Here is a 43,193-nt window from a genome sequence, read left to right on the forward strand (position 1 = left end):
TGTGGCCGTCCGGACCCATACCCAGCAGGGTGATGTCAAAGACCGGTGCGGGCCACTGGCCGCCACCACCGCAGCCTCCGCCGCCGCATCCGCAACCGCCGGCGGATTCGGAAGCCTCAGCAGCCTCAGCGTCAAAGTCTTCGAGAGTGGTCTCTTCGATGGACTGCTCAGGAGCGGACGAACCGCAACCGCCGCCGCCACAACCACAGCCGCCGGAGCCGCCGTGTTCGTGACCTGCGCCGCCACCGTGACCGCCAGCCAGCGGCAGTTCGGTTGCGCCCTCAGGCATCTGCACGCTCATAGCCGGCGCGGAACCAGCGTAGTCGCGCATCTCAAAAGCGTAGTGCTCGGCGGCAGCCTCAAGGCCGGTGAAAATATCGGACGGACCCATGCGGTGCACGTTACCCACAACCAAGCCGTGCGAGAGCAGAGGAGCGAGCAGTGCCTCAATAGCCTGACCGTCGTTACGTTCGGGGCTACGCTCGGGCACGAAACGCTCATCGGAGAACCAGAAGTGCACGCGCGACCAGTCGATATCCTTCACGCGCTCGTTCTCGGCCCACGCCTTCAGGGTGGCGATACCCATGGTGCCGCCGGTCAGCGAAATGTGGGCGATCGTGCGCTCAGAGAGCACGTGCTCAATGATGTCGAGGATGCGGGTCACCGCGTCCGCTGCGAGAGCGTCGCGGGTCGGGTGCGCCACCAGGACGGGGGTGGATGCGCCCATGTTCTGAATCTTAGGCATCGAAAACCTCCGGGTATTCTTCGAGGTCCAGCATGTCTTCAGGCTGGCAGGTATCGTCCACGAGGGTTACGGTGCGCAGCGCCTGCTTCAGCACGTCACCGTAGGTGTCGTCCGGGTCGAGGCGGCGCAGCTCCTCAGAGATGCACTCGGCGAGGGTACGCACCGGCAGCGCAATCTGCTGATCGGGCGCGTACGGGGTGGAAATGGTCGCCACGGAAATACCGGGGCGGAACATCGTCACGGAACCGTCTTCACGCTCAATGCTGACGCGGTACAGGCCGCGGTTTGCCGCGCCAATGGTGGCGAGGTGCACGGGTGCTTCAAGCTTCCAGCCGAGCCACGTACCGAGCAGCACCACGGACGGGGACTTGCTCGAACCCCACACAACCACGCGGCGCACGGGGGAGGAAGGCATCTGCTCCATGAGCGCTGCCAGCTGGGTGCGCCACAGGGTGAGGCGGGTCCACGCCAGGTCGGTGTCGCCTGCACGGAATACGTCGGTGAGCTTGCGTAGCGCTTCCTTCGGGTCGTCGGCGCGTGCAGAGTCGGTAATGCGACGCTGCGCGATACGACCGATGGAGTGCTGTGCCGGGTTCTCGGGCACCGAGTGCGGCCACCAGACCACAATCGGGGAGTCCGGCAGCAGCAGACCGGAGATCAGTGCTTCGGTCGGGCGAGATGCGCTACCCCAGCCGCGCAGAACAATCATCTCGGATGCGCCGGTGTCGCCACCGAGGTGGATTTCTGCATCCAGCTGGTCGGGGTCGAGCGGGTCGTGAGAGATGTGCACAATAATGCGGCTCGGGTGTTCGTGGGAGGCACGAATTGCGGCGCGCATTGCTTCGCGGGAGTGGCCCTTTTCCGCGAGAACAACGAGGGTGAGAACTCGTCCGCTGCTGAGGCTACCGTTGGCGGCAGTCAGGTGGCTCAGTTCCTTGTTGATAGCGGAAACGGTGGTGTTATGCAGGTGCGAGATCACGGGCGCCTCCAAGCGCGGTTGTCACGCTCAAGCATCTCGTGTGCTGAACGCGGACCCCACGAACCGGACTCGTAGGGTTCAGGCTTAATGCGGTTTTCTTCCCAGTACTCTTCGAAGGGGTCGAGGATCTTCCAGGAGAGCTCAACTTCTTCGTGGCGGGGGAACAGCGGCGGCTCGCCGAGCAGAACGTCCAGGATGAGACGCTCGTAGGCTTCGGGGGACTCTTCGGTAAAGGAGTGGCCGTAGCCGAAGTCCATGTTGACGTCGCGGATTTCCATCTGGGTGCCGGGCACCTTCGCGGAGAATCGGATGGTCATGCCTTCGTCGGGTTGCACGCGGATGACGATGGCGTTCTGGCCGACCTGCGGGTTTTCACGTTCGCCGAAGAGACGGTCGGAGGACTTCTTGAAGACCACGGCGATTTCGGTGACTCGGCGGCCCAGGCGCTTGCCGGCGCGCAGGTAGAAGGGGGTGCCTTCCCAGCGGCGGTTTGCGATGGACACCTTCAGCGCTGCGAAGGTTTCGGTGCGGGAGTCTGCGGGGATGTCGTTCTCGTCGAAGAAGCCGTTGACGTGCTCGCCGCCCTGGTAGCCTGCGGCGTACTGGCCGAGTGCAAAGGAGCTCGGCAGGTCGTCGATACGGACTGCTTCGAGGACCTTCGCCTTCTCGGCGCGCAGGTGCTTAGCGTCGAGGCTGAGGGGCTCTTCCATGGCGGTAAGGGCGAGCAGCTGCAGCAGGTGGTTCTGGATGACGTCGCGGGCCGCACCCACGCCGTCGTAGTAGCCTGCGCGGGAGCCGATGCCGATGTCTTCTGCCATGGTGATCTGGACGTGATCCACGTAGTGGGAGTTCCAGAGGGGCTCGAACATCTGGTTGGAGAAACGCATCGCCAGGATGTTCTGCACGGTTTCCTTGCCCAGGTAGTGGTCGATGCGGAATACTGCGTCGGGCGGGAAGACTGCCTCCACGATGGAGTTCAGTTCGCGTGCGCTCTCAAGGTTGTGACCGAAGGGCTTCTCAATGACCACGCGGCGCCAACCGTCGACGGGGTTGACGGTGTCGTTATCGCGCGATGCGAGGTCGTGTTCGGCGAGCTTGGTGAGGACCTGCTCGAATGCCTTCGGGGGGATGGAGAGGTAGAAGGCGTGGTTGCCGTGAGCGCCACGCTCGTCGAGTTCGGCGAGGGTGTTCTTGAGCTGTTCATAGGCTGCGTCGTCGTTGAAGGCACCTTCAACGAATCGCATGCCCTGCTGGAACTGGTTCCATACGTCCTCGCGGAAGGGGGTGCGGGCGTTTGCCTCAACAGATTCACGCACGTAGGCGCGGAAGTCGTCATCGCTCCAGGGGCGGCGGCCGAAGCCGACGAGGCCGAAGCTCGGCGGGAGCAAACCGCGGTTCATGAGGTCATACACTGCCGGAAGCAGCTTCTTGCGGGCCAGGTCACCGGTTACGCCAAAGAAGACGAGCGCGGACGGCCCCGCAATGCGGGTAATGCGGCGGTCGCGAGTGTCCCTGAGAGGGTTCGCTTCATGACCGATAGTCACAATATATTCCTTTGATTGCCTTGGTTGGTTCGTGCGGCGCGCGGTTCGTACCTTGTCGCGCGGAGGCGATGCCGCATTCTGGAAGGTGTGTACCCTGTATTGTACCGGTTTTTGACGGGACGATATGAGGGGCACCTAACCCGCCGAGATTCTCTGGGACGCCTCGGGCGGTGAAGCCCTGCGGGAATCCTGGGCAGAATCTCTACGAGAATCCCGGCGGATTGGTGCTGTGCCCACAATATGGTGGGCGTGCATATCGGTTGGTGTGCGTCGGGTGGTGCACACCGGGAACGCATTGGTCATGCGCTATATTTCAGCGGCTGCTGAACTTCAGTGGCTTCCGAATTTCAGCAGCTGTAGATTCGGCTGTGTCGCCTGGTTCTACTTAGCCTGCTCGAGTGCCTCGCGGACGGTCTGCAGCAGCTCTTCCCAGGAGACGTCGAACTTGGACAGGCCCTCAACCTCGAGCTTCTCCACGACCTCCGGGTAGGAGACGTGAACGGAGATAGCGTCCAGAACCTTGTTGGACTCGGAGTAGTTCGGCACGATGGTGTTGCCGGTAACCTCGCCGTGATCGGCAACAGCGTTCAGGGTTGCCTCGGGCATGGTGTTCACGGTGTTGGGTGCAACCAGGCCGGTGACGTACAGGGTGTCCGGCAGCGAGGGGTCCTTCACACCGGTGGATGCCCACAGCGGGCGCTGTACGTTCGCGCCGTGTGCCTGCAGACGTGCCCAACGCTCGGAGGAGAACATTTCCTCGAACACCTCGTAGGCGAGGCGTGCGTTTGCCAGGCCTGCCTTGCCCTTGAGCTGCACAGCGTCGCCGCCGGCAGCTTCGAGGCGTGCATCGATTTCGGTGTCTACGCGGGAGACGAAGAAGGATGCGACCGAGTGGATGGTGGACAGGTCCTTACCGTTCTCCAGCGCCTGCTCCAGGCCGAGCATGTAGGCGTTGATGACCTCGCGGTAGCGGGTCAGAGAGAAGATCAGGGTCACGTTCACGCTGATGCCAGCAGCCAGGGTCTCCGCGATGGGGCGCAGGCCTTCCTGGGTTGCGGGGATCTTAATCATGACGTTTTCGCGGCCCACGCGCTTGTAGAGTTCACGTGCCATCTTGGCGGTGCCTTCGGCATCGCGTGCCAGGCGGGGGTCAACCTCGATGGAGACGCGGCCGTCAAAACCGTTGGACGCCTTGTAGACGGGTGCGAACACATCGCAGGCTGCGCGTACGTCGTCGCAGGTTGCGGCGAAGACTGCCTCTTCAACGCTTGCGCCGGCGGCGGCAAGCTCACGCATCTGCTCAGCGTATGCGGCGCCCTTGGAGAGCGCGCCAGCGAAGATGGTGGGGTTGGTGGTCACACCGACGACGTTGTGGGTCTTGATGAGTTCGGCAAGGTTGCCGCTGGTCAGACGCTCACGGGAGAGGTCGTCAAGCCAGATGGAGACACCGGCGTCGGAAAGCTTCTGAGTGGACTCAGACATGTGAAAACCTACGATTCTTTGTCGAAATTGAAATTTGAGATATCAGTGAAATCTTCTGGGCGGCGGGAGGCTCCGGCTGAGCGGTCAGCCGGAGCCTACCCGTTGCGTCCGCACCCCACCCGTACAGGGGGAGCGCAGTGTGCGCGGCAGTTACCGCGGCGTTGTTATTGCCTACTTAGCGGCCTCGATGGAATCCTTAGCGGCAGCCACGACAGCCTCCGCGGTGATACCGAATTCGCGGTACAGGGTCTTCGCATCGGCGGATGCACCGAAGTGCTCGATGGATACGGCGCGGCCGGCGGTGCCGAGCAGGTCGTACCAGCTCATCGCCAGGCCAGCCTCGACGGAGACGCGTGCTGCAACCGAGGAGGGCAGAACCGACTCGCGGTACTCCTCGCTCTGCTCAGCGAACCACTCACGCGAAGGCATGGAGACCACGCGAGCCGCGATGCCCTGCTCGGCGAGGGTTGCGCGAGCCTGAACGGCCAGCTCAACCTCGGAACCGGTAGCGATCAGGATGACGTCCGGGGTGCCCTCGGTGTCAGCCATGATGTAGCCGCCGCGTGCGGTGCCCTCAGCGGAAGCGAACTTCTCGCCCTCGGCGTCTGCGTGCACGTCTTCACGAGCCCAGACGGGCAGGTTCTGGCGGGAGAGCACGATACCTGCGGGGCGGTCGGACTTCTCCAGGATGGTGCGCCATGCGACGGCGGTTTCGTTAGCGTCCGCGGGGCGAACCACGTCGAAGCCGGGGATAGCGCGCAGGGAGGAGAGGTGCTCGATCGGCTGGTGGGTGGGGCCGTCCTCGCCCACACCGATGGAGTCGTGGGTCCACACGTACAGTGCGGGAACGCCCATCAGCGCGGAGAGGCGAACAGCCGGGCGCTGGTAGTCGGAGAACACGAAGAAGGTGCCCGAGAACGCGCGGGTCGGGGAGGAGAGCACGATGCCGTTGACGATTGCTGCGGCAGCCTGCTCGCGAATACCGAAGTGCAGCACGCGGCCGTAGGGGCTGCCGGTCCAGTCTTCGGTGCTGCGCGATGCCGGGTTGAAGGACTCCGCGCCCTTGATGGTGGTCAGGTTCGAACCGGCGAGGTCAGCGGAGCCGCCCCACAGTTCGGGGAAGGTCTCAGCGATAGCGTTGATGACGGTGCCGGAAGCCGCGCGGGTTGCCACGGAGGTGCCAGCCTCGAACACGGGGAAGGCAGCCTTGTAGTCTGCGGGCAGTTCGCCTGCGACGAGGCGCTTGTACAGTTCGGCGCGCTCGGGGTTAGCCTTGGCCCATGCCTCGAACTTTTCGTCCCATGCCTTGTGCGCTGCGGCGCCGCGCTCAACAAGCTGGCGGGTGTGTGCCAGGACGTTCTCCTCGATGAAGAAGCTCTTGGCGGGGTCGAAGCCGAGCAGTTCCTTGGTCGCAGCAACCTCTTCAGCACCGAGCTTGGAGCCGTGCACTGCGCCGGTGTTCTGCTTGGTGGGTGCAGGGTAGCCGATGATGGTGCGCAGCTCAATGAAGGAGGGCTTGTCGGTGACAGCCTTCGCACGCTCAATAGCGGCGTACAGTTCTGCGACGTCCTCAACGTAGTCGCCGGTGCGGGTCCAGTCCACGCGCTGAACATCCCAACCGTAGGACTCGTAGCGCTTTGCTACGTCCTCGGTGAAGGCAACGTCGGTGTCTTCCTCAATGGAGATGTGGTTGCGGTCCCAGACGACGATCAGGTTGCCGAGCTCCTGATGACCTGCGAGCGCGCACGCCTCGGCGGTGACGCCTTCCTGCACGTCACCTTCGGAGGCGATGACGTAGACGTGGTGGTCGAAGGGGGAGGTGCCCGGTGCTGCTTCGGGGTCGAACATGCCGCGCATACGGCGCTGTGCGTAGGCGAAACCAACGGCGGATGCCAGGCCCTGGCCGAGCGGGCCGGTGGTGATTTCTACACCCTTGGTGTGCTTGTATTCGGGGTGGCCGGGGGTGAGGGCACCCCAGGTGCGCAGGGCTTCCAGGTCCTTCATTTCCAGGCCGTAGCCGCCGAGGAACAGCTGAGTGTACAGGGTGAGGGAGGTGTGGCCGGGGGAGAGGATGAAGCGGTCACGGCCTTCCCAGCGGTCGTCGGAGGGATCCTGGTTCATGACCTTCTGGAAGAGCAGGTAGGCGACCGGCGCCAGGCTCATTGCGGTGCCGGGGTGGCCGGATCCGACCTTTTCTACGGCGTCTGCGGCGAGGATACGTGCGGTATCTACGGCGCGCTGGTCGGTTTCTGTCCACTGGAAGTTCTCTGCCACGTGGGTGTCCTTTCACAACGTGAGTGGATGCGCCAGCAGGCTTGTGCTAGCGCGCTGTTCATCGGGTGTAACGTGCCTTCGGGGGTGCTTATTCCCGCGCCGGTAGGTACCCGGGTAGGTGCGGGGCACACGGGTGCTGTGTGCGGGGCGTCCGGAGAGTTGTTTCGACCCTTTCGTTTTAACAGGATAGTTCACTGGGCGGCAGTATCCGGTGTGTGAATGCAGACATTCACAGGGTGATACGGGGCTGAGATGGAGAAAAGGCGACGGCACAGTGCGGGCTTCGCGGATTTCACGGTGAACGTTTGAGCTGTGTTTCTGGGCTATGCGCTGAATATTGTTCAGTAACGTAACAATTTTTGTGTAAGTGGTGAAGCTCATGTTAAGGTTGAGCAGGAAGGTTGCGGACCGAAACAGTGGTTGGGTCGGTCTGCATCTCGGTGATTGAAGCCCCTCCTCCGCGTGGGAACTGATGATTATCTTGCTGTGGTGGCGAGATATAAGGTTCTGGAGAAGGGTGCTATCTTTTAGTCTCTGACCGTGCACGTTGTGTGTGGTTGAGGCTAAAGGTTTGTGTTAAATAAATGGGCGCCGGATATGGTCGGAAACATATCCGGCGCCCGCCTTTTTAACCTGCGGTTGCTTTAAACCGCCTCTAGTCAGACCACCTGAGCTAGTCAGACCACTTGAACTTGCGCGAGGCAATAAAACCAATGACCACGGTCCACACGATGATTACCCAGTGCGGTTCGGCAAGCCACTGATGCTGAATGAAGTTGCCGCGCAACGCATCTCCCAGAGCCGCCGAGGGGGACCATGCCACAACCCCGGCGTACCAGTCGGGGAAGGACTTGAGCGGGAACACCACGCCGCCGGCACCGGCAAGAATCACCCAGGCAATATTCACGATGGCGAGGGTCGCCTCCGCACGCACCGTACCGGCGATGAGTAGGCCCAGCGCCGTAAACGCGCCGGCACCCATGAGCATCGTGATGATGGAGCGCGAGACGGCGATAGCGTCCGGGCGCCAGCCCAGACCGTAGCCGAGCACCGCAACCAGCGTGAACTGAATCGCCACGACCACCAGCACCGCAATGCACTTGCCCATAATCAGACCGTTGCGGCCCAGGGGAGTGGTCGCCAAGAATCGCAGCACGCCGTAGCGGCGATCAAAACCCGTCGCAATGCCCTGACCGGACAGCGCCGTAGAAATCACGCAGAGCGCCAGAACGCCGGGAACCGCCGCATCCATGCGGGATACGCCAACCGAGTTCGCGTACTCATCAATCAGGCCCGTGAACCTCAACGCAATGAGCGCCATGACGGGAAAAATAATGTTCAGCATCAGCTGCTCGCCGTTGCGGAGCATCGCCATGGTCTCGTAGCGGCCCTGCTCGATGACGCGCACGAGCGGGTAGTTTGCGCGCGGGGGAATGTACTCCTCATCCTCGTCAATGGAAGAGACCTTGGGGCGGGTGTTTACGCCGCGTTCTTCCATTTCGCGTTCTTCTGCCTGAAGTTCTGCTCGCTCGTTGTTGCTGCGTGCGGTGTTGCTCATCGGATATCACGTCCTGAAATGTCGAGGAAGACATCCTCAAGAGTCTTCGGTTCCATGGTCAGAGAAATAGGCATGAGGTAACGCTCGGCGAGCGCGGAGGTGAACGCCGCCAGGTGCTCGGGGCGCAGCGTGCCGACCAGTTCGTACTCGCCGGGCACAGAGGGCGCGCCGTCGCGAGCCGGGGTGTAGGGCACCTTCTCGATGAGCTCCACACCGGCGCGTAGATGCGCGGGCAACAGCTGCTCACGGGTGGGGGTGGGAGCATCCAGGGTGTACTGCAGGCGGTTCGTGCCGTCGCTGGCGATGAGCTCGGAGACGGTGCCTTCCTGAACCGTGGTGCCGTTTTCAATGATGTAGACGTAATCGGCGAGTTTCTGCGCGTCATCAATCAGGTGCGTGGTGAGCACGATGGCGGTTCCGAGTTCACGCTGTTCACGAATAATGTCGAAGACAACGTTGCGGGATTGAGGGTCGAGGCCCGCGGAGGGCTCGTCAAGGAAGAGCACGTCCGGGCGGCCGATGAGGGCGGCGGCAAGGGAGACTCGCTGCTTCTGACCACCCGAGAGACGGCGAATCGTGGTGCCGTTAAAAGCGTCAATGCCGAGGCGTTCTGCGAGCTCTTCGACCGGGTACGGGTCGGTGTACATGGTCGAGATGTGCTCGAGCAGCGGAATGGGATGCATAGCGTTGGGTAGGCCGCCATCCTGGAGCATAATGCCGACCTTGGCGCGTAGCTCCGGGTCCGCCTGCAGCGGGTTTTCGCCGAGGAGGCGCACGGTACCGCGGGTGGGCTTGAGCAGGCCCTGGGCGCAGGCGAGGGTCGTGGTTTTGCCGGCGCCATTAGCACCGAGCAGGACGACTACTTCACCGGGGAAGACGCGCAGGTTGACCTTGTTGACGGCGCGGTAGAGCCCGCTGGCGGTGAGCCGTTCGGGGTATTTGGTGCGGAAGGCGCGTGAGGGCTTGAACTCTTTGATGAGGTCTTTAATGCTAAGCGCTGGTTCTTCTGCGATGATGCGTCGTCGTGCGGTGGGGGAGGCGCTGGGCTCCGTGTGGTGCTCAGTGCGCGCCGTTGGTGCGGCGGATGCACGCCCCGGGTGGTCCTGCTGGCCCGCGGTGGTGGTCTCCATAGACAGTCACTTTCGAGTTTTTCGATGAATGAGCGTGTGTGCACCTTTCATCTTATGCCCTAACTCACGTTTAAGGCACACCCGTTACGACTCAAATGTTCACCTTCAGGTTGAAAAGTTATCAAGTAGGGGTACCTAACTAGCCAAAGAAAAGCTAATTAGGACATACTTTATTTGTGTATTCCGTGAATAAGACCTCTCAGCGCGCCTCAACGAACGAGGCGCAGACCCGAAACGGCAACCGAACCGCCGCCTCGGGCTCTACTGGTGCTTCCAGTACAAAGTCCTCCGCGGCACGCACATCCAAGCGCAAAGCCGAGGCAGAAGAACGCACCAGGGACCGCGTCCTGCGAGAAGTCCTCAATAACGGCCCCGTATCCGCAGCAACCCTCGGTGAGCTCCTCAGCCTCACCCCCGCAGCGGTACGCCGCCACCTCGACGCCCTCGAATCCAACAACATGATCGAGGTTGCGCCCATCAAAAAGCACGGCGCCGGAGCTGGCCGACCCGCCCGCCGCTACGTGATCGCCCCCCAGGGCCACGAACGCCTCGGCAACGACTACCTCATCATCGCCCGCGACGCCCTGCAAATGCTCCGCGACACGGTTGGGCAGGAAGCCCTCGAAGCTTTCGCCTCCGCCCGCGCCGCAGAAATGGAAGCCCGCTACCGACCCGTCGTAGAAGCCGCCGGTGATGACGTGGCAGCCAGAGCGCAGGCGCTCGCAGAGGCAATGAGCAAGGACGGTTTCGTGGCGACCGCTCAGGTCACCGCGCCTCCTGCAGGGCGAACCGTTCCCGAGCATTTTCTGGCAAGTATTCAGCTCTGTCAGGGTCACTGCCCGGTACGCGACCTCGCTGGAGACTTCCAAGTGTTCTGCGAGCAGGAAACCGGGATTATTTCTGACCTGCTCGGCGTTGATGTCCGTAGGCTTTCAACCATGGCTTCGGGTGCTCACGTGTGTACCACGCACGTGCCCCTGAACCGTGTCACCGCCGAGGGTGAGAAGAACGCAGAAGAATCCTAGAGAAACTTATTCCTAGAGAAACCTTCCGCGTAACGCTTACCGCAGTACCCCGCGGCGCACCCCGATGAACCCCTCAAGGGGCGCGACTCGCACGCTGAAACCCGCCCGCCCCACGCTGCGTTAAACGCCGTGGTCGAGCGCGGCTTCAGCCCCCTAAAACTACCGCGCCTGCAACCGGCAGGTGGCGGCGAGAAATGTAATAACCATCGAAGAAAGGCCGTAATGACTGAGAAAGTTGGGCAGAACGCCAACGACACCGTCATTTCAGAGATCCTGGAGATGAACCCCGAACTCGAGGGCATTGGCAACTACGAGTACGGTTGGGCAGACTCCGACGAAGCAGGCCAGGTAGCAAAGCGCGGCCTGGACGAGGATGTCGTGCGCGACATCTCTGCGAAGAAGAACGAACCCCAGTGGATGCTGGATATGCGTCTGAAGGCGCTGAAGTTCTTCGAGCGTAAGCCCATGCCCACCTGGGGTGCGGATCTTTCCGAAATCGACTTCGACAACATCAAGTACTTCGTGCGCTCGACCGAGGGTCAGGCGGCTTCTTGGGAGGAACTGCCCGAGGACATCCGCACCACCTACGAGCGTCTGGGCATTCCCGAGGCGGAGCGTAACTCCCTCGTCGCGGGTGTGGCTGCACAGTACGAGTCTGAGGTCGTGTACCACCAGATCCGTGAGGACCTGGAGAAGCAGGGCGTGATCTTCGTCGACACCGATACCGGTCTGCGCGAATACCCCGAACTGTTCAAGGAATACTTCGGCTCCATCATCCCGATTGGTGACAACAAGTTCTCCGCGCTGAACACCGCCGTATGGTCCGGTGGCTCCTTCGTGTACGTTCCCCCGGGAGTTCACGTTGAGATCCCGCTGCAGGCGTACTTCCGCATTAACACCGAGAACATGGGCCAGTTCGAACGCACCCTGATCATTGCGGACGAAGACTCCTACGTTCACTACATTGAGGGCTGCACCGCCCCCATCTACAAGTCCGACTCCCTGCACTCCGCAGTGGTTGAGATTGTGCTGAAGAAGAACGCACGCGTTCGCTACACCACCATCCAGAACTGGTCGAACAACGTCTACAACCTGGTGACCAAGCGTGCGGTTGCGCACGAGGGCGCCACCATGGAATGGGTGGACGGCAACATCGGTTCGAAGGTCACCCAGAAGTACCCGGCTGTTTACATGGTCGGTGAGCACGCTAAGGGTGAGACCCTGTCCATCGCATTCGCGGGTGAGGGTCAGCACCAGGACACCGGTTCGAAGATGGTTCACATTGCGCCGAACACCTCCTCGACCATTGTGTCCAAGTCCGTGGCACGTAACGGCGGCCGTAGCGCATACCGTGGCCTGGTTCAGGTTCGTGAGGGCGCTAAGCACTCCAAGTCCTCCGTGGTCTGTGACGCACTGCTGGTGGACACCATCTCCCGCTCCGACACCTACCCCTACGTGGATGTCCGCGAGGACGATGTGACCATGGGTCACGAGGCGACCGTTTCCCGCGTCTCCGAGGACCAGCTGTTCTACCTGATGCAGCGCGGCCTGAGCGAAGAAGAAGCAATGGCGATGATCGTCCGCGGCTTCGTTGAGCCTATCGCCCGCGAGCTGCCGATGGAGTACGCACTCGAACTGAACCGCCTGATCGAACTTCAGATGGAAGGATCTGTGGGCTAATGCCGACCAACGAAGAAACCCTGGGTTACCACTCCCCGATCATCCCCGGCATGGACCAGGAGGGCGAGAAGCTCGCCACCGAGTTCGCCCACGATGACACCCTGCTGCGCGCCACCGAGGCACACCACCAGGGCTCCAACCCGAACAACGTCCAGAAGGTACTCGAAGCATCCCGTGCAGAGCGTAAGACCTCCTACAACGTGGAGGACTTCGCGCCCCTGACCGGTCGTGAAGAGGACTGGCGCTTCACCCCGCTGAAGCGTCTGGGCGGCCTGCACCTGGAGAAGCTGACCGGCACCGCACCGGCACCGCAGATTACTGCACCCGAGCAGGTTCAGGTTGAGACCGTCTCCCGCGAGGACGCACGCATCGGCTCCGCGGGTATCCCCGAGGACCGTGTGGCAGCGAACGCGTGGTCCAGCTTCACCGAAGCAACCGTGGTGACCATCCCCGCCGAAGCTGAACTGGCTGAGCACGTGGAAATCGACATCACCGGCACCGGCAACGAGGCTGCCGCACAGCACATCGTGATTGAGGCTAAGCCCTTCTCGAAGGCTGTCGTGGTTCTGCGCCACACCGGCTCCACCATCCTGGCACAGAACGTTGAGTTCGTGGTGAACGACGAGGCTGAGCTGAACGTTGTTTCCGTGCAGCAGTGGGCTGACGACGCAATCCACGCTTCCGCACACTACGCTAAGCTGGGCCGCAACGCACGCTTCAAGCACGTTGTGGTGTCCCTCGGCGGCGACCTGGTGCGCGTGACCCCCTCCACCAAGTTCACCGCTCCCGGCGCTGAGACTGAAATGTACGGCCTGTACTTCGTAGACGCAGGTCAGCACATTGAGTCCCGCCTGTTCGTGGACCACTCCGTACCCAACTGCAAGTCCCGCGTGACCTACAAGGGCGCGCTGCAGGGTAAGGGTGCGCACTCCGTATGGGTTGGTGACGTTCTGATTGGTAAGGATGCAGAAGGCACCGACACCTACGAGCTGAACCGTAACCTGCTGCTGGAAGTTGGCCCCCGCGCCGACTCCGTGCCGAACCTGGAGATTGAGACCGGCCTGATTGAGGGCGCCGGCCACGCATCCACCACCGGCCAGCTCGATGAGCAGCACCTGTGGTACCTGCAGGCTCGCGGTATTCCGGAGGCTGAGGCACGCCGTCTGGTCGTGCGCGGCTTCCTGAACGAGATCATTCAGCAGATTCGTGTTCCCGAACTTGAAGAGCAGCTCACCGAGGCCCTTGAGGCAGAGCTCGCCCTCAGCAACAACTAAGCTTTACCAGGAGAAATCAATGTCTACCCTTGAAATCAAGGACCTTCACGTCTCGGTTATCCTCGACGACGAAACCACCAAGCCCATCCTGAAGGGCGTTAACCTGACCATCAACTCGGGCGAGATTCACGCCATCATGGGCCCGAACGGTTCCGGTAAGTCCACTCTGGCTTCCACCATCGCTGGTCACCCCAAGTACCAGGTTGACTCCGGTCAGATCCTGCTCGACGGTGAGGACATCACCGAGATGAGCGTGGACGAGCGTGCACGCGCAGGCCTGTTCCTGGCTATGCAGTACCCGGTCGAGATCCCCGGCGTGACCATGTCCAACTTCCTGCGTTCCGCTAAGACCGCTGTGGACGGCAAGGCTCCCTCCCTGCGTACCTGGACCAAGGACGTTAAGGAAGCCATGAAGAACCTGGAGATCGACCCCGCGTTCATCGCACGTAACGTGAACGAGGGCTTCTCCGGTGGTGAGAAGAAGCGCCACGAAATCCTTCAGCTGGAGCTGCTCAAGCCCAAGTTCGGCATCCTGGACGAGACCGACTCCGGTCTGGACGTTGACGCACTGAAGATCGTGTCTGAGGGCGTTAACCGTGCGCACGACGAGAACGACATGGGCGTCATGCTGATTACCCACTACACCCGCATCCTGCGCTACATCAAGCCGCAGTTCGTGCACGTGTTCGTGGACGGCAAGATGGTTGACCAGGGCGGCCCCGAGCTGGCTGACCGCCTGGAAGAAGAGGGCTACGTAGCTTACGTGGGTAAGAAGTAAGCTTCTTCTCCTACCGGATTCTGACAGAAAGATAGGACTATGACTGAGACTGTGCAGGGTCGTGTTCCTCAGGAAGAGATTGAGGAAGCCCTCAAGGAGGTCATTGACCCGGAGCTCGGCGTCAATATTGTTGACCTCGGTCTGCTCTACGGTCTGCGCTGGGATGAGGATGGAACCCTCATTCTGGACCTGACTCTGACCACCGCAGCCTGCCCGCTGCAGGAGGTTATTGAGGAGCAGGTTCAGAGCAACCTGGATAACCTGGTTGATTCTTGGCGTGTGAACTGGGTTTGGATGCCGCCGTGGGGCCCGGAGCGTATTACTGAGGACGGCCGCGATATGATGCGCGCGCTGGGCTTCAACATCTAAGCTCCTGACCGCAAATAAAGTACCCGCCCGGTGCGGAAGGTGTATGCCTTCGGCACCGGGCGGGTACTTTTATGCGATATCAGATATGTGAGCAGTGGATGCTTGTTCTGAGCAACGCCAATTTTTGCCACTTTGACAATGGGGGGGGGTCAAGTATATTTCCTTGTGAATTATCCACTCACTTCATATTGGTTTTCTTCATGCAACGGTTGCTTGAGGAAAGCCGAAAGGAAATCATGGCACAAAAGATTATTGCCGCTGACGGTTCTGTCTACGTTAAGAAGAAGCCTTTCTACCTCCGTTGGTGGTTTATCACTCTCGTAATTATTTTTCTTCTTGGTGGTTGCGCTTCGATGATGGGCGGCTCTAAGAGCTCCACTAAGGTAAGTGCCCCCTCATCTTCGGCGGCTGTTGATTCGTCTGCGACTAGTGCTTCTTCCGCTGCGGTAGGTACTGATACCTCTTCTGCGGCAGATGCCGGTACCTCTGCGGCTCCTGCCACCACGGCGGCGGAATCCAAGGCAAAGCAGGGCGATAAAGTACCGACCGAGTACAAATCAGCGTTGAACTCGGCGCAGTCGTACTCCCGCCTTATGCATATGTCGAAGCAGGGTATCTATAACCAGCTGACAAGTTCTGCCGAAAAGTTTAGCCCCGAGGCGGCTCAGTACGCCGTGGATAACGTGAAGGCTGACTGGAACGCAAATGCTTTGGAATCGGCAAAGAGCTACCAGAAGACGATGAACATGTCTCCCGAGGCAATCCGTTCCCAGCTGACTTCATCTGCTGAAGGATTTACCGAGGAAGAAGCTGATTACGCAGTCTCTCACCTGGACTAATTCAATAGATGATTCATAGAAGCCGCCCGGCATGGAACACATTCCATACCGGGCGGCTTCTATTTTCGGTTAGCGTTGAACCTAATCGTTCAGGTGCAGTAGCTTCAGCGAGTGCTCATACTTGATCATGAGGCAGGTACGAGTCGGTTCCTCCAGAAGCGCCAAACGCTGCGGGTCAGTATTATCCGCAATATCGGCAAGCTTCACCAGACGAGCCAAATCATTCACACGCACCCGGCTCAGATACGACTCACGCGACTCACCCGGGCGGCGGGTCAAGGCCTCAATCGCATCCACAATACGCGCCGAGAAGTGACGCGCCAAGAAAGCGAGAGAAACGCCGGTATCCTCCACCGTGTCATGCAGCAACGCCACGATCTGCGCTTCAGCCTTCAGCTCCTCCAAAGAGATATCAGGGTGAGTCGCGGCAGCCAACTCACACGCAAGCTTACGTACCCCAAGAGCCACACGGCGAGGGTGGGAGATATAGGGCCAGCCATTACGGTCAGTCTGCCCCTCATGCGCCTTATCAGCGATGCTGTCTGCCAGGCGAACCATCTCTTTGTAGTAGTTATTCGACATGAGAACCTCCGTTGGTTTGAACTCCTGCGAGTTGATGGTCCCAGCGACGTTTTCCGCACCAACGCGGCACGGGTGGTAGCTGGTACCAACACTTTACTCCAGCAGCTACGCGGCGGCGGCAGAACTCGCCCGAGACGCCCCTAATACGTCAAATATGACGCGCCGAAGAAGAAAATAGGGTGCTTTATGGCTGTAAATCATGAACTTGGTGCCTGTTCTACCCGAGTTCTGCAGCGGATACCGACCTGCAGGAGGCGCCCCGCACCTCCGCGAAAGTGTCCGCCGCACCCTTTGGCACCGCCCGGTGTAACTCGCCCAAAATCTCATATGGTGGCAAAAAATTTCTGTCTTTTTCTGGCGAAAATCGGTGCGCAAACCGCCCAACACAAAGGCAGTTTAAGCGTGTTTAGCACACACCGATACACACTCATCAAACGAAAAAATCGCGCGCCCTCCGCGCCCTGCTAAAACCTTCAAAAACCCGTATTTTTGTGCGAAAATACGCGATAAACTGGGGGCAACCAAACATCGGAGAACACCATGGCAGAGCTCTACGAGCGCTTCGTCGCTTTGTATCCCTACCCACACGAGCGAATCCGCCACGGCGCCCCACGAGCCGAACTTAACCGGCGATACCTCGAACACCTCTACGAGGGCAAGAACCGGGGAACAACCCCCATCGTGGTTGCCCTCGACCCGACTCTGCTCGGGACCATTGAGAATAACGTCTCCCTGCGCACCTCAACGCCCGTGCAGAACATCACCGCAGACACCGTCAAGCGGTACGCACACGAGCTCATCACCGACCAGCATCATTACCTGGACCAGGTCGGTGTAGAAGTCGCCGCGCATGAGGCGTTCCGACAGCTGAACGAGAGCGCCTACCTGCAAACCTACCGCCGTCTCATGGAAAACGGCGAACTCGGTGAAGACGATATCGGCATGCCGCTGAAGGCGGAGTACCCATTCGAACTGACCGCCGGCATCATCAATGAGAAGGTCAAAGCTACCGACATTGACAGCGCCGCGGAACTGCTCATCATGGACCTGCCGCTGCGGGATGTATCCGGGGTATTTGCCTACCTGCCCTTTGGCGGGTGGGATTCCAGCCCCAGCCCCGAGGCGATGCTGTCTATTGCCCGCTACTGGTTTGAACGTGACGACGCCTACCCGGCTGTTATTGCCTCGGACTTTATCGAGTTCTACACGCCGGTACCGGTCACGACCCGCCGCGACGCCGAAATCCTGGCGGTCGAGCACACGATGGTTTCCTCTGCGATGCCGGTGCGTGTCTACCGCGGCTTCGACAAGCTCGTGGAGGCGCTCTACGGTCAGCACGACTGGTACCTGTGGTGGGAGCAGCTCCCGGCGGCGCTCCTCATTGAAACGCCCTAAACCAGCCTAAGCTAGGCGAGTAAAGCGAAGGGGCGGGGTGAACCTACATGGTTCACCCCGCCCTTTTCGCGTATCTGCGCTATTTCAGTTCGTCCACGTGTCGCGCCCGCAAAGCACGAGCGGTCGCCGTCGCGTAATCAACCGCCTGCACCACCCACGGAATCAGCAGCCGCCAATACATGCGCTTGGGCAGGTTACGCGCCACCGCCGCCCTGCGCAACGCACCCCAACGGTCCATGAGCGCCGGAATCGACCGGACCATCAACGCAATCAGCAGACCCAGACGCTCGGGAGAAAGACCCACGAAACGCAACGGCGAACACAGCCTCACAAAACCGTCAATTAGAACCGGCAGGGGAGTGCTCACCAGCAGAGCGCGGGACGCATAAAAAGCCGTCAGCATAGTCGCGATAGCATCCGCGCCGGAAGCGTACTGGCCCGTCAACACGTAATAGCCGACCATGATCAGCAAAAGCAGAGACAGCGTGCGAACCACCAGCCACAGCTGGGAGGCAGGCACACCAGCCCACAACGCGCAGAACGTGGACGCCACCAAAGCCACCAGCGCCACCTGCCAGCCGGTCACCGCCAACAACAAGAACAACCCAAAGAAGAGCGTGCCCTTGAACCATAGCGGCGCCCGATGCACCGGCGTGTTCAACGGCTGGTAGAAACCCACCAGCAGAGTACCGGGGTTGAAATCCGAGCCCTGGCCGGCGGGGCGAGGATTCACGCGCGGCGTGTTAGCGCCCATGCGCGCCTCCTGCAGTGTCCGTGCTGTCGCCTGCATCTTCGATATCGGCGCCTTCATTCGGGAACCCCTCGGCACACCACGTGCGGTACTGCTGAACCAGCTGCGCCGCATCCCCCTGGGCGAGCAAACGACCGTCATGAATAATCACGGCTTCATCGCAGGACGCCGCCAAATCCAGATCGTGCGTGCTGAGCACCAGCATCTGATCCAGCGACTCCAAGTGCTTAAGTAGCCGCGCGCGATTACGCAAATCCAGCAGGGTGGTCGGCTCATCGAGCAGAAGAATCTGCGGGCGCGCCGCCAGCACGCTGGTGAGAGCGACCAGCTGCTTTTCGCCTCCTGAGAGGGTGAAAACGCTCTGGTTTTCAAGGTGTTCGAGGCCGCGCTCGCGGAGCAGTTCACGAATCCGTTCGAGGCGCTGCTCACCGCTGAGGGCACTGCCTTCAACGGCGGCGGCACGGCGCAGACTCAGGTCAATATCTTCGGCGACGGTCGGCATAATCAGCTGCGCCTCCGGCTGGGCGAAGAGCATGCCCACACCCTCAAAAGCGCCCTGCGAATGACCGCGAGCACCCTGCGAACCGCGGCTCGGTGCCTCCAGGGTGTCGACACCGTTCACGCGCACAATACCTTCATCCGGGTGGGTGAGCCCATTGAAAAGCCCCAGTAGGGTGGACTTGCCGCTACCGTTCAGGCCCAGCACCGCGGTGCGTTTCGCCGTGAACTGCAGGCTCACATCCTTGAGGATACGGCGATGCCCGCCTTCGGGCAGCTCAGTGAAAACACTCACCGATTCAAGCTCAAGGGCGGGCATGCTGGTAGAGGCGCTCACCGCCTGCTCGCCTTGCACCTGCTGCGGTGCATTCTGGCGCGTGGAGCGGCGAAAAAACATAGCTATCCTCTCGTGCGGCACATTGTGTGCCTTTAACGCTGGGCAGAAGCCAGGGACGGGAAGGCGCGGCGTACCGACAAACCAACCAGAACCGCAATCGTGGACTTCACCAGATCCCAGGGAACGAATACCATTGCCGCACTGAATGCGGCGTCAAAAGTCATGTGGGCGTTCACCATCATACCGGCGATACCGCAGGCGGTCAGAACCACAAAACCGCAGAAGTTCGCAAGCAGAGCCATGAGGAAGGTCGCACCCACCGAACGGGTGTTGCGGGTGAACAGGTAGGCGAGGGTACCGGCAATAGCGGCGAAGGGCAGGAAGCCGAGCAGATAGCCGGCACTCGGGGAGGCGAGCGTACCCAAACCGGCGCCGCCCTTAGCGAAGATGGGCAGGCCAGCAAAACCAACCAGCAGGTACAGCGCCACGGAGGCGGTGGCGCGCTTGCCGCCGAGCACCTGAGCGGTGATGTAAATGCCGAGGGTCTGGAAGGTGAAGGGAACCGCAACGCCACCCAAGCTGACGGCGGGCATGATGGCGAGCGCGGCGATGAAGCCCGCGAACACTGCGATGAGGGAGAGGTCGGTGGCGAGGGAGGTCTTTGCCGCTACGTTACGGCGCGGTGCTTGGGGTTCCTGGGCTGATTCGCGCACGGAATCGGTCATTGGGGTGGTACTCCTTGGATACGTATTGCTCTGCAGATTTTTCTACAGAGTTGAGGGTGGCGGTGGTTGACTGCTTGTCACAACCCAATTTTTGAACAATGTTCTACGAATAGTGTTCGGTATGTATCGTACACCGCACACCATGAAAACAAAAGGTGCCCCACATGCGCACTCGGCACACCTGCACTAAAATTGATGAGGTGCTCTGCGCGCTCGCCGCTTCTAACTCGGCGAATCCCGCCCACCAAGCACTATCAACCCACACACCAGACCGCCATCCGGAAAGGCACCCATGATTGCTGTACAGAACCTCGAATTGCGTGCAGGCGCGCGCCTGCTCATGGAAGAGGTCACCTTCCGCATCGATAAGGGCGATAAGATTGGTCTGGTGGGCCGCAACGGTGCCGGTAAGACCACTATGACTAAGGTGCTTGCCGGTCTGACCCTGCCCGCTGACGGTACGGTGACCCGCAGCGGCACTATCGGCTACCTTCCGCAGGACCCGAAGGTGGATGACATGAGCCAGCTGGCGCGTGACCGTATCCTCTCGGCGCGTGGCCTGGACGGTGTGGCGCGCAAGATGCGTCAGGCGCAGAACGATATGGCTAGTGAGGACCCGGCGGTGCGCGCTAAGGGTATGCGCCGCTACGACCGTCTTGAGGCTGAGTTTATTGCCGGTGGCGGCTACGCGGCTGAGTCGGAGGCGGCGGTCATCACCTCCAACCTGGACTTGCCGGAGCGTGTGCTCGCCCAGCCGCTGTCTACTCTGTCGGGTGGTCAGCGTCGCCGTGTGGAGCTGGCGCGTATTCTCTTCTCCAATGCAGACACCATGCTGCTGGATGAGCCGACCAACCACCTGGATGCCGACTCGATTCTGTGGCTGCGCGACTTCTTGAAGAACTTCTCGGGCGGCCTGATGGTTATTAGCCACGACGTTGAGCTGATGGAGCTGGTCGTCAACCGCGTCTTCTACCTGGACGCGAACCGCTGCGTGATTGACCAGTACAACATGGGCTGGAAGAACTACCTGACTCAGCGTGAGCAGGATGAGCACCGCCGCAAGCGTGAGCGTGCGAATGCGCAGAAGAAGGCGAATGCTCTGATGGAGCAGGCGAATAAGATGCGCGCGAAGGCGACGAAGGCTGTTGCTGCTCAGCAGATGATTAAGCGTGCTGAGAAGCTTCTGCGCGGCCTGGAGGATGAGCGTCAGAGCGATAAGGTTGCGGCGATTCGCTTCCCGGATCCGGCGCCGTGCGGTAAGACTCCGCTCTCTGCCCAGGGCCTGTCGAAGTCCTATGGCTCTCTGGAGATTTTCACGGACGTTGATTTGGCGATTGACCGCGGTTCGCGCGTGGTGGTGCTGGGTCTGAACGGTGCCGGTAAGACCACTCTGCTGCGCATGCTGGCTGGTTCCACCAAGCCTGATACGGGCGAGGTCGTGTACGGTCACGGCGCGAAGCTGGGCTATTTTGCGCAGGAACACGAAATTCTTGATGGTGACCGCACTGTCTTTGAGAACATGAAGTCTGCTGCCCCGGATCTGGATGACACCCGCGTGCGCACGATTCTGGGTTCGTTCCTGTTCTCCGGTGATGATGTGGATAAGCCTGCCGGTGTGCTTTCCGGTGGTGAGAAGACCCGTCTGTCCTTGGCGACCCTGGTGGCGTCGAGCGCGAATGTGCTGCTGCTCGATGAGCCGACCAACAACCTGGACCCCGCCTCGCGTGAGGAGATTCTGAACGCGTTGAAGGCGTACCAGGGCGCTATTGTGATGGTTTCTCACGATGAGGGTGCCGTGGAGGCGCTGGATCCTGAGCGTGTGCTGCTTCTGCCGGATGCGGTGGAGGATTTGTGGTCGAAGGAATACCAGGACCTGATTTCGCTGGCGTAAAGCATTATCCGCTGACATAAAAGCCGACATAAAAGTACGGGGGAGGCTCCGGTGCCGCGTGGTACCGGAGCCTCTTGTGTGTATTGCGCGTTGTTTTATTGTCTGGGGTGTATTGTCCAGGGCGTATTTTTGTGTTCTGAAAATGTGTTGCGGAGATACTGCCGGTATTTTTCTCGTGAATAGTGCGGAAAAATGTGACCTGACCCGTGGGTTTGTATTGTTTTCTGAGCATATGTGCTGTAATTGTGTTCCCGTGCATGTGATTTGTGGGTTCTGACACACGAAACTTGCGGCATATTTGACGGGAAATAATGTTGCCTTGTGGGTTTTTCTGAGGGAAAGAAAAGCTCTCAGGCGATATTTCAGGGGGTCTGTGTGGGCTTTTTGAATTTTTCATGTGTCTCTACATACATTGTGGGAAAAATGGTAGAAACACAACAAGCGTGGGGCGTAGACTTATAACTGTTCCCGCCATTGCGAGGACGCAAATGCGAAACATTAGGGCTCACTACCGATGGTGAGCTAACGCGGGGGAGAAGAGATTCCCGCCCGCTCACGAAGGAGAACTACCAATGCACAACACTGAGTTCGAGAAGTACCCCACCTCCGGTGAAGAGAACGTTGAGGTTGACGTCTTCTGGCCCATCCAGGACGCTTAGTCTCTCACCCCGATAGGTCGGGATAAGGATTAGAAAGGCGCCCCGCCGCTTCCGTAGGGAAGTGACGGGGCGCTTTGCTGTCCTCAGTGAGAATTTAGTTATGCGGCACATTATGCCGCGTGAATACCCAGTCCGAACATTTGCAGAGGGTATTCGGTAAAGCCCATCATGGCTGCCGCGTACCAGGTGATGTACCCGGTCAGTGCTAGAACGAGTGCCTTCTCGCGTACGCTGCCGGCATCGCCCAGAATAGGCAGTGCCATGTAGCCGCTCTTTTTCCATAGGGGGGAAGCCACCAGGGGTTTGATAACAATAGGGTAGAGAGGCAGTAGTCCGCGGGTTGTCAGTAGGTCGCCAATCAGGTGAATGGTGGCGCCGACCGAAATAGCCCAGGGGAGCAGTGCCAGCGAATCAGTCGTGTAGGCGGCGTACCCGAGGGCGACGGCACCGATCCATCCACCCGGTGCGCCGAGCACGCGCAATGCCAGGCCGCCCGAGAATGCGGCAAGAAGCAGCGAAGCCCAGGGGATTCCGTTGTAGCTCAGGTTGGCGCTGAAATAGGCAATTGCCCAGAAAGCTACCAGACCCAAAATGGAGTGCGTTCCCTTGCGGTGTCCGCCGCTGACCGCCCCGACAATGCGTGCTACCCAGCGTGAAATGGGCGGGATGGAGTTGGCGATACTGCCGTTGTGGTGGTCAATATCCGGTAGCATGCCCGCACCGGCGCACGCCAGGGTGGTCACGATGAGGGTGGGGGTATCGGGAACCTGCACCACTCCCGTCTCGACGAGCACTAGCCAGCCAGCTGCGGCGCTGACGGTGTGCGAATAGCCCATCATGGGGAGGTGCCTCCTTGAATGCGATTGCCCTGCGAGTGTGGTTGCCTGGGTGCCGGGATGTTCACTCGAACCAATTAGAACAAATATAGCATATATCGAAATTACTTTCGATAGACTGGGTTATTACTCAAGCGGCGCCACCTCAAGTGGCACTACCCCTCAAAGGGCAGAGTCTGCTTCCAGAACTCACGCTCGCGCAGGTAATTCTCCAGCCAGCCCACGTGCTCGGAGCACGCCAACCAAATCTTGCGGCGCTCGGGGGTGTGCACCTTCGGGTTGTTCCAGAGCAGCTGAAATTCTGCCGCCTGCTGGCAGCCCTTGCGGGAGCACTTGGCGTACTCGGGTTGTGCATCCTGAGAAAGTGAACCGAGCAGATCCATGTCTTCTTATCCTTACTATTGCGCCTCGACGTGCGGTGTTATTCCGTGCCCGCGCGACCGGGCAGAAAAGGGGTGCGGGCTGTTCCGCTTCAGCTAGTGTACGCGCCCGATCAGGCTTGTAAAAGAAGGGGAGCAGGTGTTCAGTGTTCAAGAGTGGAGTGTAGCCTGCGGCACCTTTGCGCTAAAACGCGGTAAAATAGGGTTTGTCTGTCCATCCGTCCACACCCCAACCGCGTAGCCGCTACATCGGCTCTAATCGTGAGGGGTCGACTCATCAAGGAAGCTCATGAGCGAGAACACTCCCAAGACCGTGCTGGTCACCGGCGGCAACCGAGGCATCGGCTACGAAATTGCCAAGGAATTCCAGGCAGCAGGACACAACGTCTGCATCACCTACCGTAGCGGTGAAGCCCCCGAAGAATTTTTCGCCGTCAAGGCAGATGTACGCGATGCCGACAGCATTAACGAAGCATTCAAGGAAATTGAAGCAGAGTTCGGTCCCGTGGAGGTGCTGGTCGCCAACGCAGGTATCACCCGCGACATGCTGCTGATGCGCATGAAGGAATCAGACTTCACCGACGTGGTCGACACCAACCTCACCGGTTCTTTCCGTGTGGTTCAGCGCGCCATCAAGGGCATGCTGAAGCTCAAGCGCGGCCGCATCATCCTGGTTTCCTCCGTGGTGGGTCTGTACGGTTCCCCCGGCCAGGTCAACTACTCCGCATCTAAGGCTGCACTGGTCGGTATGGCACGCTCCATCACCCGTGAGCTGGGCGGCCGTAACATCACCGCTAACGTGGTGGCACCGGGCTTCATTAACACCGCAATGACCGAGGTTCTGCCCGAGGAAACCAAGAAGAACTACCTGGCGTCCATCCCCGCTGGTCGTTTCGCGGAGGCGGAAGAGGTCGCTCGCGTGATTCGCTGGCTCGCATCCGATGAGGCTAGCTACATTTCTGGCGCTGTCATCCCCGTTGATGGCGGCCTGGGCATGGGTCACTAACCCCACCCCGTACGGACTGCACGAAGCGCCCGAACGTGGGCGCACCCTTTCTAGACTTTAAGGACATAAAACTATGGCACAGCTGACCGGCAAGACCATCATCATTACCGGCTCCTCCCGCGGCGTTGGCGCAGACACCGCACAGATTCTCGCCGCTGAGGGCGCGAACATTGTGGTGAACTACCGCTCCAAGGCACCGCGCGCGAACAAGATCGTCAAGGCTATTGAAGAGGCTGGCGGCAAGGCAATCGCAGTGCAGGCTGACGTGACCAACAATGAGGACCTGCAGAACCTCGTCAACACCGCCGTGGAGACCTTCGGCTCTCTGGACTACCTGATCCTGAACGCTTCGGGCGGTATGGAAACCGGCATGGGCGAAGACTACGCAATGCGCCTGAACCGTGACGCACAGCTGAACCTGGCACGCCTGGCTGCAGAGAAGATGCCCGAGGGCGCACGTATCGTGTTCGTGACCAGCCACCAGGCACACTTCATCCGCGAGGTTGAGACCATGGACGAGTACAGGCCCGTCGCAGAGTCCAAGCGCGCAGGCGAAGACGCACTGATTGCCGAGATTCCCGCACTTTCCGAGAAGGGTATCTCCCTGGTCGTCGTGTCCGCTGACATGATTGAAGGCACCGTCACCGCAACCCTGCTGAACCGCCTGCACCCCGGCGCTATTGAGCAGCGCCGCGAGACCGCCGGCAAGCTCTACACCGTCAACGAGTTCGCGCAGGAAATCGCGAAGATGGTCACCGCAGACGTTGAGACCGGCCACGTTGAGCTGGTCGGCGGCGCACGCGGCTTCATCGACTAATAACTTCAGCTGCTATAGGTGCCGTTGCGGATGCGCCCGCCCCTCTGACAAGGTACATTTGATGAGGCGCGCCGCCCCTGACGCGGCGGCACCTATAGCCCCTAAGGCTTCGCGCGAGGAACCCAGTGTGGGGTACCCGCGCACTATGCGCCAACCGCTCCGATAACCCGGCACGGGTTGCGGGGTGGGGGGCGCATCCCATCCATCTAACTCACTGGAAGAAGAACCATGAGCACCGTACTCAACCTTCAGAATGTCTCCGTGATTCGCGGCGGCCGCAAGATTCTCAACGACGTTTCCTGGACTGTGAACGAAGGTGAACGCTGGGTTGTTCTGGGCCCCAACGGCGCCGGTAAGTCCACTCTGCTGTCGGTTGCGGCAGCCCGCCTGCACCCGACCAGCGGCGAGGTTGAAATCCTTGACGAGACCCTCGGCGCTGTTGACGTGTTCGACCTGCGCCCGCGCATTGGTCTGTCCTCCGGTGCTTCGGCAAACCAGATTCCCGCCAACGAGAAGGTTTCCGACGTTGTCGTGACCGCAGCGTACGCTGTATCCGGCCGCTGGAAGGAAGAATACGACGTCATGGACGACGAGCGCGCCACCGAGCTGCTGGCTGAATGGGGTGTCGACACCCTCGCTGACCGCACCTTCGGCTCCCTCTCCGACGGCGAGCGTAAGCGTGCACTGATTGCCCGCGCCCTCATGACCGACCCCGAACTGCTGCTGCTGGACGAGCCCGGCGCAGGCATGGACATCTCCGGCCGTGAGGACCTGGTCGAGCGTCTGACCGCACTTGCCGCTGACCCCTACGCACCGGCTACCGTGCTCATCACCCACCACCTCGAGGAAATCCCGGCGGGCTTCACCCACGCTCTACTGGTCCGTGACGGTGGCGTGGTCGCCGCCGGCCCGATCCTGTCCACCATTACCGAGGCGAACCTCGCAGCAACCTACGACATGGACCTGGCTCTGACCGTCACCTCCGCGGGTCGTTACTCCGCGTTCAAGCGCGCATGAGCCGTGCCCCGAAGCAGCTGAGCGCCGAACAGATCGCTGAGCGTGCCGAGCGTGTCTACGCCATCGAGTCGGTCACGGCTCTGGCGCAGGCACCCGAGCAGGCTTTGCGCTACTACACGCAGCTGACCGACGTGAAGCTCCGTAGCGCCATGGAGCCGCAGTGGGGTATTTACATTGCGGAGTCTTCGAAGGTGATTCGTCGTGCGCTCGCTGCCGGTCATCAGCCCGTTTCTTTCCTGATGAGTGAGAAGTGGGCTGATGATTTGGCGGATGTTCTGCGCGCCCATCCTGACACTCCCGCGTATGTGGGTAGTGAGGAGCAGTTGGAGCAGGTGACCGGTTTTCATCTGCATCGTGGCGCGTTGGCGGCGATGGCTCGTCCGGCGCCGCAGCCTCTGGAACAGTTGCTGCAGGGTGCCTCTCGCGTGGCGATTTTGGAAGATATTGTGGACCACACGAATGTGGGAGCTATTTTCCGTTCGGCTGCCGCGCTGAACGTGGATGCTGTGCTGGTGACTCCGCGGTGCGCTGATCCGCTGTACCGCCGCTCGATTCGAGTGTCGATGGGTACTGTTTTTCAGGTGCCGTGGGCTCGCCTGGAGTCGTGGCCTGCTGACCTGCAGACCCTGCGCGAGCTGGGCTTTAAGAGCGCGGCGTTGGCTTTGGAGGAGGATTCGCTGACCCTGGAGGAGCTTTCTGCCCGCCGGGATGAGAAGCTGGCGCTGATCCTGGGCACGGAGGGGCACGGACTGTCGCCCCGTACCCTCGCGGCGTGTGACGATACGGTGATGATTCCGATGTCGCACGGTGTGGATTCTTTGAACGTTGCGGCGGCGAGCGCTGTGGCGTTCTGGGAGACCCGCCCGCGTTCATAACCTGAGTTCTCACCTGATTCTTAACCCGCGTGAGTGCCTTCTTCGGGTGCCTTGCGGTGTGTGGGTTAGTGCCTGTGAGGGAACGTACTGGGATTTAATCCGTGAAGGTGGTACCCTTAATGGGTTGTGCACGCCCTATGCGGGCACAATGGTGATGCGCTCTGAGATTTTCTCGATAGCTGCACATCGAAAAACCTACTCCATCTATATAAGGGCTACTGGCAAAATCCAGTAGCAGAAGAAGGTAATCAATGAAGGCAGAAATCCACCCGGACTACAACCTGGTTCTGTTCCGCGACCTCGCATCCGGCAAGGTCTTCCTGACCCGTTCCACCATGACCTCGGACAAGACCGAGAAGTGGGAAGACGGCAACGAGTACCCGATCGTCGAGGTTGAAATCTCGTCCGAGTCGCACCCGTTCTACACCGGTAAGCAGCGCATCATGGACTCCGCAGGTCGCGTCGAGCGCTTCAACGCACGCTTCGGCAACTTCGGCAAGAAGTAAATCTTCTTTCCCACTTTTGCTTTTTAGCGAAATCAATGCCCCGTTCTCCTTGGTTTTCAGGGAGGCGGGGCATTGCGCGTTCTATGCGGGTACCAGAATGGTTCGCCCAAACGTGAGGAAAGTTGTAATGTAAAACCTTTCGTTCACCGGTGCGTAGACCCGCTGACGGCGTTACAATGGGAAAGTATTTTGCGAGCTGTGCATTTTCTGTGCCCTCCAGCACCGCCCCATATCGGCGGGTATTCTCCGGCTCTCTGTATTCTAGAGACTTCGCTGGATGCGCTGTGCGTCTCGCGTATCACCACCTCAAACAAAGGACAACTTAATGAGCGACGCTCACTCTGAACCGTCGCAGAAGAAGAAATGGGTCAAGCGTATTCTGCTGATCCTGCTGATTCTTCTGCTGGTTATTACCCTCGGTATTGGTTTCTTTATTTGGCGTGCTGGCCACACCTGGGATAGCAAGACCGAGAAGTTCGATTCCATCACTAAGGTGGACGAAGACCTCAGCAAAATTAAGGAGCAGCTTGGCGAGGCTAAGAAGCTCAACGTGACGGAGCTGAAGGCTCCGACCGTCACCAACTCGGATACCGGCAAGAACGGCACCACCGATGCTGCTGCGGCTCTTGCAGCTAACGCCAGCGAACACGATGCAGATGGCGACGGTATCTTGGACAACGGATACAATTACGGCGTTATTAAGGGACCCGGCAAAAACATTCTGTTGCTCGGTAGCGATACTCGTACCGGCGCTGATGCAGCTCTGGTGAGCGGTTCCCGTGCAGACACCATTATGCTCATGCACATCCCGGCTGACGGCAAGGGCGTGTACATCATCTCGATTATGCGAGATACCTGGGTTGATATTCCCGGATATGGTACGGCTAAGGTGAACGCAGCACTGAACTATGGCGGTGTTTCCCTGCAGGTTGCTACCATCGAGAACTTGGTGGGCGTCAAGATCGACCACGTGGCTGAGATTGAGTTTGAAGGCTTCAAGTCTCTCGTGAACGCTATTGGCGGCGTGGACGTTCAGGTTCCCTTCGCATTCACCAGTAATGTCTGGACTTTTACTCCGGGTCTGATGCACCTCAACGGTAGTGGCGCTCTGAGCTTTGTTCGTGAGCGTTACTCGTTCGCTGATGGCGACTACCAGCGTGTGCGTAACCAGCGTGCATTCCTGCGCGGCCTGTACAACACGATGAAGGCTAAGGGTGCGTTGAGCAACGTGGCATCTTTCCAGTCTTCTATCGAGTCTCTGACCGACTATATGCGCGTGGACCAGGGTCTGAATGCAGCGCAGATTGCTCAGATTGCGGCTCCGGTGCTGACTAGCGGTGATACCACGATGCGTATGACCACTCTTCCGAACGCAGGTCCGGGTTGGTCCTATGATGGTCAGTCAATCATTTTTGTAGATCAGGCTGCAAATGCGCAGCTGGCACATGCTTTGCAGAATGATACGATGGATCAGTTCATGGCGACTTACGGCCAGGACTAAGATCCGACTCCTTGAGGGGGTGAAAGCTGATGAGGCTTTCACCCCCTCAAGTTTTAACCTCAGGTTCTAACGAGGCTTTTCTGCATTCTCGCGGGGCTTCGGGGGCAGCGTACAGGGCATACGAAAGGGGCGGCTACCTCACCGTGATAGTGGGGTAGCCGCCCCTTTTGTATCGTTGCGTTGTATCTTTACGCCCTGTAGCAGAGGAATTTATGCCTTCGAGTCTTCTTCAGCCTCGTCGGTCTCTTCATATTCTTCCTCGTACTCGTCGTAGTCCCCGTAGCCTTCGTGGTAGGGCTGACGGCCAAAGTAGAAAGCGACTGCCGCAACAGCGCCACCTAGGATAGCGATGAGGATGCCAAGCATCGGGGTCCACAGCATTGAAATCAGGCCGGCGACCAGAACGGCGAGGCCTGCACCCTTGATCAGGTTCAGCAGACGGTCACGCTCGTTCGGCTCGTAGTATTCTTCTTCCTCAATGCTGTACTCGATGACGGGCTTCTCTGCGGCGAGTTCGCTACGAGCCGGCTCGGGTGCGGAGGAGCCGCCGGTCAGGGAGCTCATGAAACCGCGACGCTTCTTCGGAGCCTGCTGTGCGGAAGACTCCAGGTAGTGGCGTTCACCTTCGGTGGGCACGAATGCCGGGGGCACATCGTAGTCTTCACCAACGGGCAGTAGAGCCGGAACGTTGTTGGGCAGAGTCTCGTACCATTCCTGCGGAATATCTGCGGGGCGTGCCGCCTGAACGGTCAGCGACAGCTCAAGGGTGTTACCGCGAATAGTGCCCCATGCGCTGGTGAGGCGGTCGTTCTCGAACGCGTAGCGAATCACGGGTGCGAGCTGCTCAGACATCTGGGTGCTCAGGCGACCGACGAGCTTGCGGTCGTGGCGCACCTCCACGCTGTCAACAACGCGGCCGTCGGAGGTCTTCAGCTGGTTCGCTTCCAGGGTCAGAATGACGCGACCCTCACCGCTGGGCGGCAGGATGCTGTGCAGGTATTCGGAGTGTTCCTTCTCGTCCAGCACCTTCATAGAGGGGCCCTGGGGCAGCAGGGTCGCGCGGGTCGGTGCGTCGTTGAGGGGGAAGAGGGACCCGGGTGCGGACAGGGAGAGCACGCCGGTGCTCTTCACGTGCATGCCGCCGCCTTCAGCGCGTACGGCAACAGCGGAGAGCTGCAGGTGCGCGATGGGTTCGTAGCCGGAGGCGACCACGCGGGTAATGGAATCCCAGTACGCGGCGGAGTCTGCCGCGCTCATGCGGCCCACCTTGAATTCGTCAATGTAGACGGCAATGCTATTGGGCTCGTAGGGGTTATCCGGTTCGGGCACGAGACGCGCTTCACCGTACCAGATACGTTCACGGTCGATGTGCAGTTCCTCGAAAATTTGGAGGGTTTCTGCTTCGTAGTAATCATCGGTGACAATGTCAACGCTACCGCGGTCACCGAGTGCGTAATCGACCACTGAAAACTCCTTCTGATATGTCTAAGCGAGCGGATACCTAGTCTATTCTCTCATGCTTTCAGAGCGGACAGCTCACAAAAAAGGGGTGACATTTATCTGTCTTTTAGCACCGGGTGCATATAGTTTTGTGTCCCAGTGAAACTGCCCCGGTAATGAGTGCCCACGTCAGTACGTGAACCACCGCATGAGGGAAATATTTAGACGGCACACCGCCGCTGTGAATTCTATAGATGAGTCAGAAAAAGACCACCGCCCGGCACCTCCCGGTGCGTTACCGGGAGCGTGCCGAACGGCAGTCTCTCACAGCGGATTGAGAACCTGGCGGGGGAGAACGGAACCTAGTCTAGGCACCGGTCCACACCCCGCCTCAGCTACTCAAACCATGCAGCTTAGTCCTGCAGGGAAGCGTTGAACTTCTGAGCCACAATCGAACGACGACCGTGGTCCTGAGCCTCCAGAACCAGACGACGCAGAGCCGACGGAGCCTCGGGGTTCGCCTCCAGCCAACGCTGAGCCAGCGCCACGGAGGGGTTGCCCTCAACGCCCAGACCCTCGGTGGAGCCGGTGTTGTACGGAGCCTTCGGGTACAGGCCACGCACAATGCGGGTCGCCATACCAATCGAACGAGACGCCCAAAGGGGCAGCAGAGCCTCGAAGTAGGAGTCGTAGTAGGACTCACGCAGCTCAACCGGACCGCGAGCAAAACCGTTAATGGTCGAAGCCAGAGCGTCGTTCGACAGCGACTCGTCTTCCATGATGGTCTTGTACGCCGCAGCCTTACGCTCAGCAGAGGGCAGGGCAGCAATCGCGTACGCGTAACCATTCGAAGAAATCGAGGAGGGGCTGTACTTCGCCGCACGGTCCAGATCCTCAACGGTCACCAGGTCGCGGCTTGCGAGCGCACCCAGTGCACTCCAACCCAGGTTCTGGTCGTAAGGAATGCCGGTTGCGTCAGCAATATCGCCGGTGGTGTCTTCGAAAGCACCGCGAGCAATATCGCGGCAGAGCTCTTCACCCTTGGTCGCGTTGGTGGAGACCGAAATCAGGGCGCGCAGCAGAATCAGCTGCTCGTCGGAGCCGGGCTTAGCCTGTGCCAGTGCGGCTGCGAATGCGTCGTAGAGAGCGTCGTAGAGGCGCTCGCGGCCGGTGGGTGCGGAGAAGGTTGCGATAGCGACCTGTGCGTTGTTGACCATGGTGCCCAGCAGGGATGCGCTCGGTTCCTTGGAGACGTTGCGTACGACTGCGTCGACGTAGGTGGTGACAGGCAGGCGTGCATCGCGCACGTTCTCCCAGAGGGAGCCCCAGATGAGGCCGCGGGAGAGCGCGGATTCGAGGGTGGAGACACCTTCGATAGCTGCCTGCAGGCCGTCTTCGTCGGTCAGGGCAACCTTGGCGTAGGTGTGGTCTTCTGCGTTGAGCATGAGCAGGTCTGCTTCGCCAACGAGCTTCTTCTGCTCGTCGGTGAGCTCTACGCGGTACTCGGAGACGGGTTCTGCCGGGTACTCGAGGGAGAGCAGGCCGGTGGAGACGAGCTTGCCGTCGGTCAGTGCGAAGGTTTCCAGCTTTGCCACGTGGGGGCGGCCCAGACCTGCGGGCTGCTGTGCGGGCAGTTCCTGGGTGAGGATCAGGTCGGTGAGCTGACCGTCTTCGCCGTAGACGCGCTTGGTGCCCAGTGCGGACACGCCGGAGGTCTGCAGCCATGCGTTAGCCCATGCCTGCATGTCGCGGCCGGAGACCTCGTTAAGTACCTGCAGGAAGTCGTTCAGGGAGGTGTTGCCCCACTCGAAACGCTTGAAGTACACGCGTGCTGCCTCGATGAAGGTATCGAAGCCGACGTAGGCGACCAGCTGCTTGAGCACGGATGCGCCCTTTGCGTAGGTGATGCCGTCGAAGTTCTGCGATGCTGCTTCCAGGTGGGGGATGTCAGCGACGATGGGGTGGGTGGTGGGCAGCTGGTCCTGCATGTATGCCCATGCCTTGCGGTTGTTCGCGAAGGTGACCCATGCGTCGTTGAAGTTGTTGGCTTCCTTAGCGCCGAGGGTGCCCATGAAGTCTGCGAAGGATTCCTTGAGCCACAGGTCGTCCCACCACTTCATGGTGACGAGGTCGCCGAACCACATGTGTGCCATTTCGTGGCAGATGGTGTTGGTGCGGCCTTCGAGGTCGTCCTCGGTTGCGCCGGAGACGAAGATGTAGTCTTCGGTGAAGGTGACCAGGCCGGGGTTCTCCATTGCGCCGATGTTGTATTCGGGCACGAATGCCTGCTCGTACTTGGGGTACGGGTAGGGGTAGTCGAAGAGGTCCTGGAAGAAGTCCAGGCCGTTTTCGGTGACCTTGAAGATGTGGTCGTAGTCGAAGTGCGGCTTGAGGGACTGGCGGCAGTATACGACCAGGGGAATGTCACCGCTGTTGACCTTGCTCTTGGGCTTGTAGGTGGTGGTTGCAGTGAAGTATTCGCCGGCAACGATTGCGGTGATGTAGGTGGAGATCTTTGCGGTGGGGGAGAAGACTCGCTTGGTGATGGAGTCGTCGGTGGGGTCTACGACCTGGGATTCGAGTACGCCGTTGGAGCTGACGACCCAGTCCTTGGGTGCGGTGATGCGGAAGTTGAAGACTGCCTTCAGGTCGGGCTGCTCGAAGTTCGGGAAGACTCGGCGGCAGTCGGAGGGCTCGTACTGGGTGTACAGGTAGACGCGACCATCGGAGGGGTCGAAGTAGCGGTGCATACCTTCGCCGGAGCGGGAGTAGTAGGAGCGACCGTGGATGGTGAGCACGTTTTCTGCCTGCAGGTTGGGCAGGGTGATGCGTGCGCCGTTGACGACATCGGCCAGGGTCAGTTCGGTGCCGTTGAGCTTAACGGAGTCGACGCTGTGGTGGATGTAGTCGATGAAGGTTTCTGCACCGGGGGTGTCGCAGGAGAATCGGACGGTGGTGACGGTGGGGTAGGACTCGAATTCGGGGTCCTTGGCGTTAGTCAGGTCAACATGCACGTCGTAGGTGTCGACACTGATGAGAGCCGAACGTTCTGCGGCTTCTTCGCGGGAGAGGTTCTCATTATTCATGCTCTTTATTCTAGTCGTTATGACCGCAAATATGGCAGTTGAGTGGGCGTGCCGGTCATATTACTCAAGGTGCGAGAAGATTACCCGGGGTGTGGGGAACTAACCAACCTCGAATATGTGATGCAGAACATACTCTTTCGATTTGCGGAGTATCCAGAAAGCCCGTATAGTATTACGTGTTGCTTCGAACGGCACCGAAAGGAAAACGTTCGAAAGTCACCTGCGCGGGTGGCGGAATAGGCAGACGCGCTAGCTTGAGGTGCTAGTCCTCGTATTAGAGGGTGGGGGTTCAAGTCCCCCCTCGCGCACAGATAATCCCCGGTTCTTCGGAACCGGGGATTTTTGTATGCTCGGTTTTGTATTCCCGGTTTTGTGCACCCGGTAAAAAGCGTACAAAAAAGTAGTGGGGTGGGGCTCCTCGAAAGGAACCTCACCCCACACTAGCTACGCTAAGGAAGCTAGAAGAGTAGCTGCATCAGCTGAAACTGAATTACTCAGCACTCAGAGAGATTACTCAGCCAGACGCTCCGGGTCGGTGGTGACCAGAATCTTCACAGCGGTCTCGTTGTGGTTGATCAGGGTGTCGAAGCCCTTGTCAATCAGGTCTTCCACAGCGATCTTGCCGGTGATGAAGGGCTTGAGGTCAATCTTGCCGGACTCAACGAGCTTGATGGTCTCCGGGTGGGAGTTCACGTATGCGATGGTGCCGCGGATATCGAGCTCCTTGAGCACAACCTTCTGAACATCCAGGGAAGCGGGCTTGCCCCAAATGGAGACGATGACGACCTTACCGGTGGGCTTGAGAGCATCCAGAATCAGGTCCAGTGCGGGCTGAACGGAGGTGCACTCGAACGCGATATCAGCGCCACGGCCGTCGGTCAGCTTGTGAATCTCAGCCAGAACGTCAACCTCTGCGGGGGAGAAAGCGTAGTCAGCAACGCCGGAGTCCAGAGCCTTCTGGCGGCGCAGCGGGGACAGCTCAGAGATGATAACCTTAGCGCCCTTAGCCTTCAGAACTGCGGAGGTCAGCAGACCGATGGGGCCAGCACCGGTCACCAGTGCGAATGCGCCCTCTTCGAACTCGCCTGCACGCTCAACAGCGTGGTAGCCAACGCTCAGGGGCTCAATCAGTGCAGCCTCGTCCAGGGGAATGTTGTTAGGAATCTTGTGAACCCAGCGACGCTTGACAGCAACCTTCTCGGACAGACCGCCACCGCGACCTGCCAGACCAATGAAGTTCATGTCCTTAGACAGGTGGTAGTCCTTGGAGTCGGGGCCGGTGTAGACGTCATCACGAATGATGTAGGGCTCGACGACAACGTGGTCGCCAACCTCAAGGTCGTCTACGCCTTCGCCCAGTGCCTCAACAACACCGGAGAATTCGTGACCGAGGGTGACGGGGGAGTCCTCGCCAGAAATGGGGTGGGGGTGACCGTGCTGGGGGCAGAAGATGGGGCCGTCCAGGTATTCGTGCAGGTCGGTACCGCAAATGCCGCACCAGGCGACCTTAATCAGAACCTCGCCCGCAGCTGCTTCGGGTGCGGGGATGTCTTCAATGCGGATGTCGTTACGGTCGTAGAAGCGTGCTGCCTTCATGGGATTGGAGCTCCTTAGCGTGGTTGTGGCGCTCACTGCGGTGTGTGCTTGCCGGTACGGTTCGCGTCCTTGGGTCTGTCACTGTATTGACAGAGGCCCAAACGACATGGTTTGGACCGGTTGTGAACTGTCCTGCCGGCATTCGCATCGCTAGCGCCGGATGGTGACGGGTGCGGCTGGATTGTCGCTCCCATGTGCTTAACGCTACTCCTATAAATCAAAGATTCCTAGGATATATACAAAATTTCTTTTATGTGACAGATATTTCTTTTTGGGTGTTTTCGACTCCATCACGCCCGAGCATCTAGCGCCCGGCGAGCGCAGACGGTAGCGTAGAAGCATGACTGACGCGAACGCACAGGGCACCGCCGCCCACACCCAGCCTACTTCTGACAGTTCCGGTCGAACGGCACCGAACCGACCCGCCGCAACAACCCGCCACTACGACGCACCCGACGCTGATTGCGTGCGCGGTAGCGAGTACTCCGAAATCCTCGCCCTCGAAACCGAGCAGCGTAAGCGTGCCGCTGAGCACCGCCGCAAGCACGGGCACAAGCACCCCGACCATGCGCATCCCGAGCAGGAACGTAGTCACGGCAAGCATCACGGGCACCGCCTCGACGAAGACAGCGGGCTGGCGCATATTCGCCGCGACCTCGCCGAATCCGTAGCCACGCGCGCGGACTCTTTGACCGCAATTCTCAAGGCGATTCACGCGCATCCTGAGACTGCCTACGAGGAGTATTTCGCCTCCCGCACGCTCGTTGATGCGGTCCGCGAAGCCTGCCCGAACCTCAGTAACCCGAACCTCAGTATCGAGTACCCCGCCTTCGGTCTGGATACCGCGTTCAAGGTGGAGCTCACCAGCGCCGACTACGACCCCGCCACACACCGCACCATTGCGATTCTTTCCGAATACGACGCGCTGCCGGGCATCGGTCACGGCTGCGGCCACAACGTCATCGCGGTATCCGGGCTGGGCGCTTTCCTTGCCCTGGCGGATGCGCTCGCTACCGGCCCCGAGGCGTTCAGCGGCAGGGTCCTTTATTACGGCACGCCCGCCGAAGAGTCCGATGCCGGTAAGGAGCTGATGGCACGCGCCGGCGCGTTCGAGCAGGTGGATGCCGCCATTATGGTGCACCCCTACTTTATGGATGTGGCTGATCAGGCGTGGTTGGGTCGCCGTGAATGTCGCGTGACCTATACGGGCGTGAGTGCGCACGCTTCCTCGCACCCGTTTATGGGTCGTAACGCACTGGATGCGGCGAATTTGGCGTATCAGGGCCTGGGGTTGTTGCGTCAGCAGATTCCTGGTTCTGACCGTATTCACGCGATTATTGACCACGGCGGGGACGCCCCGAATCTGATTCCTGCCTCCGCGAGCCTGCATATTAATATCCGTTCTAAGTACGCGCCGACTTTGCGTGCGCTGTCGCGACGGGTTGAGGAGGTGCTGCGCGGTGCGGCGCTCATGGCTGGCGTGAGTGCGGAGGTGACGTGGGATTCTTCGCCGATGACCATGCCGGTGCGTACGAACCGTCCGCTGTTGAAGCGTTGGGTTTCGGCTCAGCGTTCGGTGGGTCGCCACCCGTACCCGCCCGGAACGGTCAGTGACACCCTGGCGGCTTCTACTGATTTCGGTAATGTGAGCCTGCGCGTGCCCGGTATTCACCCGCTGATTCAGATTGCGCCCGAGGGTACCGGTATGCACACGGTGGAGTTCGCGCACTGTGCTGACACTCCGGCGGCGGTGGATGCTGCTCTGGATGCGGCGTTCGGTCTGGCGTCTGTGGCTTTGGACTTCCTGGTCGACGACGAGCTGGCGGATGCGGTTCGTGCTGATTTTGAGGCTTCCGGCGGCGCCGTGGATGTGGAGGGCTACTTTAGCGGCATGTGAGCTTGCTCAAAAGGTCAGAACGTCATTATTTGGTTTTGTGAGTGAAAAACACCCCTCATAGCCCATAAAGTCACCAGCACCCATCGAAAAAAGCAAAATAACCCAACACAAAACGCAAAATCTGCGGCATAATAGAACATAACGAAGCAAGCTCACCGGGGAAGGACGCCCGCCCAAGGAAATTCAACCCCGAGGCACACACCCGCTTCCTTATAGACCACGCGAGAATCCTCTCGCACCACACGGATAACTCTCACGAAAAGAGGGCATACAGCAATGAACGGTGTCAACAACCCCACCAAGCTCGGCGTCATCGGTGCAGGCGGCGTCGGTAGCGCAACCGCATACGCAGCTATGGTCCGCGGCTCCGCAGACGAAATCGTCCTGTACGACATCGACGGCAAGCGCGCACACGCTGAAGCACTGGACATCGCACACGGTGCAATGTTCGCACACGAAGCAACCGTAACCGGTGGCGACGACATCGAGCTGTTGCGCGACTGCGACATGGTCATCATCACCGCTGGTGCTCGCCAGAAGCCGGGTCAGCCCCGCCTCGAACTGGCAGGCGCAAACGTCGCAATCCTCGAGAAGCTGCTGCCGAACATTCTGTCCGTAGCACCCAACGCGATTATCATGCTCGTCACCAACCCCTGTGACGTTCTCACCGTTGTGGCCCAGAAGATTACCGGCCTGCCCGCAAACCGCGTGCTGTCCTCCGGTACCGTTCTGGACTCCTCCCGCCTGCGTTGGCTGATTGCTAACAAGGCTGGCGTCTCCATCAAGAGCGTTCACGCAAACGTTGTTGGCGAGCACGGCGACTCCGAGTTCCCCGTCTGGTCCGCAGCAAACATCGGTATGGTTCCCCTGACCGAGTGGGAGCAGGACGGCAAGCCTGTCTTCACCGAAGAGGTCCGTGCAGAGCTCGCAACCGAAGCTATGCGCGCAGCATACAAGGTTATCGAGGGCAAGGGTTCCACCAACTACGCAATCGGTATCTCCGGCGCACGTATCGCTGAGGCATTCCTCGGCGGCCAGAACGCAGTGCTGCCCGTCTCCACCACCATTGCAGGCGAGCTGTACGGTTTCAAGGACGTTGCACTGTCCCTGCCCACCATCGTGAACCGTCAGGGCATCCAGCGCGTGCTCGAGGTTCCCATGAACGAGGCTGAGCTGGCACAGCTGAAGGCATCCGCTGAGGCAATCCGCGCATCCGCAGCTTCCCTGGGCTTCTAAAAACCCGGCTTCTCATTCTCTCGGGCTCAACCCGCAAGAAGCAAACATTCAGTAGGCGCAGCGTCAAGCTGAGCTAACCGACAGAAGAACCCGCCGCACCCGGCACCTGCTCCCTTGAGGAGTGGGGGAGCTGGGGACGGCGGGTTCGCTGTGTCTGTAAGGTCTTCTATGCGGGGCTTGATGCGCCGCGTGCTGCTTCGCGTGACCAACCTGGCTTTACCGCTTTGGCTTTGGTGCTCTCTTCGCGGCGCCGAATTTACCTGCCGATTGACCTGCCGCGCCCGTTCATAGTTCCGCGTTTAAACCGCCGTATGACCGCCCGGCGCACACCATAGGCGCGTAGGTAGTAGAATAATGGCATGAGCATTGATCCTCGCACCGAACTCACCCGCCTCCTTGACGCGCTGGAGGCGCACCTGACCGCCGTCGTAAACCGAACCGGCGAGCACGACCCCGCCGTCGATGAGGCGTACGTAGAAATCGCCAACGCCTTCGAAGCCTACGAAGATGCCCTTTTCGAGGCTCACAACGAGGTCACCCCCTTGAGCGTCTACGGTGACGAAGACGAGGACGACCTAGACGAACTGGTCGACGACGAAGAAGATGAAGACGACGACGATATTGAGTACGAGGACTAAGTAGCGCCTCGCCCATACGTTACGGACCGACCCCTGACCGGTACCCCCTATGCGGGGTAACGAGGCAGGGGTCGAACCGTACCCACAACACCCGTGCAGCGCCTACCAAGCGCCCGCTCCTCAGCGCCTACTGAGTGCAACGTCTACTGAGAAGCCCACCGAAAACCTGCCTGCCTGATACCCACCGAGCATGCACCGAGAACGGAGACACCCGTGAGCGAACCCCGCACCTGGCGCGACGCCGCCCTCATCCTCCGCACCCAAAAACTCGGCGAGACCGACCGCATCATCATCATGCTCACCCGCGATGGCGGAATCACCCACGCCGTCGCCAAAGCCGTACGCAAACCCACCTCCAAATTCGGTGGACGACTCGAACCGTTCATGCACACCGACCTGTCCTTCAGCCGTGGCAGAACCAACCTGCACACCATCACCCAGGCGGCAACCCTGCACGCCTACACCGCACCGATTATGGCGAACTACGATGCGTACACGTGCGCCTCCACCATCGCCGAACTGGCGGAAGCACTCACCAAAGACGCCGACAGCACCGCCGACATTTACACCCTCACACACGGGGCGCTTGCCGCGCTCGCGCACGGGCAGCACGTGCCGCAGAGGATCCTGACCCGCTACCTGGCGCGTAGTATGAACGCCGCCGGCTGGCCGCTCATCGGGGAGAATTGCACCCGATGCGGCAACCTGCTCGTGAGCACCGATAGCCAGGGCGATAACGGGGCAGACAGTAGCACCCCCGGCGCTACAAGCGGAAGCGGCAGGTACATTGCCTTCCACACCGCCCACACCTACGGACACCACACGGTCCTCTGCCCCCAATGCGCACCCGCCACCGACACACCCCTAACCGGCCTGCGTGCCGAAGAGCTCGGCTATGCGCTCGCTACCGCCTCGGCGAATCCGCACGCCTGGGCGACTATTGACGCAGCACCGGTTCCGGTCGCCTCCAAAATTCTGGGACTCTACCTGAAAACCACCCAGAACCTGCTCGAACACCCCCTGAAAACGGCGAGCGCCCTCGAGGCAGAAATTCCTGCATCGTAAAAGATGCACGCTGGCGCGTCAAACATGGGCCAACCAGGACGCAAAATAACCCCCGAAGCACCCGCCCATGCGCGCTATGTCACGGTAAAATAGCTAACAGCACGCCAGGTTTATATCTGGCGCATATCTAGGCAAACGACCCCGGGGGAGAACCCGCCAGGGAAGAAAGGCACACATGGCACGCACCCAGCCCGTACCCCCGCCCGCACACCCCACCGGGGCAACCCCGCCGCCGATCCCGAAGAAGTTCATTCCGCAGCACGTCGCCGTCGTCATGGACGGTAATGGACGCTGGGCGAACGAACGCGGCCTGCCCCGCACCGAGGGTCACCGCGCCGGTGAGGCGGCACTGCTGGACGTTGTTGCGGGCGCTATCGAAATGGGTATCCCGTACGTGACCGCCTACGCGTTCTCCACCGAAAACTGGAAGCGCTCACCCAGCGAAGTCGCGTTCATTATGCGTTTCTCCACCGAGGTGCTGCAGCGTCAGCTGGCAACCCTTAAGACCTGGGGTGTGCGTATCCGCTGGGCTGGTCGCCGACCCAAGCTGTGGAAGAACGTCATCGAAGAGCTCGAACACTGCGAGCGCGAAACCATCGACAACACCGTCTGCACCCTCACCATGTGCGTGAACTACGGCGGCCGCGCAGAAATCGCTGACGCGGCGGCAGCTATCGCGGCGGATGCTGTGGCGGGCAAGATCAAGCCCGGCAACATTACGGAAAAGACCATCCAGAAGTACCTGGACGAGCCCGACCTGCCCGACGTTGACCTGTTCCTGCGTTCCTCCGGTGAGCAGCGCATCTCGAACTTCCTGCTGTGGCAGAGCGCCTACGCCGAGATGATTTTCATGAACGTGCTCTGGCCCGACGTTGACCGCCGCACCCTCTGGGAAGCTGTCGAAGAGTATGCGCGCCGCGACCGCCGCTACGGTGGCGCTGTCGACGCCGTCACCAACGACAAGTAGCGGCCCGGCATACAGTCCCGGCTCATAGCCCCATAAACCACCCACACCCTCCAACACTAGGGAGAACAAATGCGCATCTACCCGACCTTCTTTAACATCTTCTTCAAGGGCATGGATCCCGAGAAGGCACACCACGTCGGCTTCTGGGGCGTTCAGACCCTGCGCAACGTCGGCATCACCCGCGCGCTGCGCAAGTACTTCCAGCCCGCACCCGAACTGGCAACCACCGTCATGGGCATTACTTTCCCCTCGCCGTTCGGCCTGGCTGCAGGCTTCGACAAGGGCGGTAAGGGCATTGCCGCGCTGGCTGGTATCGGCTTCGGCCACGTCGAGATCGGCACCATCACCGGTCAGGCGCAGCCCGGCAACCCGCAGCCGCGCCTCTTCCGCCTTGTGGAAGATAAGGCGGTCATCAACCGCATGGGCTTCAACAATGACGGTGCCGCAGCGGCAGGCCCGCGCGTTGCCGCCGCCCGTGCAGACCTCGAAACTGAATACCGCGGCGCTGTACGCCCGGTTATCGGCGTGAACATCGGCAAGACCAAGGTCGTTGAGCTCGAGAACGCTATCGAGGACTACCTGATCTCTACCCGCACCCTGGCACCGCAGGCAGACTACCTGGTCGTCAACGTCTCCTCCCCGAACACTCCGGGTCTGCGCACCCTGCAGGCCATCGAATCCCTGCGCCCGCTGCTCACCGCCGTGCGTGAAGAGGCAGACCGCGTCAGCCCCAACCGCCACGTACCGCTGACCGTGAAGATCGCGCCGGACCTGGTCGATGAGGACGTTATCGAGGTGGCAGCCCTGGCTAAGGAACTGAAGCTGGACGGCATCATCGCCACCAACACCACCATTGCCCGCGACGGCCTGGGCCTGACCAGCGACATGACCAAGGTCAAGGAAATCGGTGCCGGCGGCCTCTCCGGTGCACCGCTGAAGCCCCGCTCCCTGGAGGTGCTGCGCCTGCTCAAGCGTGAAATCGGCGACGACCTCGCCATCATCTCCGTTGGCGGCGTGACCACCGCTGAGGATGTACAGGAGCGCCTGGACGCTGGCGCTGACCTGGTGCAGGGCTACACCGCGTTCCTGTATGAGGGTCCGCTCTGGGCGGCACACATTAACCGTGGCCTGGTGAAGCTGCGCCGCGCTCGCCGCTAGAAGGTTTGCAGGCCAGGGGGCTTTATGCTTCCCGGCGCGCTGACTTGGCGTGTTGACTCTGCGTGCTGAAAGGGGGCACCGTTCTCTACCTGTAGGGGGTGGAGGCGGTGCCCCCTTTTGTATGCCCACTATTCCGCCGAAAAGCCACATGTGTTTCGAAAAGCCACTAAAGAAGTGGCTTTTCGAAACACATGTGGCTTCTGGGCACGCATAGTTATTTGACGTATAAAGCATTGATTTGTTCGAATGGTGGCGATTCGTTGCTATTACACTCATTGCAAAGCAAACGACTGTAAATATGCGGTAGGGTTTTATATGTAGCGTCCCGTGGTGCATTGTTGCGTCTGCTGGGTACGCTGCGCGGCTGGGTTCTTCCGGCGGTCAAGCAACGACCACTTTCTACCAGCCTGACAAGTGCATACACACCATCACCGACGATAGGAGCGCACCGTTATGGAGCCTCGTACCTTCCTTTACCGTACCCAAATTCATCGCCGTACCCTGCTGGGTAGCGGCGCACTTGTGGGCCTGGGGGCCCTGCTTGCGGCGTGTGGCCAGCAGACAAATAACGAGGCGGCAGCCACCGCAACCGCCGCGCCGAGCGAGTCGGCGTCGGCTGCGGTATCCGAGTCGCCTTCGGCGAGTGCTACTCCGTCT

Annotated in this window: 36 protein-coding genes, 1 tRNA gene and 1 pseudogene (1 of these 38 cut by a window edge); 22 read left to right on the forward strand and 16 right to left on the reverse strand. The window is 60.1% G+C overall.

Translation table 11 applies throughout. The features are described 5' to 3' along the window. From HMPREF2842_RS05700 to HMPREF2842_RS05730, 7 genes are all read right to left on the reverse strand, one after another. Positions 1-745, reverse strand: partial view of a 6-phosphogluconolactonase gene (locus tag HMPREF2842_RS05700; protein ID WP_070643238.1) — the 5' portion only. The gene continues 353 nt to the left of window position 1, outside the view; the window shows 745 of its 1,098 coding nt (coding positions 1-745); the start codon lies at positions 743-745; its stop codon lies beyond the left edge, outside the window. Beyond that, on the reverse strand, positions 738-1,724 hold the full coding sequence (locus HMPREF2842_RS05705; protein WP_070643240.1) for a glucose-6-phosphate dehydrogenase assembly protein OpcA: 987 nt from the start codon (positions 1,722-1,724) through the stop codon (positions 738-740). The genes HMPREF2842_RS05700 and HMPREF2842_RS05705 overlap by 8 nt, the downstream gene beginning before the upstream one ends. Then, entirely contained in the window at positions 1,721-3,268 is a 1,548-nt protein-coding gene (gene zwf, locus HMPREF2842_RS05710) for a glucose-6-phosphate dehydrogenase (protein WP_070643243.1), read from the reverse strand. The genes HMPREF2842_RS05705 and zwf overlap by 4 nt, the downstream gene beginning before the upstream one ends. 381 nt (positions 3,269-3,649) lie before the next feature. After that, positions 3,650-4,750: a transaldolase gene (gene tal / locus HMPREF2842_RS05715; RefSeq protein WP_070643245.1), complete on the reverse strand. Its 1,101-nt coding sequence runs from the start codon at positions 4,748-4,750 to the stop codon at positions 3,650-3,652. Positions 4,751-4,921: 171 nt separating this feature from the next. Beyond that, on the reverse strand, positions 4,922-7,024 hold the full coding sequence (gene tkt, locus HMPREF2842_RS05720) for a transketolase (protein ID WP_070643247.1): 2,103 nt from the start codon (positions 7,022-7,024) through the stop codon (positions 4,922-4,924). A 673-nt stretch (positions 7,025-7,697) separates the two neighbouring features. After that, complete coding sequence (locus HMPREF2842_RS05725; protein ID WP_070643250.1) at positions 7,698-8,582, reverse strand: ABC transporter permease; 885 nt, start codon at positions 8,580-8,582, stop codon at positions 7,698-7,700. Beyond that, on the reverse strand, positions 8,579-9,712 hold the full coding sequence (locus HMPREF2842_RS05730) for an ABC transporter ATP-binding protein (protein WP_070643253.1): 1,134 nt from the start codon (positions 9,710-9,712) through the stop codon (positions 8,579-8,581). The genes HMPREF2842_RS05725 and HMPREF2842_RS05730 overlap by 4 nt, the downstream gene beginning before the upstream one ends. A 176-nt stretch (positions 9,713-9,888) precedes the next feature. On the opposite strand from HMPREF2842_RS05730, the gene HMPREF2842_RS05735 reads away from it, so the two are divergent. From HMPREF2842_RS05735 to HMPREF2842_RS05760, 6 genes are all read left to right on the forward strand, one after another. After that, positions 9,889-10,737, forward strand: coding sequence for a helix-turn-helix transcriptional regulator (locus tag HMPREF2842_RS05735; RefSeq protein WP_070643255.1), 849 nt, complete (start codon positions 9,889-9,891; stop codon positions 10,735-10,737). Between the two features lie 222 nt (positions 10,738-10,959). Then, positions 10,960-12,417 (forward strand): Fe-S cluster assembly protein SufB, encoded by a 1,458-nt coding sequence (gene sufB / locus HMPREF2842_RS05740; protein ID WP_070643258.1) that lies wholly within the window; start codon positions 10,960-10,962, stop codon positions 12,415-12,417. After that, positions 12,417-13,691, forward strand: coding sequence for a Fe-S cluster assembly protein SufD (sufD, locus tag HMPREF2842_RS05745; RefSeq protein ID WP_070643260.1), 1,275 nt, complete (start codon positions 12,417-12,419; stop codon positions 13,689-13,691). The genes sufB and sufD overlap by 1 nt, the downstream gene beginning before the upstream one ends. Before the next feature lie 19 nt (positions 13,692-13,710). Next, positions 13,711-14,469: a Fe-S cluster assembly ATPase SufC gene (gene sufC / locus HMPREF2842_RS05750; protein ID WP_005506105.1), complete on the forward strand. Its 759-nt coding sequence runs from the start codon at positions 13,711-13,713 to the stop codon at positions 14,467-14,469. A 39-nt stretch (positions 14,470-14,508) separates the two neighbouring features. Continuing rightward, entirely contained in the window at positions 14,509-14,838 is a 330-nt protein-coding gene (locus HMPREF2842_RS05755; RefSeq protein ID WP_005506103.1) for a metal-sulfur cluster assembly factor, read from the forward strand. Positions 14,839-15,074: 236 nt separating this feature from the next. Then, positions 15,075-15,677 (forward strand): Ltp family lipoprotein, encoded by a 603-nt coding sequence (locus HMPREF2842_RS05760; protein ID WP_070643262.1) that lies wholly within the window; start codon positions 15,075-15,077, stop codon positions 15,675-15,677. An 81-nt stretch (positions 15,678-15,758) separates the two neighbouring features. On the opposite strand, the gene HMPREF2842_RS05765 is transcribed toward HMPREF2842_RS05760, so the two are convergent. After that, positions 15,759-16,259: an HD domain-containing protein gene (locus tag HMPREF2842_RS05765; protein ID WP_005506097.1), complete on the reverse strand. Its 501-nt coding sequence runs from the start codon at positions 16,257-16,259 to the stop codon at positions 15,759-15,761. 540 nt (positions 16,260-16,799) lie between these two features. On the opposite strand from HMPREF2842_RS05765, the gene HMPREF2842_RS05770 reads away from it, so the two are divergent. After that, the gene (locus tag HMPREF2842_RS05770) at positions 16,800-17,654 is read left to right on the forward strand and encodes a DUF4253 domain-containing protein (protein ID WP_049354623.1); all 855 of its coding nucleotides are present in this window, start codon (positions 16,800-16,802) and stop codon (positions 17,652-17,654) included. A gap of 79 nt (positions 17,655-17,733) precedes the next feature. Here the strand turns inward: HMPREF2842_RS05770 and HMPREF2842_RS05775 are convergent, their stop codons facing one another. The 3 genes from HMPREF2842_RS05775 to HMPREF2842_RS05785 are packed head-to-tail and all read right to left on the reverse strand — an operon-like array spanning position 17,734 to position 19,965. Further along, the gene (locus HMPREF2842_RS05775) at positions 17,734-18,408 is read right to left on the reverse strand and encodes an energy-coupling factor transporter transmembrane component T family protein (protein ID WP_070643264.1); all 675 of its coding nucleotides are present in this window, start codon (positions 18,406-18,408) and stop codon (positions 17,734-17,736) included. Then, on the reverse strand, positions 18,398-19,300 hold the full coding sequence (locus tag HMPREF2842_RS05780) for an energy-coupling factor ABC transporter ATP-binding protein (protein WP_070643267.1): 903 nt from the start codon (positions 19,298-19,300) through the stop codon (positions 18,398-18,400). The genes HMPREF2842_RS05775 and HMPREF2842_RS05780 overlap by 11 nt, the downstream gene beginning before the upstream one ends. A 32-nt stretch (positions 19,301-19,332) precedes the next feature. Then, a complete protein-coding gene (locus tag HMPREF2842_RS05785) occupies positions 19,333-19,965 on the reverse strand; it encodes a biotin transporter BioY (protein ID WP_070643270.1) in 633 nt (210 codons plus the stop codon). Between the two features lie 292 nt (positions 19,966-20,257). On the opposite strand from HMPREF2842_RS05785, the gene HMPREF2842_RS05790 reads away from it, so the two are divergent. Beyond that, positions 20,258-21,856, forward strand: coding sequence for an ABC-F family ATP-binding cassette domain-containing protein (locus HMPREF2842_RS05790; RefSeq protein ID WP_070643273.1), 1,599 nt, complete (start codon positions 20,258-20,260; stop codon positions 21,854-21,856). A gap of 769 nt (positions 21,857-22,625) precedes the next feature. Here the strand turns inward: HMPREF2842_RS05790 and HMPREF2842_RS05795 are convergent. Together HMPREF2842_RS05795 and HMPREF2842_RS05800 are read right to left on the reverse strand one after the other, a co-directional pair. After that, entirely contained in the window at positions 22,626-23,354 is a 729-nt protein-coding gene (locus HMPREF2842_RS05795) for a metal-dependent hydrolase (RefSeq protein ID WP_049347603.1), read from the reverse strand. 152 nt (positions 23,355-23,506) lie between these two features. Beyond that, a complete protein-coding gene (locus tag HMPREF2842_RS05800; RefSeq protein ID WP_005506080.1) occupies positions 23,507-23,734 on the reverse strand; it encodes a hypothetical protein in 228 nt (75 codons plus the stop codon). 286 nt (positions 23,735-24,020) lie between these two features. Here HMPREF2842_RS05800 and HMPREF2842_RS05805 point away from each other — a divergent pair, with 286 nt between their 5' ends. From HMPREF2842_RS05805 to HMPREF2842_RS05830, 6 genes are all read left to right on the forward strand, one after another. Further along, entirely contained in the window at positions 24,021-24,737 is a 717-nt protein-coding gene (locus HMPREF2842_RS05805; protein WP_005509097.1) for a beta-ketoacyl-ACP reductase, read from the forward strand. 73 nt (positions 24,738-24,810) lie between these two features. Next, positions 24,811-25,554, forward strand: coding sequence for an SDR family oxidoreductase (locus tag HMPREF2842_RS05810; protein ID WP_049347604.1), 744 nt, complete (start codon positions 24,811-24,813; stop codon positions 25,552-25,554). A 228-nt stretch (positions 25,555-25,782) separates the two neighbouring features. Then, positions 25,783-26,571 (forward strand): ABC transporter ATP-binding protein, encoded by a 789-nt coding sequence (locus HMPREF2842_RS05815; protein WP_049327170.1) that lies wholly within the window; start codon positions 25,783-25,785, stop codon positions 26,569-26,571. Next, entirely contained in the window at positions 26,568-27,446 is an 879-nt protein-coding gene (locus HMPREF2842_RS05820; protein ID WP_049347606.1) for a TrmH family RNA methyltransferase, read from the forward strand. The genes HMPREF2842_RS05815 and HMPREF2842_RS05820 overlap by 4 nt, the downstream gene beginning before the upstream one ends. A 251-nt stretch (positions 27,447-27,697) precedes the next feature. Further along, positions 27,698-27,952 carry a type B 50S ribosomal protein L31 gene (locus HMPREF2842_RS05825; protein ID WP_005506069.1) on the forward strand — a complete coding sequence of 85 codons (255 nt, stop codon included), beginning with the start codon at positions 27,698-27,700 and terminating at the stop codon, positions 27,950-27,952. A 325-nt stretch (positions 27,953-28,277) separates the two neighbouring features. Further along, on the forward strand, positions 28,278-29,453 hold the full coding sequence (locus HMPREF2842_RS05830; RefSeq protein ID WP_070634073.1) for an LCP family protein: 1,176 nt from the start codon (positions 28,278-28,280) through the stop codon (positions 29,451-29,453). Positions 29,454-29,663: 210 nt separating this feature from the next. On the opposite strand, the gene HMPREF2842_RS05835 is transcribed toward HMPREF2842_RS05830, so the two are convergent. Both HMPREF2842_RS05835 and pepN read right to left on the reverse strand, forming a co-directional pair. Then, positions 29,664-30,917, reverse strand: coding sequence for an HIRAN domain-containing protein (locus tag HMPREF2842_RS05835; protein WP_070643275.1), 1,254 nt, complete (start codon positions 30,915-30,917; stop codon positions 29,664-29,666). A 389-nt stretch (positions 30,918-31,306) separates the two neighbouring features. After that, entirely contained in the window at positions 31,307-33,979 is a 2,673-nt protein-coding gene (gene pepN / locus HMPREF2842_RS05840; RefSeq protein WP_070643277.1) for an aminopeptidase N, read from the reverse strand. Positions 33,980-34,201: 222 nt separating this feature from the next. On the opposite strand from pepN, the gene HMPREF2842_RS05845 reads away from it, so the two are divergent. Further along, positions 34,202-34,287, forward strand: a tRNA-Leu gene (locus HMPREF2842_RS05845). A gap of 202 nt (positions 34,288-34,489) precedes the next feature. Here HMPREF2842_RS05845 and HMPREF2842_RS05850 read toward each other — a convergent pair. Continuing rightward, entirely contained in the window at positions 34,490-35,575 is a 1,086-nt protein-coding gene (locus HMPREF2842_RS05850) for a 2,3-butanediol dehydrogenase (protein WP_049362194.1), read from the reverse strand. 340 nt (positions 35,576-35,915) lie between these two features. On the opposite strand from HMPREF2842_RS05850, the gene HMPREF2842_RS05855 reads away from it, so the two are divergent. From HMPREF2842_RS05855 to HMPREF2842_RS09090, 7 genes and pseudogenes are all read left to right on the forward strand, one after another. Then, positions 35,916-37,472, forward strand: a complete 1,557-nt coding sequence (locus HMPREF2842_RS05855; RefSeq protein WP_070643279.1) for an amidohydrolase — start codon at positions 35,916-35,918, stop codon at positions 37,470-37,472. 276 nt (positions 37,473-37,748) lie between these two features. Continuing rightward, a complete protein-coding gene (locus HMPREF2842_RS05860; protein WP_070635232.1) occupies positions 37,749-38,708 on the forward strand; it encodes an L-lactate dehydrogenase in 960 nt (319 codons plus the stop codon). A 359-nt stretch (positions 38,709-39,067) separates the two neighbouring features. Further along, positions 39,068-39,346, forward strand: a complete 279-nt coding sequence (locus HMPREF2842_RS05865) for a hypothetical protein (RefSeq protein ID WP_070643281.1) — start codon at positions 39,068-39,070, stop codon at positions 39,344-39,346. 213 nt (positions 39,347-39,559) lie between these two features. After that, a complete protein-coding gene (gene recO / locus HMPREF2842_RS05870) occupies positions 39,560-40,411 on the forward strand; it encodes a DNA repair protein RecO (RefSeq protein ID WP_070643283.1) in 852 nt (283 codons plus the stop codon). Positions 40,412-40,586: 175 nt separating this feature from the next. After that, positions 40,587-41,378 carry an isoprenyl transferase gene (locus HMPREF2842_RS05875; RefSeq protein ID WP_070643285.1) on the forward strand — a complete coding sequence of 264 codons (792 nt, stop codon included), beginning with the start codon at positions 40,587-40,589 and terminating at the stop codon, positions 41,376-41,378. Between the two features lie 69 nt (positions 41,379-41,447). Next, a complete protein-coding gene (locus tag HMPREF2842_RS05880) occupies positions 41,448-42,536 on the forward strand; it encodes a quinone-dependent dihydroorotate dehydrogenase (RefSeq protein ID WP_070643287.1) in 1,089 nt (362 codons plus the stop codon). Positions 42,537-42,989: 453 nt separating this feature from the next. Then, positions 42,990-43,193 (forward strand): annotated as a pseudogene (locus HMPREF2842_RS09090) (DUF6318 family protein); the annotation flags it as partial.

Source organism: Rothia sp. HMSC069C10 (assembly GCF_001812205.1).
GTDB lineage: Bacteria > Actinomycetota > Actinomycetes > Actinomycetales > Micrococcaceae > Rothia > Rothia mucilaginosa.

Coding starts and splice junctions, on each gene's coding strand:
- tal (WP_070643245.1), bottom strand. CDS start 4,750: ATGTCTGAGTCCACTCAGAAGCTTTCCGACGCCGGTGTCTCCATCTGG.
- HMPREF2842_RS05725 (WP_070643250.1), bottom strand. CDS start 8,582: ATGAGCAACACCGCACGCAGCAACAACGAGCGAGCAGAACTTCAGGCA.
- HMPREF2842_RS05730 (WP_070643253.1), bottom strand. CDS start 9,712: ATGGAGACCACCACCGCGGGCCAGCAGGACCACCCGGGGCGTGCATCC.
- sufB (WP_070643258.1), top strand. CDS start 10,960: ATGACTGAGAAAGTTGGGCAGAACGCCAACGACACCGTCATTTCAGAG.
- sufD (WP_070643260.1), top strand. CDS start 12,417: ATGCCGACCAACGAAGAAACCCTGGGTTACCACTCCCCGATCATCCCC.
- sufC (WP_005506105.1), top strand. CDS start 13,711: ATGTCTACCCTTGAAATCAAGGACCTTCACGTCTCGGTTATCCTCGAC.
- HMPREF2842_RS05755 (WP_005506103.1), top strand. CDS start 14,509: ATGACTGAGACTGTGCAGGGTCGTGTTCCTCAGGAAGAGATTGAGGAA.
- HMPREF2842_RS05760 (WP_070643262.1), top strand. CDS start 15,075: ATGGCACAAAAGATTATTGCCGCTGACGGTTCTGTCTACGTTAAGAAG.
- HMPREF2842_RS05765 (WP_005506097.1), bottom strand. CDS start 16,259: ATGTCGAATAACTACTACAAAGAGATGGTTCGCCTGGCAGACAGCATC.
- HMPREF2842_RS05770 (WP_049354623.1), top strand. CDS start 16,800: ATGGCAGAGCTCTACGAGCGCTTCGTCGCTTTGTATCCCTACCCACAC.
- HMPREF2842_RS05775 (WP_070643264.1), bottom strand. CDS start 18,408: ATGGGCGCTAACACGCCGCGCGTGAATCCTCGCCCCGCCGGCCAGGGC.
- HMPREF2842_RS05780 (WP_070643267.1), bottom strand. CDS start 19,300: ATGTTTTTTCGCCGCTCCACGCGCCAGAATGCACCGCAGCAGGTGCAA.
- HMPREF2842_RS05785 (WP_070643270.1), bottom strand. CDS start 19,965: ATGACCGATTCCGTGCGCGAATCAGCCCAGGAACCCCAAGCACCGCGC.
- HMPREF2842_RS05790 (WP_070643273.1), top strand. CDS start 20,258: ATGATTGCTGTACAGAACCTCGAATTGCGTGCAGGCGCGCGCCTGCTC.
- HMPREF2842_RS05795 (WP_049347603.1), bottom strand. CDS start 23,354: ATGATGGGCTATTCGCACACCGTCAGCGCCGCAGCTGGCTGGCTAGTG.
- HMPREF2842_RS05800 (WP_005506080.1), bottom strand. CDS start 23,734: ATGGATCTGCTCGGTTCACTTTCTCAGGATGCACAACCCGAGTACGCC.
- HMPREF2842_RS05805 (WP_005509097.1), top strand. CDS start 24,021: ATGAGCGAGAACACTCCCAAGACCGTGCTGGTCACCGGCGGCAACCGA.
- HMPREF2842_RS05810 (WP_049347604.1), top strand. CDS start 24,811: ATGGCACAGCTGACCGGCAAGACCATCATCATTACCGGCTCCTCCCGC.
- HMPREF2842_RS05815 (WP_049327170.1), top strand. CDS start 25,783: ATGAGCACCGTACTCAACCTTCAGAATGTCTCCGTGATTCGCGGCGGC.
- HMPREF2842_RS05820 (WP_049347606.1), top strand. CDS start 26,568: ATGAGCCGTGCCCCGAAGCAGCTGAGCGCCGAACAGATCGCTGAGCGT.
- HMPREF2842_RS05825 (WP_005506069.1), top strand. CDS start 27,698: ATGAAGGCAGAAATCCACCCGGACTACAACCTGGTTCTGTTCCGCGAC.
- HMPREF2842_RS05830 (WP_070634073.1), top strand. CDS start 28,278: ATGAGCGACGCTCACTCTGAACCGTCGCAGAAGAAGAAATGGGTCAAG.
- pepN (WP_070643277.1), bottom strand. CDS start 33,979: ATGAATAATGAGAACCTCTCCCGCGAAGAAGCCGCAGAACGTTCGGCT.
- HMPREF2842_RS05850 (WP_049362194.1), bottom strand. CDS start 35,575: ATGAAGGCAGCACGCTTCTACGACCGTAACGACATCCGCATTGAAGAC.
- HMPREF2842_RS05855 (WP_070643279.1), top strand. CDS start 35,916: ATGACTGACGCGAACGCACAGGGCACCGCCGCCCACACCCAGCCTACT.
- HMPREF2842_RS05860 (WP_070635232.1), top strand. CDS start 37,749: ATGAACGGTGTCAACAACCCCACCAAGCTCGGCGTCATCGGTGCAGGC.
- HMPREF2842_RS05865 (WP_070643281.1), top strand. CDS start 39,068: ATGAGCATTGATCCTCGCACCGAACTCACCCGCCTCCTTGACGCGCTG.
- HMPREF2842_RS05875 (WP_070643285.1), top strand. CDS start 40,587: ATGGCACGCACCCAGCCCGTACCCCCGCCCGCACACCCCACCGGGGCA.
- HMPREF2842_RS05880 (WP_070643287.1), top strand. CDS start 41,448: ATGCGCATCTACCCGACCTTCTTTAACATCTTCTTCAAGGGCATGGAT.